The organism is Streptomyces sp. SudanB5_2050 (assembly GCF_964272335.1).
Lineage (GTDB): Bacteria > Actinomycetota > Actinomycetes > Streptomycetales > Streptomycetaceae > Streptomyces > Streptomyces rochei.
This window is the reverse complement of sequence record NZ_OZ186760.1, coordinates 737691-792444: the sequence shown is the minus strand read 5'-3', so window position 1 is coordinate 792444 and position 54754 is coordinate 737691. Positions and strand designations below refer to the sequence as shown.

Below are 54754 nucleotides of genomic sequence, written 5' to 3'. Positions count from 1 at the left end.
CCGCTCGGACCGGCGGCGATGCCCCGCGCCGAACCGTGCGGCAGCCACGTCAGGGCCCCCGCGCGCAGCGGTCGCTCACCGTCGGCGCGGACCAGGGCCGCCTCGCCCTCCAGCACGAGCAGCAGGACGTCGAGGTCCGGCTCGGTGTGGGTGCCGACCCGTCCGCCCGGGGGGACGCGGACCACGTTGGCGTCGAGCTGCCGCCCCGCCTCCGCGAGCCGCCACAGGGCGCCGCCCGGCGCGTCCCCGCCGAGCGCCAGGAGTTCCCCCGTGTCGCACAGGACACGGGGGAGTGGTGTGTCCGCCGCGTCCCGGGTGGGGAAGCCGTCGTCGTCCGCCGCCATCCGCTGTCACCGTCCGTTGCGCGTCCCGTGACGCACTCCACAAGATCATGGCCTCATTCAAATAAGAATCTAACATGCGCATTTGGTAGCGTCCGGACCGTGCGGCTGACGAAGTTCACCGACCTGGCGCTGCGTTCGGTCATGCGCCTGGCGGTCCAGAAGGACGGCGACGAACCTCTGACCACCCGTGAGGTGGCCGAGGTCATGGGTGTCCCGTACACGCACGTGGCCAAGGCCGTCACCCGTCTCCAGCACCTCGGTGTGGTGGAGGCGCGGCGCGGCCGGGGCGGCGGGCTGACGCTGACCGGTGCGGGGCGGCAGGCGTCGGTGGGCCGGCTGGTGCGTGAACTCGAAGGGGACGGCGAGGTCGTCGCCTGCGAGGACGATCCGCCCTGTCCGCTGCGCGCGGCCTGCCGGCTGCGCCGGGCCCTGCGGGACGCGCAGGAGGCCTTCTACGCCGCGCTCGACCCGTTGACCGTGGCCGATCTGGTGGCCTCGCCCACCGGTCCGGTCCTGATCGGCCTGACGGACCGCCCCTCGGGGTGAGAGCGGACCGACCGACCCGGTCGACCCGCACCCCGAAATACGAAGATCATCTACCAATTAAGGAGTCGCCGTGCTCTCCGAACAGTCAGTCCCCGTGGTCCGTGCCACCCTCCCGGCGGTGGGAGCGGCCATCGGGGACATCACCACGCTGTTCTACCGGAAGCTGTTCGACGCCCACCCCGAGCTGCTGCGCGACCTGTTCAACCGCGGCAACCAGGCCAACGGGGAGCAGCAGCGGGCGCTGGCCGGCTCCATCGCCGCCTTCGCCGGCATGCTGCTGGAGCGCCCCGACGCCCGTCCGGACGCGCTGCTGTCCCGCATCGCGCACAAGCACGCCTCCCTCGGCGTCACCTCGGACCAGTACAAGATCGTCCACCGTCATCTCTTCGCCGCGATAGCCGAGGTGCTCGGCGACGCCGTCACCCCCGAGGTCGCCGCCGCCTGGGACGAGGTCTACTGGCTGATGGCCAACGCGCTCGTGGCCGCCGAGGCCCGCCTCTACCAGGAGGCCGGGGTCGCCGAGGGCGACGTCTGGCGCCGCATGGAGATCGCCGAACGGCACGAGGAGACCCCCGACGCGGTCTCTCTCGTCCTCAGGCCCGCCGACGGCCGCCCGGCCCCGTCGTTCCGCCCGGGGCAGTACGTCGGTGTGCGGTCCTCGCTGCCCGACGGCTCCCACCAGATCCGCCAGTACAGCCTGTCCGCGGCGCCGGGCCGCGCCGACTGGCGCATCACCGTCAAACGCGTCCGGGGCGGCGCGCGTCCCGAGGGGGAGGTCTCCTCCTGGCTGCACGCGCACGCCCGGCCGGGCGACGTCCTCACCGTGTCCGCGCCCTTCGGCGACCTGGCGCTCGACGAGGGGGACGGCCCCCTGCTGCTGGCCTCCGCCGGCATCGGCGTGACGCCCGTGCTGGCCATGCTGGACCACCTGGCGGCCACCGGCTCCACCCGCCCGGTGACCGTCGTCCACGCCGACCGCGGTCCGGCCGACCACGCGCACCGGCAGGAGCAGCTCGACCTCGTGCGCGCCCTGCCCGGTGCCCGGCTCCACCTGTGGTACGAGGAGCCCGGCGACACCGCGCCCGAGGCGTCCGCGGGCCGCGCCGACGTCTCCGGCCTCGACCTGCCCGCCGGTCTCACGGCCTACCTGTGCGGTCCTGTGCCCTTCATGCGCGCCGTCCGGGGCGACCTCCTGCGCCGGGGCGTCCCGGCGCACGCCGTCCACTACGAGGTCTTCGGTCCCGACCTCTGGCTCGGACAGGAGTAACGGGCACCCGCCCTTCCCACCGCGGCCCCGCCCCCGGCACCCGCCTAGGGCGGTCAGGCCGCGGCGGTGAACGCGGTGGCGATGGCGGTGTCGGTGCGGGCGTGCACGACCAGCCGCGGACCGGAGGTGTCGGCGTTGTTCTCCAGCAGCCGCCGGACGGGCGCGCTGTGGGTGACGACGCTCATCAGCACACCGAGGCGGCCGCACCACTGATGGGCCCGGAGCACGGCACTGACCGCGGCATGGCTCCCGCCGAGGTCGGTGAGAACGATGACGACGGGCGCCGGCTTGTGCGCGTCGACCAGATTGGTGATGTACGTGGTCAGCGCGGCCCGCCCGTCGATACCCGGGTCCTGGTCCACCGTGATGACCAGGACCCCATGCTCCAGGGTGTGGGACAGCATCGTGGCCTCCGATCCGACGCCTCTTGGCGAAGATGTGTCCAGTGAACGTGCCCGGGACGGGGTCCGCAATGCGCCCGCCCGGGCACCGGCCGGCCGGACACCCGAGCCGAGTACGATCGTCCGGTTCACCCCGACCGCCACGAGGAGTGCCGACCGGTGCCCGCCCTGCTGCCCCAGCCCCGTACCGGGCCCCTGCCGACGGATCCGCAGTGCCTGACGCGGGTGGAGGACGGCGAACGGCTGCACGCCCTGCTGTGGCGTCTGGGGCCGGGCTGGCGCACCGTCAGCAGCGCGGTCCTCGGCGGCGGGATCGCCGACCGCGCGTGGATCCTCAACGCCCAGGTGGCCCACGGGTATCGGCGCACCGACCCCGCGCGGCACCTGGCCGACCTCGCCCGTGCCGCCGGTGCCGAGGGGCCGGGCGTCGGACTGATGACCGCGGCCGACGTGTCGGCCCGCGCCGGCGCGCGGGACGGTGGAGTGCGGGCGGTGGTCACCGCGGGCATCTCGGTGCGCGGGTGGGCGGCCTCCCCCGAGGCGGGCGCCGTCGGCGTCGCGGCGCCCGGGACGATCAACATCGTCGCCGCGCTCCCGGTCGCGCTGACCGACGCCGCCCTGGTCAATGCCGTGATGACGGCGACCGAGGCCAAGGTGCAGGCGCTGCTGGAGGCGGGCCTGGACTGCTCCGGCACCCCCACAGACGCGGTGTGCGTCGCCGCCCGTGCCCCGCGCGAGGGCGCCGAGGTCCACGCGTTCGCGGGACCCCGCTCCGAGTGGGGCGCCAGACTGGCCCGCGCCGTGCACCGGGCCGTACGCGCCGCACTGCCCGCGGCGGCCTGAACCCGGCCCGCTACAGCGACGTACGGCGCCGTACCGCGAGCGTGCGCAGGGTCAGCGCCGTGGCGAGCAGCAGCCAGGCCACCACGGAGTAGGCCCACGCCGTCGAGCCCCGGGCGACCCCGACGGCGCTCCACACGGCCCACAGCGCGAGCACCACGCACAGGGCCGTCCACGCGATGTCGGCGACACGGCTGCGCAACTGGGCGCGTTGGCGGGTGCCCGGCTCCAGTTCGCCGAGACCGTCGTCCACGGATGCCTTCCGCTCGTCCACTTCGGACTCCTTCGGGGTCGTCGCGAGTGAACTCCGGTTACCCCGGGGGACGTTGCGCAAGCGGTCCGCACCCGCACACGCACGGGGGCGGCCCGGGCCGGGCCGCCCCCGTGGAACCGTCCGCGCGGACGATCAGCGCTGCGAGGTCTTCTGCAGCGCCTTGTCGAGCGCGGCCTTGAAGCCGTAGGCCCACAGCTGGTTGACCCGGCTGCGCTCGGCCGAGTTCGGGTAGGCGTTGGTGCAGGACGGGCCGGGGCCGCCGCCCGACATCAGCTCGCTGCACGGCCCGGAGTAGTGGTCGGGCAGGCCGAGCACGTGCCCCGTCTCGTGCGCGGTCACCCGGGTCGAGTCGTACTGCTGGTTCTGCCGGTAGTCGAGGAAGATGTAGCCGTTGCCGTGTCCGTCGGTGGAGGCGTACGAACCGCGCGAGTCGTTGCCCTCGTAGTACGCGAAGTCCGCTCCCGAGCTGCTCTCGGCGAGTCTGACGTTGGAGACCGAGCTGTTCCAGATCTGGGTGGAACGGGCTATCTGCGTGCGGAAGCTGGGCGCGTTGGCGGCGCTGTAGTAGACGGTGACGGCCGCCGTCGAGGACGGGTCGGCGGCGCGCTTCTCGGCGACGGACTCGATGACCGCCTCGAAGAACGCCCGGTTCGCGGCGGCGTCCTCGCCCGATCCGGCGGCGGGCTGGTAGCCGAGCTGGGCGGCCGGGGCCGGCGCCTGGGGAGCGGCGACGGTCGCGGTCGGCGCGCCGAGGACGGCCGCGGTCAGGCCGAGTCCGACCGCGGTGGAGAGCAGGGGCAGGCTGATGCGCATCGATGACTCCTTGTGTGGGGGTGTGGGGAGAAGTCGTCACCGGTGAGTGTGGAGCGCCCATGAGCCCGCTGTGATGATGGCAACAGGTGATAGGCCGGGGCTATCACCGGCCGGCCCGCACGGCCTCGGCCACCCCGGCGACCGGCCGGGAACGGCTTCGACCGGAGTGCAGAACTCGCCCTGTTCCGCCGCCTTTTGTTCACCTGGCGCAACCAACTGTTCCGCCTTACGCTCCCTGCATGGAGCTCGAGGTGAGGCACCTACGCGCGCTGTGCGCCATCGCCGACGCCGGCAGCCTGCACCGGGCGGCCCGCCAACTGGGCGTCGCCCAGCCCACCTTGAGCACCCAGCTGACCAGGATCGAACAGACCCTGGGCGGGCCGCTGTTCATCAGGGAACGCACCGGGTGCCGCCCCACCCCGCTCGGCCGGACGGTCCTGGGCCGGGCCCGCCCGCTCCTCGCCGACATGCGCACCCTGGTCCGCGAGGCCCGGGCCGCCGCGGCGGGCGGCGACAGCAGACTGCGCGTCGGCTCCACCGCGAGCCGCGCCCTGGCCGGCTGGCTGCGCAGGCTCAGACGCCCCGGACTGGAACCGACCCTCCAGATGGACGTCTCCGCCAACGCCCTGCTGCGCCGGGTCACCGACGGCCAGCTCGACGTCGCCTTCGTGCACGAGGTCGAGGGCTGCCCGCTGCGCGTCCCCGAGGGCCTGCGCCTGCGGGTCCTCGTCGAGCGCGAACCGCAGTTCGTCATGCTGCCCGCCGACCACCCGGCGGCCGCCCGGCCCGTCGTCCGCCTCACCGACCTGGCCGACGACCGCTGGATGGTGGACCCCACCGTCGACGGCGAGTGGGACGGCGTGCACCGGATGCTGCGCGCGGTCGGACTCAACCCCCGCGTCCTGCACGGCGACTACCACACGGCCGCCTCCCTCGTCGCCACCGGCGAGGTCGTCACCGTCTGCCAGCCCAGCTCCCAGTCGCGTCCCGACACCGCGGTACGGCGTCTGCACGGCGATCCGCTCGGAGTGCGTCTGCTGCTGGCCGCGCGCACTCGAGACGAGCTGGACGCCGTCTTCCCGGCGCTGGAGGAGGCGTACTGGGAGGTCGCCCGCCAGTCCACCGCGTACCGGGAGTGCCTGGAAGGCCCCGTACCCGTCCCGGGTGCCTCCTTCCCGCCCGGCGCGCGTACCGCGACGGACCGGGCGGAGTTCGTACCGGCACGCTGAGCCGTTCGGCCATTGCGGTGGTTCGCGCCCCGAACCGGTATGACAAGTCGGCCATACGGTTACGGAGAGGGGCATGAGCTCTGTGCGACGTCTCCCGCCTCTTCGTTCGATGGCCGTCATCTGCGCGCTGGGCAGTTCCGTGCTGCTGATGACCGGCTGCACGAACGCCGACACGGCACGCTCCAGTGTCGCCGAGGCGGCTCAGACCACCCCTGCCACCAATACCGCATCCCCCACCGACACCGGCACCGCCACCGCCACGAGCACCGGCAGTGCCTCTCCCTCCGCGTCCGCCTCCATGACCGACGACCAGGCCGAGCGCAAGGCGCTGGTCCCGCAGGCGAAGGTCACCTGGGACAAGGCGGCCGACACCGCGGTCAAGGAGGTCCCCGACAGCAAGCTCGTCGACCTCGAACTCAAGCGCACGTCCGCCGAGGCCACTGCGTCGACCGGATCGCCCAGCCCGAGCACGCCCAACCCGGCTCCCAGCCAGGGCGCGCCGGAGTGGGAGGCCAAGGTCGCCACCTCCGACGGCACCGTGCACCGCATCGACATCGACGCGGTCTCCGGGAAGGTCTTCCGCACCCAGGCCGAGGACCAGGACACGGACGACAAGCAGCAGCTCGCCGATCTGCTGAAGAAGGCCACCCAGACCCCGGAGCAGGCCGTCAAGGCCGCCACCGACAAGGTCAAGGGCACCGTGACCCACGTCGAGCTGGACGAGAACGACAACCAGAAGGCCATCTGGTCCGTCGACGTGGTCTCGACCGACAGCTGGGACAAGACGACCCTGGAGGTCGACGCGGCGAGCGGTGACATCCTGAACCAGCACGTGGACCGCGACTGAGCGGCGCCGCCCAGGACACTGCCGCAAGCACCGGACGAACACGACGGGAGCAGCCGGGTGAGTCACCCGACCGCTCCCGTCGTGCGTGCCCGCGGGCCTCAGGCGGCCGGCTCCCCGGTCCTCGCCCCGGAGTCCGCCGCCGTGCGCGGCAGGGTGAGCACGGCCAGGAACCCGAGGAGCGCCACCGCGGCGAAGAAGTAGAAGCCCCACGGGTGGCCCACGCCCGACGACACCAGCGCGCCGGTGATCGACGGGCCGACGATCGAGCCGATCCGGCCGATGCCCGACGCCGAACCGAGCGCGGTGCTCCGCACGGAGGCCGGGTAGTAGCTCGTCACGTAGGCGTACACGAGCACCATGGCCGAGAAGACGAACACACCGGTGAGGAAGACGACCACATTGAGCATCAGGTCGCTCTCCATCTTGATACTCAGGCACGCCAGCATCACCACCGAGACCGCGAACCAGCCCATCGTGGTGCCCTTGATGCCCCGCCGGTCGGCGACGTACCCGCCGGCCACCAGCCCGACGACACCGCCGATGTTGAGCACCAGGAGCTGGGTGACGGCCGTGGGCACCGGGTAGCCCGCGTCGTTCATCAGCTTCGGGAGCCAGGTGTTGAGGCCGTAGACCAGCAGCAGGCCCATGAAGGACGCGACCCAGATGCCGATGCCGGCCCGCAGGTACGCGGGCTTGAGCAGTTCGGTGAACGGCACCCGCTGCTCCCCGTCCCGCTGGGCCCGGACGAACGCCTCCGACTCGGGCAGCCGGAACCACTGGACGGCGGCGACCACCAGGCCGACGACGCCCAGCAGATAGAAGAGGATCTCCCAGTCGTCGGTCACCTGGAGCGCGAGCAGCGAGGTGATCACCGCACCGGTGTGGTAGCCGGTCATCGTCAGCGTGCTGGCCCGCGCCCGGCGGCTGGCGGGCATGTGCTCGGCCATCATCGTGAGCGACACGGGCATGCAGGCGCCGAGCCCGAGGCCGGCGACGAGGCGCAGCGCGGCGAACATCCACACGGACGTCGCGAGCGGCACCACGAGGGTGAAGACCGAGAACAGCACCACCGAGCCGATGAGCAGCCGGCGGCGGCCCAGCCGGTCGGCGAGCGGGCCGACGCAGACGGCGCCGATGGCGACGCCCACCAGGGAGAGCGTGGCGATGGTGGTCGCGTCGGCCGCGGTCATGCCGAGGTGATGGGTCTTGAGCAGGGTGGGGATGATGGCGCCGAGGACGACGAGGTCGTAGCCCTCCAGCAGGACGGTGATCCAGCAGAGGACCACCGTCCATCTGCCGTCGCCGGCGCGGTCTGTCCGCGCGGGCGCGCCGGGCGCGCCGGACGTGGTGGCGGAAGTCATGAGGTGTCTCCCCCCGGAGGCGGGTGTGGGTGAGCGGAGCCGGGAAGGGTGGCCGGGGTGGCCGGGTGGACCGGAACGCGTGGGCGGGCCGGTCGGAAGCCGGTCAGAACGGGTAGTCGGCGATGTCCGGACGGACCGTGACCCACTGGGTCTCGGTGAACGCCTCGACATTGGCCGCGGCGCCGCCGAAGCGGGAGCCGGTGCCGGAGGCCTTGACCCCGCCGAACGGGGCGTTCGGCTCGTCGCTCACCGTCTGCTCGTTGATGTGCACCTTGCCCGAGTCGATGCGGTCGGCGAGCTTCATCGCCGTCCCGACGTCGCCGAGGATGCCGACCGAGAGTCCGTACTCGCAGTCGTTGACGATCCGCGCGGCCTCCTCCAGCGTGGAGAAGGAGATGACCGGTGCCACGGGGCCGAAGATCTCCTCGCGCCAGGCCGGCATCTCGGTCGTCAGACCCGTCAGCACCGTCGCCCGGTAACCCGCGCCGGCGATCTCGCCGCCGGCGGCGATCTTCGCGCCCGCCGCGACGCTGTCGGTGACGATGCCGTGCACGCGCTCCAGCTGGCGGCGGTCGATGATCGGGCCGAGCGCCACGTCCTCGCGGGCCGGGTCGCCGACCGGCAGGGCATCGGCCTTGGCGGCGAGCGCGGCGGTGTACTCCTCCACCAGGGACTCGTGCACGATGTGCCGTCCGGTGGTCATGCAGATCTGCCCCTGGTGCAGGTACGAGCCGAACGCCCCGGCGGAGGCCGCCTTCGGCACGTCCGCGCCCGGCAGCACGACCAGCGCGTTGTTCCCGCCCAGCTCCAGGTGGGCCCGCTTGAGCAGCCGTCCGGCCTGTTCACCGATGATCCGCCCGACCGGCGTGGACCCGGTGAAGGAGATCACCCGGACCTCCGGGGCCTCCACGACCGCCCGGCCCACCGCGCCGTCGCCCGGCAGCAGGTGCAGGACACCGGCGGGCAGCCCGGCCTCCTCGAAGATCCGGGCGATGACCACACCACCGCTGACCGCGGTGCGCGGGTCCGGTTTGAGCAGCACCGCGTTGCCGAGGGCGAGCGCCGGCGCCACCGAGCGCAGACCGAGGATCAGCGGGAAGTTGAAGGGCGCGATGACGCTCACCACTCCGGCCGGGCGGCGCCGGGCGAGCGACCAGCGGGCCTCCTCGGAGGTGAGCACCTCGCCCTGCGGGTGCGTCGGCAGGCCCGCGCACTCGAAGCACTCGCCGATCGCGAGCCCCGCCTCGAAGCCGGCCTTGGACCGCACCGAGCCCGCCTCGCGCACCAGCCAGTCCTCGATCTCGGCGGCGTGCTCGGTGAACAGCTCGCCCGCGCGGCGCAGCACCGCGGCCCGCTGCTGGGGCGGGGTCGCCGCCCACTCCCGCTGGGCCTCGGCGGCCCGCGCGGCGGCGCGGCCCACGTCCTCGGCCGTGGCCAGGCCCACCGTGGCGAGCTGTGCGCCGGTGGCGGGCTCGGTCACCGGGTGCCCGGTGGGGGAGTCCTGCCAGCCGTCGCTGTAGAACTTTCCGCCCCAGACGTCGCTGTCCAGGAATGTCATCGTCTTCCCCTTCTTCGGGATCTTCGTGGTGCCGGGCGCGTCAGCGGCTCCGAGCGCCCGGCAGGGCGTCGAACGGTGGGTCAGGAGGGTGTGGTGAGAGCGGTGTCCACCTGGATCAGGCGGGGGTGGTCGGGCCGCTCGGCGAGTACCGCGCGCAGTTCCTCGGCCCCGCCCACGTGCCGGGCGCGCACGCCGTAGCCCTCCGCGATCCGGGTGAAGTCCAGCCCCGGGATGTCCAGACCGGGCGCGTCCGGCACCCCGAGCAGACCGCCGAACCAGCGCAGGGCCCCGTAGGTGCCGTTGCGCAGCAGCACGATCGTCAGCGGCACCCGGTGCTGCGCGGCCGTCCACAGGGCGGTGATGCCGTAGTTGGCCGAGCCGTCCCCGATGACGCCGACGACCGGCCGGTCGGGCTGGGCCATCGCGACCCCGACGGCGCCGGGCAGGCCGAAGCCGAGCCCGCCGGCCGCCGGGAAGTAGTAGGAGCCCTGGCGCCGCAGATCCATCTGGCGCCACCACGCCGAGTTGGTCGACGTGGACTCCACGACGTACGCGGTGTCCTCGGGCAGCTCGTCACGGAGCGCGGCGAAGACCTGCTCGGGGTGGAGCGCGGACCCGTCGGCGGTGAGCGGCTCGGGCGTCGGCCGGTAGGGGCCCGAGGGCTTCCCGGGCGCGTCGAGCGACGTGAGCAGCAGGTCCACGACGGCGCCGGGGTCGGCGACCAGGGCCTCGCCCATCGGCGCTCGCGCGGCGGCCGACGCGTCCTCGGTCACCTGGATCAGGCGGGTGCCCTCGGGCAGGTAACGGCCGGGCAGGTACTCGTGGTAGCGGAACACCGGCGCGCCCAGCACCAGCACCAGGTCGTGCCCCTCGAACGCCTCGGAGACCGGCGCGATCCCGGCGGGCAGCACACCCCGGAACAGCGGATGCCGGTTCGGGAACGGCAGCCGGAAGAGCGAGGGCGCCGCCCACACCGGGCCGCCCAGGCGCTCGGCCAGCCGGACCACGTCGTCGAAGAGGCCCGCCGAGTCGATGTCCCCGCCGAGCACGAGCGCCGGACGCTCGGCCGACGCGACCCGCTCGGCCAGCCGGCGGCCCTGCTCGCCACCGGGCACCGAGGCCCGCTCGACCCGGCGGTCGAGCACCGCCAGGGCGTTCTCGTCGACCTCGGCCGACCAGTCGTCGTACGGCACGGAGAGATAGGTGGGGCGTCGCTGGAGCCGCGCCTCGAAGACGGCCTGCGCGAGCGCGCGCGGCACGTCCTCGGCGCAGGCCGGCTCCGCCGCCCAGCCGACCAGCGGCTTCATCAGGGTCTGCGCGTCGACGCTGGCCAGGTTGGCCTCGGGCCCGATGGCGGGACGCACCTGCTGCCCGGCGAGCACCACCAGCGGTGTGCGGGAGGCCACCGCGTTCGTCAGTGCCCCCATGGCGTTGCCCGAACCGGAGGCGGCGTGCAGGTTCACCAGGACCGGGCGCCCGGACGCCTGGGCGTAGCCGTCCGCCATGCCGACGACCGCGCCCTCGTGCAGACCGAGGACGTAGCGGAACCCGTCGGGCAGGTCGGCGAGGAAGGGCAGCTCGTTGGAGCCCGGATTGCCGAAGACGGTGGTGAGGCCCTGACGCTCCAGGAGATCGTGGGAGACACGACGCACGGATGGCACGGACGTTCCTTTCGCAGTGATGCCCGACACGCTAGGGACCCTGTGACATGGGCACCAATAGATGTTTCGGCGACGCGATATAGAGTCCCTCTATATGGGCACCTTCGATCTCAACCTGGCCCGCGTCTTCGTCCTGCTGTACGAGACGGGCAGCGTCACGGCGACCGCCGAGACCCTCCACGTCACCCAGCCCACGGTCAGCTACAGCCTGGGCAAGCTGCGACGGCACTTCGACGACGAGCTGTTCCGCCGCAACGGGCGCGGACTGACGCCCACGGCCGGCGCCCGGCGGCTGTACGAGCCGCTCCAGCGCGCCCTGGCGGAGATCGACGGGACGGTCCGGCAGGGCGACGCCTTCGACCCCGGCACCATGGCGGGCCGCTTCACGATCGCCCTCTCCGACCTCGGTGAGGCGACCCTGCTGCCGAGGCTCCTCGCCGCGGCGCGCGAGCGTGCCCCCGGCGTGTCGTTCACGGTCCGCCCGTTCGACGTGGAGGACGCCGAGAGCCAGCTGCGCCGGGGCGACCTCGACGCGTTCGTGGCGACCCCGGTGATCACCTCGCACCTGACGGTGCGCATCCCGCTCTTCAGGGAGCGCTACGTCCTGATGGTCGCCGCCGACCATCCGCGGGTGCGGGGCGACGAGGTCACCCTGCCCGACCTGGCCGCCGAGCACCACGCGACGGTCTTCGGGCCGAGCGGGCACGTCGCGCCGAGGGCGGTGCTGGCGGCGCACGGGCTGCTGGAGCGGGTGGCCGTGGACGCCACCCGTTTCTCGATGCTGCCCTACCTGCTGGAGCAGACCGACCTGATCGCCATCGTCCCCGAGTTCGTCGGGGAGGTCTTCACCGCCTCGCACCGGGTGCGCCTGGTGCGGCTCCCCTTCGAGACCGAGCCGATCGAGATCGCGCTGTACGCGCGGCACGAGTCCTCGCGGAGCCCGGCGCAGCGGTGGCTGGTGCAGTTCATGGCGGAGGTGCTGGGCGAGCAGGTGAGCCCCGCCCAGCTGCCGCCGACCGCGTCGGTGACGTAGCCGTCGCCGGGGGAGGTCACGCCTTGCGGCCCACCCCGCCGAACATGGCGACCTCGGCCGGGAGTTCGCCGTCACCGGCCTCCGGGCGCCAGCGGTTGCAGGAGACCACGCCGGGCTCCAGCAGCTCGAGCCCGTCGAAGAACCGGGCCACGGCGTCCGGGGTGCGCTGGGTCAGCTTCGGCGTGCCGTGCTCGTTCCAGAAGGCCACGGCCGCGTCGACGTCGGGCATGTCCGGCCGGGTGACGGTGTGCGACAGCACCAGATGGCTGCCCGCGGGCAGCGCGTCGACCAGCCGCCGCACGATCCCGTACGCCTCCTCGTCGTCCTCGACGAAGATGACGACGCCCAGCAGCACCAGCGCCACGGGCTCGCTCATGTCCAGCGTGCGGGAGGCGTGTTCCAGGATGGTGTCGACGTTGCGCAGGTCCTCGTCGAGGTAGGCGGTGCGCCCCTGCGGGGTGCTGGTGAGCAGGGCCTCGGCGTGCGCCAGGACGATCGGGTCGTTGTCCACGTAGACGATGCGCGACTCGGGCGCGACGCGCTGGGCGACCTCGTGGGTGTTGTCCGCGGTGGGCAGCCCGGTGCCGATGTCGAGGAACTGGCGGATGCCGCACGCGCCGGCGAGATGGCGCACCGCACGGCCCAGGAACTCGCGGTCGGCCAGGGCGTACGCGCCGATACCGGGGTGCAGCCGGTGTATCCGGTCGCCCGCCTGCTGGTCCACCGGGTAGTTGTCCTTGCCCCCCAGCCAGTAGTTCCAGATGCGGGCCGTGTGGGGCTGGTCCGTCCTGATCCTCTCGTGGGCGTCGTCGACGGCGGGCGACTCGGTCATGGGAAGTCCTCCGGACGGGCTGGGTACTCACTCAAGGGCCAACGTAGTCCGTCGAGTTGCGCGGGGCGACGCCTCGTGGGCGGGGTCGATACGCTCACGTCCATGACGGCACGCGAACCCACGATCCTCGCCACCTCCGGAGGCCACCGCGCGGGCGGGCGGACGAGGGTGGCGTTCGACGCGCTGGTGCACCACGCGGTGGACCTCTCGGGCGCGCACGGCCGGCGCCCCCGCGTCCTGTACGTGGGGACGGCGATCGGGGACGCCGAGCACTTCACCGCCCGGATGACGGAGGCGGCCCGCGTCGCCGGCTTCGACCTGACACCCCTTCACCTCTTCCCGATGCCCAACGTGGAGGACGTGGAGGAGACCGTGCTCGCCCAGGACGTCGTCTGGGTCATGGGCGGCTCGGTCGTCAATCTGCTGGCCGTGTGGCGTGCCCACGGCCTGGACCGGGTCATGCGCCGGGCCTGGGAGGCGGGCGTCGTGCTCAGCGGGGTGAGCGCGGGTTCCCTGTGCTGGTACCTGGGCGGTGCGACCGACTCGTTCGGCCCCCGACTGCGCCCGGTCACCGACGCGTTGGGCTTCCTGCCCTACGGCAACGGTGTCCACTACGACGTGGACGAGGGCCGCCGCCCGCTCGTCCACCGGCTCGTCGCCGACGGCACGCTGCCCGCCGCCCACTGCACGGACGACGGCGTCGGCCTCGTCTACCGCGGCACCGAACTGGTGGAGGCGGTGGCGGAGATGCCGGGCAAGGGCGCCTACGTGGTGCATCGCGACGGCGACCGCGCGGTGGAGGAGCGTCTGGAGCCGCGGCTGCTGCCCGGCGTGGGGTGACCCGGCCGGGCCGGAACGGGCCGGCGACGGACACGATCCCACTCCCTCGCGTGCCGACACAGGGACGTGTACGTGTTTGGTCCCGCGGCGAGGGGCAAGGCGGTGTCCATGAGCGATCCGAACAAGGACACCAATCAGAAGCGCACGACCACCCGGACCGCCGAGGTCAAGGCCCGCGGCGCCGCGGACAAGGCGACCGCGCCCGCCTCCAAGGCCACGAAGGCCGCGTCGGACAAGGCCGGTGACGCCGCGTCAGCGGCCAGGTCCGGCGCCCGGCGTTCGGCCGAGGCCGCGAGCGGAGCCGTGCAGACGGCGGCCAAGGGCGTCGAAGCCGGACGCCAGGCGGTCGTCACCACCTCGGAGCACGTGGCGGCCACCGCCAAGACGGCGTGGACGGTCATCGCCCACCGCAAGCTGGTCGCCGCGGGCGTGGGCGCCGGCATCACCGCGCTGAGCGCCGCCTCGTACGCGGTGGGCCGCCGCGCGGGACGCAGCACCCACGGCCCCCTCACCCGGCTCACCGGCGGCCGGATCTGACGCCGACCGGGTACGCCCGTCGGCCCGGGCGGCCCCGCCCGGCGCGTCGACCACCTCGAACGTCGCGGGGCCGACGGTGAGCACACCGTCGCTCAACGGCGTGCACCGTACGCCGCCCCCGCCGCGCAGCGCCCGCTGTGCGCCCGGGCCGACGGTGACGTCCATCCACGCGCAGGGCCGCGCGGGACGGTTGACGGCGAACAGGACCGGGCCGCCGCCGCAGTCGAGGGCGATCCGGGCGCCGACCAGGGCGTCGATGTCCACGCCCCGGAGCAGGACGTTGCGCCGGGTGTGCCGCAGGTCGGCGCCCGGCGCGATGTCCCGGGGCAGCCTCTCCACGGCCATGAGGGTGACGGACGCGTCCCGGTGCGCCGGCCGGCCGTAGTACCGGTCGCCGACCAGTCCGAGGCCCGCGCGCACCTCGACGCGGTCCACGCGTTCGTCGGCGGGACCGGGCGAGGGGCCGTCCGCGGGGCGCCCGGCCAGCCGGTGTGAGGGCGAGACCAGCAGTTGCAGTACCTCCACCTCGGTCATGCGTTCACCGTAACCGGGACCCTCACCTCGGGCACCGCCGGCCGGACAGGGGAAGATGGGACAGCGAGCAAGTCCCGACCGACGCGGAGGAGTGGGCGCATGCAGCACGACCGAGCCGGGAAGCCGGCCGGCCCCGAGGATCTGATCGACGTCGCCCGACTGGTGACGGCGTACTACGCCCTGCGCCCGGACCCGTCCGAGCCCGGCCAGCGCGTCGCCTTCGGCACCTCGGGCCACCGGGGCTCGTCACTGGCGGCCGCCTTCAACGACGATCACATCGCCGCCACCAGCCAGGCCATCTGCGAGTACCGTGCCGCGCAGGGCACCGACGGCCCGCTCTTCCTGGGCGCCGACACCCACGCGCTGTCCGAGCCGGCCCGGATCACCGCGCTGGAGGTGTTCGCGGCCAACGACGTCACCGTCCTGATCGACGCCGCGGACGGCTACACCCCCACCCCGGCGGTCTCCCACGCGATCCTCACCCACAACCGGGGCCGCACCTCGGGCCTCGCCGACGGCGTGGTCGTCACCCCCTCGCACAACCCGCCCTCCGACGGCGGCTTCAAGTACAACCCGCCCAGCGGCGGCCCGGCCGGCTCCGACGCCACCTCCTGGATCCAGGACCGCGCCAACGAGATCATCGCCGCCGGGCTGAAGGACGTGCGACGCATCCCCTACGCCCGGGCCCTCGCCGCTCCCGGCACCGGGCGCCACGACTTCCTCGACGCCTACGTCAGCGACCTGCCGGGCGTCCTGGACCTCGACGCGATCCGGTCGGCGGGCGTGCGCATCGGCGCCGACCCGCTCGGCGGCGCCTCCGTCGCCTACTGGGGACGCATCGCCGAACAGCACCGCCTCGACCTGACGGTCGTCAACCCGCTCACCGACCCCACCTGGCGCTTCATGACGCTGGACTGGGACGGCAAGATCCGCATGGACTGCTCGTCGCCGCACGCCATGGCCTCGCTCATCGAGCGGCGCGACCGCTTCACCATCGCCACCGGCAACGACGCCGACGCCGACCGGCACGGCATCGTCACCCCCGACGCCGGGCTGATGAACCCCAACCACTACCTCGCCACCGCCATCGCCTACCTCTACGCCCACCGCACCGACTGGCCCGCCGACGCCGGCGTCGGCAAGACGCTGGTCTCCTCCGGGATGATCGACCGGGTCGCCGCCGACCTCGGCCGGCCGCTCGTGGAGGTGCCCGTCGGCTTCAAGTGGTTCGTGGACGGACTGGTCGACGGCACGCTCGGCTTCGGCGGCGAGGAGTCGGCCGGCGCCTCCTTCCTGCGCCGGGACGGCTCGGTGTGGACGACGGACAAGGACGGCATCATCCTGGCCCTCCTCGCCTCCGAGATCACCGCCGTCACCGGGAAGACGCCGTCCGAGCACTACGCCGGCCTCACCGCCCGCTTCGGCGACCCGGCCTACGCCCGCATCGACGCCCCGGCCACCCGCGAGGAGAAGGCACGCCTGGCCAAGCTGTCCCCGGCACAGGTCACCGCCGACACGCTCGCCGGAGAACCGGTCACGGCGGTGCTCACCGAAGCCCCGGGCAACGGCGCGGCCATCGGCGGCATCAAGGTGACCACCGAGAACGCCTGGTTCGCCGCCCGTCCCTCCGGCACCGAGGACGTCTACAAGATCTACGGGGAGTCGTTCCTCGGCGCGGACCACCTGCGCCGGGTGCAGGAGGAGGCCAAGGGCGTCGTCCTCGGCGCCCTCGGCGGCTGACCCCCTGCCGTACGCCGCCCCGGGCCGGTCACAGCCCCCGACCGGCCCGGGGGAGCGCCACGGTCAGCCCGCGGATCTCGTAACCGCCGATCGCCTCCCGGAAGGCGACGCGCGGCTCCCCGCTCATGCGGACGCCCTCCAGGGCGAAGAGACGGCTGAGGAAGACGTCGGTCTCCAGCAGGGCGATGTGTGCCCCCGGACACCGGTGCGGGCCGTCACCGAAGGAGAGCCCCGCCCCCACCTCGCCGGCGCGGTCGGGCCGGACGCACAGCGGCTCCTCGCCCACCGCGCTCGGGTCGGCGTTGGCGTCGTCCAGCAGCAGCGCCACGTGCTCGCCGGGGCGCACGGTCACCGGTCCGTCCGGGCAGGCGAGCTCCACCGTCTCGGTCGCCCGCCGCCGCAACTCGCCGATCACCGGCTCCAGCCGCAGCAGTTCCCGCAGGACGGCCAGGCGTCCCGCCTCGTCCGACGCGCGGTACCGGGCCAGCAGTCCGGCGTCGGAGAACAGGTGCCAGGCGGCCAGGCAGACGAACTCGCGCGTGGTGACCATGCCGGCCGCGGCGAACGTCAGGCACTCGCCGAGGATCTCCGCGTCCGAACACCCCTCCGCGATCAGGTGGGAGATCAGGTCGTCGTGCTCGCGGCGACGGTGCGCGCGGATGGCGGGGCGGACGTCGGCCAGGTGGATGCGGAGCCAGTTGGCGTTCTGCCGCACCAGCCAGTACAGGCCCCGCGCGCTGGTCAGTCCCGGCTCCCCGAACTCCTCGGGGAAGAACCGCTCCAGCCTGCGGCGGATGCCGGGCCGGCCGTACCGCAGTCCGACGACCTCGCTCACCACGCCGATGGCCAGCTCGAAGGCCAGGTCGGAGAGCGGGGCCCGGCCCGCCGCCCGCAGCACGTCCAGCTGTTCCTCGGCGATGCGGACCATCAGGTCGCGGTAGTGCTCGTCCACGCGGCGCGGAGTGAAGAAGCGCGCGGTCTGCCGCCGGTGCTCCCGGTGCTCGGGGCCGTCCCGGTAGAGCACCGGCCGGCGCACGCGCGGCGGCAGCTTCTCCACCGTCTCGACGCCGAGACCGGCCTGTACGGTGCCGGGGGCGCGCAGCAGCGCACGCGCGACCTCGTAATCGTGCACCTGCCACGTCCCGTCCGCCGCGCGGCTGACCGGGCACGTCGGCCGCGCCCGTCCCCGGTCGGCCTTGCGCGCGGAGCCCGCCGCCCCCTGTCCGCCGTGCACCACGACACACCCCTCCCCGGAGTCCGGCCCCGCGCGGCCCCGGTGACCGCGCGGCCCGGCCGGCGCCCTCACAGGATCAGTCCGGCACCGGCCCGTGACCACCCCTCGAATCCGCCGAGTCGGGTGCTGTCCCGGTTCGGCGGGGCCGGGTGCGCCCCTGTGCCCGGTGGGCCCGCAGCGCCCACGGGGGCGCCCACGCCTTCCCCTCCGGGCGGCCCGGCGGCAGCGACGCGAGATGGGCGCGTAGCTCCGCGAGCGCGGGGTGCGGATTGTCGGCGTGCCAGAGCAGGGAGTGCGGGTAGACGGGCGTGGGATCCCGCAGCGGGATGCGCCGCAGCCCGTGGACGGCGGGCCGGACGAGCGGTGTCCGGTCGCTGAGGAAGGTCGCGGCCGTCGAGGACCCGGCGATGGTGGCGAGCATGTCCTCGACGCCGAAGTTCGGCCCCCTGGTGTCGAGGGTGAGCCCGAACTCGGCGGCGAGGGCGTCGTAGTAGGCGGTCCACTCGGTGCCCGGCACGTTCCCCGGCATCCAGACCCGCCGGCCGGCGAGGAGGGCCGGGGTGATCTCCGCTGCCGTCGCGAACGGGTGGGCGGGACCGGTGACCAGGTGCAGCGGCTCCTCGAACAGGGGCGTGGCCCGGATGCCGTGCGGCAGTTCGAACCCCGGCATCGCGACGCAGCGGAAGGACGCGTCGACCGCCCCCGACAGCAGGGCGCCGACGGCCGCCCGTACGTCGGTCAGGGTGACGACGTCGAGACCCACGCCGGGACGGGCGCGGTGGAAGTCGCGCAGCACGCCCGCGGTGGCGGCCCGTCTGCCGATCACGTCCACCCGCAGCGGACGCCGTCCGGGCCGCACCGAGGCGACCGCCCGCTCCTCGGCGTCGAGCAGCGCCCGCGCGTGCGGGAGGAACGCCTGTCCTTCGGCGGTGAGCCGCACCCCTCGCGCGGTGCGGGTGAACAAGGACACGCCCAGGCTCTTCTCCAGTGCGGCGACGCGCTTGGAGACCGCCTGCTGGGTGACCGCCAGCAGGTCGGCGGCGATCTGGAGCTGCCCCGCCTCCGCAGCGGTGACGAAGGTGCGAACGGCGAGGAGATCCACGTCCGCCATCCTAGGAGGACGCGCCCCGGCCTCCCTCCGGGGCGGGCCGCCCGGGAGGGAGGGCCGGGAAATGGCGTGCACCGGGCCGGACGACCGTGCGAGGCTCCGCCGATGGACCGACAGCAGATCTCCCGACTCGCCCACGCCGACCACCCGATCGCGGCTCCGCTGGGCGACGCGTCGGTACGCGGGCTCCTGGCCCGCGCCGTCCCGCGCGGCGACGCACGCGTCCTCGACCTGGGCTGCGGCGGCGGAGAGTGGCTCCTGCGCGCCCTCACCGAGCATCCGCGGCTGACGGCGGAGGGCGTGGACGTCTCCGAGGTCCCGCTCGCCCACGCCCGCGCGGCCGCGGACCGGCTCGGTGTGACGGACCGCCTCGTCCTGCACCACGAGGACGCCGCGCGGTTCACCGCGCCCCACCGCTTCGACCTGGTCCTGTGCGTCGGCTCCACCCACGCCTTCGGCGGGCTGCCCGCCGCCCTCGCGGCCGCGCGCGAGCACCTGGCGCCGGGCGGCCGGGTCCTGGTCGGCGACGGCTTCTGGGACGGCGAACCGTCCGCCGAGGCCGTCGAGATGCTGGGGGACCTCACCGATCTCGCCACCACGCTGGACCGGGTCGTCGCCGACGGCTGGACCCCGGTCGGCGGGCACATCAGCACCCGCCGGGAACTCGACGACTACGAGTGGTCCTGGACCGGGTCGCTGGCCTCCTGGGCCCTGGACCACCCCGCCCACCCCGACAGCGCGCAGGCACTCGAGGCGGCCACCGCCCACCGCGACTCGTGGCTGCGCGGGTACCGGGACGTCCTGGGCTTCGTCTGCCTCGTCCTGCGGCCGACCGCTCCGTAGCGACGCCGCGACGGAAGGTGACACGGACGCGGACCGATGTCCGGTCCGATGTTTCCCGGATTCGTGGGTAGACGGCTGGGGTGACGGTCGAGGCTCAGGAAGAGGGCGGATCGAATGAACGGGGCTGCCCACGACGGGGACCGGCGGCCGGGACTGACGCCGCTCAGGGTCTCGGCGCAGTACGAGGGACGTCCCGGCGACATCGCCCGGGGCCGGGAGCTGGCGCGCGGCTTCCTGGCACGGGTGCGGTCCGTGCGGCAGCGGCCGGTGCCCGACCGCGCGGCGGACCTGGTGCAACTGGTGGTCAGCGAACTGCTGACCAACGCCTGCAAGTACGCGCCCGGCCCGTCGCTCGTCGACCTCGAGCTGGCCGAGGACCGGGTGGAGGTCACGGTGTGGGACAGCGACCCGGTGCTGCCGGTGGCGGAGCGGGCGGACCCGGGCCGGATCGGGAGCCACGGGCTGGAGATCGTGCTGGCCGTCTGCCAGGACTTCGAGGTGCGCCGGGAGCCCGTCGGCAAGCGGATGCGGGCCGCGGTACGGCTCGCCGACGACCGAGGCGGTCCGGCCCTCGGCCGCGCCTCCTGACCGGCCCGCCGCCCGTGGGGCGGGGACGGCCGGGGCCTCACGGCCTCACTGCGGGGCCTCCTGCGAGTCGAGCACCTCGGCCGGGTCCGGCGCCGCTATGTCCAGCGGCTCGTCGAAGGCGGTGAAGGTCGTGGTGGTGTCGAAGTCGGCGCCCTTGTAGGCCACCCGCAGCAGATGGGGATCGCCCTCCGTGGCGACGTGGAAGGTGTACGTCCCGCCCTGGCCCCCGCCGTCCCCCGCGTCGGTCACGGTCAGCTCCACGGCCGCCCGGCCGGCGACCCGGGAGGTCTTCCCCTTCTTCGCCTTGCCGAACGAGGCGAAGGGCCGGGTGCAGGAGGAGAGCCCGTCGCCGGGCCGCGCCGAGTCGGCGGGCGTCTTGATCCACAACCGCTGCTCGCCGGTGACCCCGCTGGGCTTCCGCTGCTCGAGGTAGGCGCGGTCGGGACGGACGTAGTCGGTCTCGCCCAGCCTGATCTGCTCCAGGCTGCCTCCCTCGGAGAAGGTGGTCCTGCCGCTGCAACGGCTCCGGAGATCGGTCACGAGCCGGCTGGTCACCGTACCGCCCCGGGCGGCGGTGCTGGTGGAGTCGATCCGCACCGACTTCAGCGCCCGCATCGTGGCGTTGGCGTCCTCCAGCAGCTCGTCGGCGGACCTCGTCCCCCCGGTGTCGCCGACGCCGCACCCGGTCGTCAGGGCACCGGCCAGCAGACAGCCCAGCACCGCCCGCGCCGCGGACGTGGTCCTGGTCAGCACACATTCCTCCGAAGTACACGATCGGCACGCGGAGCCTATCCGATCTCCCTCCTTCGGCCCTCCGGGGCGGTTCGCCGGCGGCCGGTGGGGGAACCTGGCCGGATGGACGGCATCGGAAGGCTGTGAGGGTCGTGGCGTCACGCTGGGCGGGCCACCGGGAGGGCGAGGGGCGACGGCCGGACGAGGCGGACGGCGCTCCCGAGCCCGGGTTCGCCCGCGCCGTGCTGGAGGCCCTGGGCGCCGGTGTCCTCACCCTCGACCCCCCCGGCCGCATCACCTCCGTGAACCCGTGGGCCGAGGAGCTGCTGGGCCGGCGGGCCCGGGACATGGTCGGGCAGGACGCGCACGACCTGCTGCACCGGTACGCCGACGGCAGCCCCGTGCCGCGCGAGCGGTGCTCCCTGCGCAACCCCCTCTACGGGACGGCGGCGGCCGAGGAGGGCAGCGAGGAGTACTTCCTGCGGGCGGACGGCACCGCCGTACCGATCATCTGGGCGACCACACCGCTGGTCAGGGACGGCCGGCGGGACGGGCTGGTGCTCGTCTTCCACGACTTCAGCCTGCACCGCAGCGCCGCCCAGGAGGCCGAGGAACGCACCGCCGCCCTGGAGGCGTTCTCCACCCAGCTGCATCTGGTGGCCGAGATCTCCACGGTCCTCGTCCCCACCGAACGCACCTCCGTCATCCTGCGCCGTCTCCTGCGGCTGCTGGTGCCGGAACTGGGCCAGTGGGCCGCGGCCGACGTCCACCGGGGCGGGGCGGAACAGGTGGAACGGGTCGCCGTGCGCAGCAGCACGCACCCGCACCGGGCCGGACGGCTGAGGGGGCCGGTCACCCCGCTGCCGGACCCGGCCCGCGCGGCGCTGAACCGGCTCCTCACCGGCGACCGCCCCGTCCCGCTGAGCGCCGAGGAGGTGCTGAGCGACCCGCACCACCCGCTCGCCGCCACGCACCGCGTCCTGTTCGAACGCCTCGGCGGCCACTCCGCCGTCGTCGTCCCGCTCCGCACCCGGCAGCGGTCGTACGGGACGCTGACCGTCGCCCGCGCGGGGACGCACCCCGCCCACACCGAGGCGGAGATCGCCCTGCTGGCCGACATCGGCCGCCGCGTCGCACTGGTCCTCGACAACGCCCGGCTCTACCACGAGCAGCAGAACGTCGCCGTGACCATGCAGCGCCAGCTCCTGACACCCCTCCCGCAGGTCGACCACGTGCGCATGGCGGCCCGCTACCGGCCGGCCGAGAGCGCGATGGAGGTCGGCGGCGACTGGTACGACGCCTTCCTGCTCGCCGACGGCGTCATGGCCCTGGTCATCGGGGACGTGGTCGGCCACGACCTCCAGGCCGCCGCCCACATGGCCGAGGTGCGCAACATGCTGCGCGCGCTGGCCTGGGACCACATGGAGCCGCCCAGCGTCATCATGCGGCGCCTGGACGAGGCGGTGACCAACACCAGTGACGCCCCCATGGCCACGCTCGTCTTCGCACGCATCGAGGGCCCCGAGGGGGGACCCTGGAACTTCCACTGGGTCAACGCCGGCCACCCCCCGCCCTTGGTGGTCGGCCCGGACGGCGCGACGCGTTTCCTGGAGGCGGGGCACGGCCCGCTGATCGGCATGAGCGCCACCCTGCGCCTCGGCCTGGACTGGCCCGACGCGACCGAGGAACTGCCGCCGGAGAGCATCCTCCTGCTCTACACCGACGGCCTCGTGGAGAGCCGCGACCGCCCCATCGACGCCGGCATGGCCAAGCTCCGCCACCACGCCGGCGTCCTGGCCCGCCGTCCGGAGGCGGAGAACGTCGACGTGTTCTGCGACGAACTGCTCGCCCGGATCGAACCGCGCGGTGACGACGTCGCCCTGCTCGCCCTGCGTCTGCCCGCCGCGGGCGTCGGCGCACCCGGCGACACCTCGCCGCCGCCACCGCCCCAGTCCACGCACAGCGAGGCGGCCCCGGACCGGGCCGCGCCCGGCTCCCTCCGCCAGGACCCCGAGGTGCTCGACCCGACGCACACCGACCCGGGCGCGTAGCCGCCGTCACCCGCCGTCCCCCGACGGACCGTCGGCGGTTCCACCGCCGGATGCCCCGTCACGTCACCCGCCTGAGCGCCTTGAGTGGTGCCGCCCGCGGTCCGGCCTGACGGTAATTCACGTCGGGACCGGGTCACCTCAGCTGACGAAGCACCAGCTGCCCGGTCGTGACGGAAGGAACCTCAGATGCGTTCTGCTCGTACGCTCCTGACCACCGCGGCGGTCTCCGCCGTCCTCGTCCTCGGCGCACCGGGCGCCTACGCGGCGACCGCCGGCGACTGGGAGCACGAAGACTCTTCCTACAGCAAGGAGCACGACAACGGAGGCAAGCACGACGAGCCGCGTGGCGGAATGCACACCGGCGGCGGTGCGCTCACGGCGGTGAACGAGGGCGACTGGGACGGCGGCGGCTCCAAGGAGGGCTCGGGGACCTACAAGCAGGACGAGGGCGAGAAGTCCTGGGGCGGCGAGCACGAGAAGCCGCGCGGCGGGATGCACACCGGCGGTGGCGGGCTGGACACGCCGACCACGACCGCGGGCGGGCTGGCCGTCCTGGCCGTCGCCGGAACGGGTCTGTACGCCCTCCGGCGCAGGAAGTCGGCCGGCGCGGTGGCGTGAGCCGTGCCGGGCGAGATAGCAGTCGGGCCGCCACCAGGAGACCGCGTGGCGGCCCGGCTCGCTTCCCACCCGCTCCTCCTCCGTCCGCTGCCGCCGTACTCGAACGAGGTGGTCCTCGATGGCACTTCCCCCCTCTCCACCCGCCGGCGACGATCACGCGCCGTCCGCACAGGGGTCCCGCTCCGGCATGACGCTGCTGTGCGCCGTGGCCCTCCTCGTCCTGGCGGTGAGCCTGGTCGGCGGCAACGACACGTCGTCCGACTCCGCACGTCCGCCCCTGGCCCCGCAGCCCGGCGCGTCGGCCCCGTCGGCGCCGGCCGCCGCGGACGCCGCCGGGACGGACCTGCCCCGGTCGAAGCCGGTGCGCCTGCTGATCCCGGAGATCTCCGTCGACGCCCCCTTCACCGACCTCGCCATCGGCGAGAACGGACAGCTCCAAGCGCCGCCGCCCGACGACACCAACCTCGTCGGCTGGTACGCCAAGGGCGCCTCCCCGGGCGAGACGGGTACCTCGATCATCGCGGGGCACGTGGACACCAAGACGTCCGCGGCCGTCTTCGCCCGCCTCGCCCAGCTCGACGAGGGCGACGTCTTCCACGTGCGGCGGGCGGACGGACGCACGGCGTCCTTCGAGGTCGACGACGTGGAGACCTTCGACAAGGACGACTTCCCCAGCAAGCGCGTCTACGGCGACACCGACCGGGCCGAGGTGCGGCTCATCACCTGTGCGGGCGACTACGACCGCAAGGCCAAGGACTACACCGACAACCTCGTGGTCTTCGCCCACCTCACCTGAGCCGGGCGCCGGGCACCGGTGTCCGGCCGGTCACCCGCGCAGTGCACACGAGTCGCGCGCCACCGGGGGCGGGCACAGGATCGAGGCACGCCGGCGCGGCGCCACCGCGGCCGACCCTCCCGTTCCCCCCCCCCGCGAAGGACCCGCAAGGACCCGCGAAGGAGATGTGCGCAGGATGACCACCACGCCCACCCCTGCTTCCGAACCACTGACGCGACAGCTGTCGCACCACGTCTCCCAGACCGTCTTCGACGGCTCCCGCCTGCGGGTCGTCCTGCTGGTCGAGGTCTACGACGGGGCCCAGCAGCAGTTCCTCGAGACCTACGAGCAACTGCGCAGCCACGTCGAGTCCGTGCCCGGGCACCTCGGCGAGCAACTGTGCCAGTCCATCGAGAACCCCTCGCAGTGGCTGATCACCAGTGAATGGGAGAGCGCCCCGCCGTTCCTGAACTGGGTGAGCAGCGAGGAGCACGTGCGGATGGTGAAGCCGCTGCACAGCTGCGTCCGGGACACCCGGTCGCTGCGCTTCCACGTGGTCCGCGAGACGGCGCACCCGGCGGCGGGCACCGGCTCCGCCCCCCGGGGCGGGCTCCAGACGTCACCGCGGATCGGGGACGGGGTCATCCGGCACGCGCTCACCTTCACCGTGAAACCGGGCACCGAGGACAAGGTCGCCGAGATCCTCGCCGACTACGCCTCGCCCGAGCCGCGGGTGGACGACACCACACGGCTGTGCCGCACCTCGCTCTTCCTGCACGGCAACCGGGTGGTGCGGGCCATCGAGGTCCGCGGCGACCTGCTCGCGGCGCTGCGGCACGTGGCCGAACAGCCCGAGGTGCGGGCCGTCGAGGAGGCGATCAACCCGTACCTGGAGCAGGACCGCGATCTCGGCGACCCGGAGTCGGCCCGGGTGTTCTACACCCGGGCGGCGCTGCCCGCCGTGCACCACGTCACGGCGGGGGAGCAGGACCCGGCGGCGCGGCGGCACGCGCTGTCGTACCCCGCCCGGCCGGGCTGCGGCATGCGGCTGGCCCAGCTGCTGGCCGAGGGCGACGCGGCGGCGGCGGACGACCCGCGCAGCCCGGTCCTGTGCAGCACCGTCTTCCAGCGGGACGACGTCGTGGTGCGGCTGGTCGACGTACGGGGCGATCTCGACGACGGTGATCCGGCGGTGGCCCTCGGTCTCGCCGACGCCGGACGGGTGGCCGAGCTGACCACGCTGCTGGACGGAGCGGCCGGGGCGGACGACCCGGCACTCGCCGGCGGCGAACTCCTCCGGGCGCTGGAAGGGGCCCGCATGGACCTCGTCACCGACCGTCGCGCGCCCGGCGCCTGACCCGCGCTCCCACGGAAGCGGCCGCCGGTACGCGTCGCACGCGTACCGGCGGCCGCTTCGCCGCGTCCTCCCTCAGGTCACTCGGGCACCCTGCAGTCGAACGCGTGCAGATAGGGGTTGACCGGGCGGATGTCCTCGATGGTGAGGCCCGCCTCGGTCAGCCGGCCCACCATGCTGTCGGTGGTGTGCTTGGCGCCGCCGACGTTGAGGAGGAGCAGCAGGTCCATGGCGGTGCTGAACCGCATCGAGGGCGTGTCGTCGACGAGGTTCTCGATGACGACGACCCGTGCGCCCGGTCCGCCGGCCGCCTTGACGTTGCGCAGGGCGCGGGCGGTGCTGTCGTCGTCCCACTCCAGGATGTTCTTGATGATGTACACATCGGCCCGGACGGGGATCTCCTCGCGGCAGTCGCCCGGCACGATCCGTACCCGGTCCGCGAGCGAACCGCCTTCGCGCAGCCGGGGATCGGCGTTCTCCACGACGCGGGGCAGGTCGAGGAGGGTGCCCCGCATCGCCGGGTACTTCTCCAGCAGACTCGCCACCACGTGGCCCTGTCCGCCGCCGATGTCGGCGACCGACGTGCTTCCCGACAGGTCGAGGAGGGCGGCCACGTCCTGCGCCGACTGCCGGCTGGACGTGGTCATGGCCCGGTTGAAGACCTCGGCCGACTCGGGGGCGTCCTCGTTGAGGTAGGTGAAGAACTCCTTGCCGTACAGGCCCTCGACGACGTTGGAGCCGGTGCGGACCGCCTCGTCGAGCAGGGGCCAGGCGTCCCAGGTCCACGGTTCGGTGCACCACAGGGCGATGTAGCGCAGGCTGTGCGGGTCGTCCTCGCGCAGCAGCAGTGACATGTCGGTGTGGGCGAACGTGCCGTCCTTGTGCTCGGCGAAGACGCCGTAGCAGGTCAGGGCGCGCAGCAGCCGGCGCAGCGGGCGCGGTTCGGTCTTCACCGCCGCCGCGAGGTCCTCCACGGCCATCGGTGAGTCGCCGAGGGCGTCGGCCACGCCGAGCCGGGCGGCGGCGCGGAGGGCGGCGGCACATGCCGCCCCGAACACGAGCTCCCGCAGCCGCATGGGCGGGGGCGGGGCGGTCTGTGCGGTCGTCATGTGCCGCGTCCTTCCTTCTTCTTCCACTACTTCGGGGGTGACGGGGGCCGACCGGTCAGCACAGTCCCGCGGGCTTGGAGGCGCCGCAGGTGTTGCCGGTGAAGGTGTTGCTCTTGGCGGTGTCGCCGGTCCCGGCGTTGACCAGGTCGGCGGGGGAGTTGTCGCGCAGCCGGTTGCCGTTGACCTCGTTGCTCGCGTTGGGGGTGCCCACCATGCTCGCGGCCAGGACGATGCCGCCCGACATCGACGACTTCCCGGCGTTGCCCTCGACCGTGTTGTCGGCGACCAGGACCTTCTCGACGCCGGTCAGGACGATGCCGGAACCCTGGAGGGCCTCCAGCCGGTCGGTCTTCGGGCAGGACTTGTTGTTGCGCACGACGCGGTTGTCGCGCACGACCAGGTCGCCGGCCTTGGGCTTGTTCTCGTCGCCGACGACGAACACGCCCGCGCAGTTGCCGGTGATGTGGTTGTCCGCGACGGCGAGGTTGCGCAGCCGCCGGACGGTGACGCCGATCCGGTTGCCCTCGAGCCGGTTGTGGGCGACCTCCGTGCCCTCGGTGTCCGCGGCCCCCTCCTCGGCCTTGATGCTGTTGGCGAGGAAGATGCCGGCGTCACCGTTGTCGCGGGCGGTGTTGTCGCGGAAGGTGCCGTGGATCGACCGCTCCTGGGCGATGCCCCAGACCCCGTTCTTCACGGCCGTCACGTTCCGCACGGTCAGGCCGTCGGTGGCCATGGAGAACACGCCGGTGCGCGTGAAGCCGGTCACCGTCAGGTCGGCGACGGTGACGCCCTTGACGTTCTCGTCCTTCGTGCCGATCACGCAGATGCCGTTGCCGCCCTCGGCGCAGGTGTTGTCCGCGGTGGCCTTCTCCGTGCCCGGCTTGATGACCGTGTTGCGGCCCATGCCGCGCAGGGTGAGCCCGGGCGTGCTCACCTTGACGCTCTCGTGGTAGGTGCCCGGGGTGACGAGGACGGTGTCGCCGGACTCGGCGGCGTCGACCGCCTTCTGGATCGATTCGCCGGGGTGGACGACGTGGATCATGTGGCCGGCGGAGGCCGGAGCCGCGCCGAGCCCCGTTCCGATCATCGCTGCGGTGCACACCAGGTACACGACATGGCATTTCTTCATATTCCGCACGTTATGCCCCGAAGAATCCCGCACCGTTCGGATAAGCCATCCGACGGCGTGTCATGAACCGACGGTGAACGCGCGGTTCTTGGGCAGACGGGCGTCAGTGATCTTCATGTCCCCGGCAAGGAAGGGAACACCGACGTGACCGTGCCCGTGCGACATCCCCGCCGGCAGCGCTCCGGGCGCCGCTTCGACCTCCGGGCGACGGCCCTGTTCTTCGGGTTCGCCGCCGTCGGTCTGTGCGTCGCGGGGTGGATCGTCAGGACGGCCCTCGACGTCGCCGAGCGGCGTCCCGCCTGGGCCTTCGTCCTGGTGCTGGTGGCCGTCGCGGCCGTCGTCCTGGGACGGCGGGGGCGCTCGCGGCTCTCCGTCCTGGGCCTGGCGCGCCGCACCACCGGCGCGCTGGAGGAGGGCGCGGCGACGGCCCTCGACGCCCTGGAGGCCACCCGGACGGTGGCGCCCGCGGCCCCGGCGCCACTCGTCCCCGAACCCACCGCCGCGACGGTCGACCTCCACGCGGTCCTGGATCCCGACGAGTTCGAGCAGGCGATAGCCGGCCTCTGCCTGCGGGACGGCTGTGCCGAGGCAGAGGTGGTCGGCGGCGCGGGGGACCTCGGCGCGGACGTGATAGCGGTGGCCCCCGACGGCCGCCGCCTGGTCATCCAGTGCAAGCGCTACGCCGAGGACAACAAGGTCGGCTCCGAGGACCTGCAGCGCTTCGGCGGCACCTGTTTCACCGTCCACGAGGCCGACGTCGCGGTGGTCGTCACCACCAGCGGCTTCACCCGGCCGGCCGCCGAGTACGCCGAGCAGTGCGGCATAGTCTGCGTGGACGCGGACCGGCTGCGGGAGTGGAACGGGGGCCGGGGACCCGCGCCCTGGGCGCTCGTGCCCGGCCAGGCCGGGGAGACCGGCCCCGTCGACGAGGCCCTGGGGTGAACCGCGCCGCCCACCGGACGGCGGTCGGCCGGGGTGAGGCGGTTTCACGCCCGCCCAGTGGCAACCTGTGCGGCATGGGCAAAACCGCGCGCTGATCGTCATCGACATGATCAACACCTATGACCACAAGGACGCCGACTCGCTGATCCCCGCCGTGGAGTCGGTGCTCCCCGCAGTGACCGGCCTGCTGGAGCGGGCGCGGCGCCACGACGTCCCCGTGATCTACGTCAACGACAACTTCGGCGAGTGGCGCTCGCACCACGGCGAGATCCTCGACCAGGCCCTCGCCGGACCCCAGTCACACCTCGTCGAGCCCGTGAAGCCCGACGACTCCTCCCTCTTCGTGGTCAAGGCACGCCACTCGATCTTCTTCGAGACCCCGTTGACGTACCTGCTGCACGAGCAGGGCATCGACCGGCTGGTGCTGTGCGGGCAGGTGACCGAGCAGTGCGTGCTCTACTCGGCGCTCGACGCCCACATCCGCCACCTCCAGGTCATCGTGCCGCGCGACGCGGTCGCCCACATCCACGCCGACCTCGCCGACGCGGCACTGCGCATGATGGAGCGCAACATGGGCGCCCGGCTGTGCGACAGCGGCGAGCTGTGGACCTGACGGACGGGCCGCGAGCCGTCGCGGCGCTCCCCGCTGGACCGGCACGGGTGCCGGCCGGCGGAGCGGGGCGCCGCGTCAGCCCCGGAGGGTGCGTACGGGCAGGACGACCTGGGCCGCCGACGCCAGTGTCGCGGCGTCGTTCGCGAAGGCGGCGACCGCCTCGCCCTCGCCCGGCTCCCCGCCGGACCAGGGACGCGTGGCGAAGATCAGGCAGGCGTACCCACGCTCGTCGACCGCCCTGCGCCACTCGGGCGTGGGCACGAACTGCGCGTTGATCCCGGGCATGGTGAGGGAGGCGGCGCCCGGCACGACGAGCAGGTTGACCGGCAGGTTCGGCAGCCGCGCGGCGTCGACGACGCCTTCGCCGACGGGCAGCCCCGCGTGGCCCAGCAGCCGCTCCACGGCCGCCCCGGTCGCCTCCGCTCCGCCCTCGCCGTCGCCGAGGGAACAGGCGAGCAGGAAGGGGACGTCGCCGTCGGGGGTCTCGCGGCTCCAGGACATGATGACGAGCGTGCCGAGGTCGGCGGTCCGCAGGGGCTGGGTGTCAGGTGAGATGGTCACCGCGAAACCGTAAGGGCGGGCCCGGGCGCGCCGGCCCGCCGCTCACCCGACTGGCCGACACCCTCGCGGTTCTTCACACGAACGAGGGGCCCCCAGGGCGGCTCCTCCTCCGGCCCGGTGCGCCCTTGACACCCCCGCGCCGGCGTGTGTCACTCCAACAGGACGCAGAACACACCACGTCGGTAGGTTCCGGACGCGTGGCACCGCCCACCGCCCCCGGGACCGGGACAGCACGACCTGGAGTACCGCATGCCCTTCCCCGCTCCGCTGCGCGGCGTCGTTCCGCCGGTCCTCACGCCCCTCACCCCGACCGGCCGGGTCGACACCGCCTCGGTCCGCCGGCTCACCGAGCACCTGATCGGGGCCGGCGTGCACGGCCTGTTCCTGCTCGGCTCCAGCGGCGAGGCCGCCTACCTCACCGACACCCAGCGGCTGACCGCGCTGGAAACGGCCGTGGACAGCGCGGCCGGCCGGGTCCCCGTGCTGGCCGGCGTCATCGAGACCACCACCGCCCGGGTGCTGGACCGCGCGGCCGACGCCGCCCGGGCCGGTGCCGACGCGCTGGTGGCCACCGCCCCGTTCTACGCCCGCACCCACCCGGTCGAGATCGCCGACCACTTCCGGCGCGTCCGCGAGGGCGCCGGTCTGCCGCTGTTCGCCTACGACATCCCGGTCGCCGTGCACACCCGGCTGCCCCGCGACGTGGTGCTCGGCCTCGCCGCCGACGGCACCCTCGCCGGACTCAAGGACTCCAGCGGCGACGAGGGTGGGCTGCGCCGCCTGCTGATCGAACTGCGTCGGCACGCTCCGGACTTCTCCGTGCTCACCGGGTCCGAACTCACCGTCGACTGCGCCCTGCTCGCCGGCGTGGACGGCGTCGTGCCCGGACTCGGCAACGTCGACGCCCGCGGCTACGTACGGCTCTACACGGCCGCGCGGTCGGGGGACTGGGCCGCGGCCAAGGCCGAGCAGGACCGTCTCGCCGCGCTCTTCGCCCTCACCGAGGCCGGCGACCCGGCGCTGATGGGCCCCGGCTCCGCCGCGCTCGGCGGCTTCAAGGCCGCGGCACATCTGCTCGGCCTCATCGACTGCGCGGCGACCGCGGCACCCCAGGTACCGCTCGAGGCCACGGCCGTGGCACGCGTCCGCGACCTGCTCACCGAGGCCGGCCTCCTGTGACGGACCGGCCCGCGCTCCCGCCCTGACGCGCGTCCCCCCACCCGCATTGGATCGTCATGTCTCCTGCGCGCACCGCCGACGTGCCCCCGCCCTGGTACCGCCAGGTGTCCCGGCAGAAGTGGAAGTCGTTCTTCGCCGCCTGGATCGGCTATCTCCTCGACGGCTTCGACTTCGTGCTGATCACCCTGGTGCTGACCGAGATCGCCGACGACTTCGGGCTGACGGCCGTCGAGTCCGCGAGCCTCGTCTCCGGTGCCTTCATCACCCGCTGGCTCGGCGGCGCCGTGCTGGGCGCGCTCGGTGACCGGTTCGGCCGCAAGAGCGCCATGGTGGCCAGCATCCTGCTGTACTCGGTCGGCACCTTCGCCTGCGGCTTCGCCTGGGACTACACCAGTCTGTTCACCGCCCGGCTGCTGATCGGCATGGGGATGGCCGGCGAGTACAGCGCCAGCGCCACGTACGTCATGGAGAGCTGGCCCGCACGGCTGCGCAACCGCGCCTCCGGCTTCCTCATCTCCGGTTTCTCCCTGGGCGGCGTCCTGGCGGCCGAGGTGTACGAGCAGGTGGTGCCGGCCCACGGCTGGCGCTGGCTGTTCTACATCGGCCTGTTCCCGGTGGTCGTCGCGCTGTGGGTCCGGCGGGCGCTGCCCGAGGCCGACGACTGGGAGGCGGAGGTGGGGGCCGCCGGTGAACGCCCCAACCCCTTCCGGCCGCTGTTCGCGGGCCGGCGCCGGGCGACCGTCAACACGGTGCTCGCGGCCGTCGCCACCGGGTCGCTCTTCGCGGTCTTCACCCCGCTCGGCACGGGAGCGGTACCCGTCCTCTCCGTCGTGGCGGCGGCCTGTCTGACCGCGTTCGCCGTCCAACTGGGCGGCCGCAGCCGGTGGCCGCTGTTCGTCGCGCTGTGCGCCACCGTCTTCTGCGCCTTCCTCTACAGCTGGCCCGTCCAGGCCCTGCTGCCCACCTACCTCAAGACCGAACTCGGCTTCACCCCCGCCCAGGTCAGCGACGCGCTCTACTACGCCGGCTTCGGCACGATGGCCGGCTGCGTCGTCACCGGCTTCGTGGGGGACCGGTTCGGCACCCGCAGGGCCTACGCCGCCACCCTGCTGATCGGCATCTGCTTCGTCTTCCCGGTCTTCGCGGTCCGCGACAGCCGGCTCCAGCTGGGAATCCTGCTGTTCCTGATGCTCGCCTGCATGCAGGGCGTCTCGGGACTGCTCCCCAAGTACATCGCCGGACACTTCCCGACCGGGAGCCGGGCGGCGTCCCTGGGCTTCGTCTACAACGTCGGAGCGCTGGGCGGGGCCGTCGCCCCGGTGCTCGGGGCCGAACTGGCGTCGACGATGCCGCTGGGACGGGCGCTCGCGGTGCTGACCTTCTCCCTGACCCTGGTGGTGGTCCTCCTGATCGGCTTCGACGTCCCGAGCCGCCTCAACCGTCTGGTCGACCCGCGGGCCGTGCCGGACCACCTGGCCACCGAGGCGGCGGCGGGCGGCACCGGCCGCGTACGGACGGCGAAGTGACGCCCGTGCCGGAGGCCGTCGGGGTGGTCCGTGTGCCCCGGCCGGAGCAACCGGACGGTGGCCGGCGAGACATCGCGCGGTCACCCGGTGCAACAGTCTTCGTATGATCTGTGGACGAGATGTTCATCGCGGCGGTCGCCGCGCGGCACGCGGACGCACCGCCCGGGGAGCGGCGGTGGCCCTGCTCGCCGCCGCGGCCCTGGCCGCCACCACCGAGGCGGCCGCCGCGGGGCGAGTCCCCCCGCGCACCGACTGGGACGCCATCGCCGCCTGCGAGTCCGGCGGCAACTGGAAGGCGAACACGGGCAACGGCTACTACGGCGGTCTGCAGTTCGCCCCGTCGAGCTGGGCCGCGGCCGGCGGCCTCGCGTACGCGCCCCGCGCGGACCTCGCCACCCGCGGGGAGCAGATCGCCGTGGCCGAGCGCCTCGCCCGTATCCAGGGCATGTCGGCCTGGGGCTGCGCCTGACATGTCATCGGGCGCCCACGCCCGGAGTTGACCGGGGTAACCCGTGCGGGTGCACGTGACCCGTCCGGTGCCGCCCGGCGTTTCCCCGGGGCGACGGGTGGGCAGTCGCCTGGCGGGGGAGCCGAGAGGCGGTCCCGGAGGTCCGTACGCCGATACCTCCGGGGCCGCCCTCGCCCGTCCCGTTGCGGCTTGCGGCGCCCGTGGCCCGTCAGAGGCGGCGTCCGGAGTAGGCCGACCAGCGCCCGTCGCGCCTGGCGACCGTGATGTCCCGGCCGAAGCACCGGGTCAGCAGCGGGTCGGTGAGGACGCCCTCCACTTCCCCGTGGGACAGGACCCGGCCCTCGCGCAGCAGCAGCGCGTGGCTGACGGCGGGGAACAGCTCCTCCAGATGGTGGGTGACCGTCACGGTCGCCAGCCGCGGGCGCCCTGCGGCCAGCTGGTGCATGGCCTCGACGAGGTCCTCGCGGGAGGGCAGGTCCAGGGCGTTGAAGGGCTCGTCCAGGAGGAGCAGCGCCGGGTCGGCCATCAGGGCCCTGGCGATGAGGACCCGCGCCCGCTGTCCGCCCGAGCACACGCCGTAGGGCCGGTCGGCCAGCTCCTTGACGCCGAGTTCGGTGAGCAGTTCGTGGGCGCGGGCGCGGACCTCGTCGTCGTAGGTGCGCCACAGGGGCTGGACGGTGCCGCTGTGTCCGGTGAGGACGACCGCGTGCGCGGTGAGGTCCTGCGGCACCCGCTGCGCGGAGGTGACATGGCCGATGCGGGCCCGCAGCTCACGCACGTCCACCCGGCCGAGCCGGCTGCCGAGGACCTCCACCGTCCCGGTGGTCGGGTGCATCAGGGCACCGAGCAGCCGCAGCAGAGTGGTCTTGCCCGCGCCGTTGGCGCCGAGCAGGGCCCAGTGCTCTCCCGGCCGGACCGTCCAGTCGATCCCGTCGAGGATGAGCTGGTCGGTGGTGTGGCGGCGGATGCCGACGTCCCGAAGTCGAAGGACGGCCTCGTCGTGCTCGTTCATCCGAGGGTCTGCTGTCTGCCCTGCCATGCGGAGCTCCTTCGCGCGGGAGGCCGGTCGTTCGCGCCGAAGGATAGATGCACTCACCATGTGTCTGCCGGGCCGTCCGGTTGCTGGACGGCCCGGCCCGGGTCCCGGGGGAGGTGTCAGACGCCGGCCACCGACTGGATCCACGAGCGGTACGCCGTCACGTTGGTGTACGCCGTGGTGGTCTGGCGGTCGCTCGTCGAGGCGACGCCGACCTGGACGCCGTCGGCCATCATCGGGCCGCCGGAGTCGCCGCCCGCGGTGATGCCGTCACCGGGGCGGGCGCAGATGGCCTGGCCGTTGTAGGCGTCGTAGCAGCCTCGGGTGACGGTCAGGTTGGCGACCTTCAGGTACCGGGACTGACAGTTGATCTCCGAGCCGCACCGGGAGGTGGCGCCCCAGCCGTAGACCTGTACGTTCTGGCCCACCCGCACGGTGCCCGGCTGGCCGAGTCGGGCGTAGGAGGCGGAGACGGAGCGGTCCAGGCGCACCAGGGCGAGGTCGGAGGAGGCGTGGGGGACGGTCTGGACGCCGTTCGCCACGGTGCCGCCGGAGCTCTGGTCGAGGCTGCCGATGCGGAAGGACAGCCCGCCGCCGCTCACACAGTGCTTGGCGGTGAGTATCCAGGTGGGGGAGATGATGGTGGAGCTGCAGGTCTGGGTGCCGTTGGAGAACAGCCGGGCGGCCCAGGGGGCGTTCTGCGCGTAGCCGCCGCCGATGATGGGCTGGGGGCCGCCGTCACCGGGCTTGGGCTCGGCCGCTGCGGCCTGCGGGGCGAGCGCGAGGGCGGACAGCAGTGCGGCCATGAGCGCGGCCAGTAGGGTGGGGACGAGTCTGGATGTGCGCAAGGCTCCTCGATTCCGACGACACGCGTGGGGCCGCGTGTGGTGGGTGGGGGCGCTCAGCATCTCGGGCACGCGCGCGGGGCCGCCAATCCCTGCTTCCCATAACGCGGCGTTATGGAAGGGGCCCGGAGCATGTCTGCTCCGGGCCCGCGAAGGGAGGCTCAACCGGCCGCGGAGACCGCGGGGTCGGGTCGGCGCCGGCATCATCAGCAGCGTCCGGTTCGCCCGTCGTCCGTCGTCCGTCGTCCGTCGCCGGAGGGTGCGGACAAGCGGCCGGCTGGACAGCGGCTCAGCGCAGCAGCAGCTGCACGAGGGCGACGGTGCCGACCGTCACGACGAGTATCCGCAGGGCCAGGGGGCTGAAGCGGCGGCCCACCTTCGCCCCGGCGTATCCGCCGAGCGCCGAGCCGGTCGCGAGGAGCCCGACCGCCGTCCAGTCGAAGTCCGCGGCGAAGAGGAAGAAGAGCGCGGCGACGGTGTTGACGACCGCGGAGAGGACGTTCTTGACCGCGTTCAGACGCTGCAGGGACTCGTCCAGCAGCATCCCCATCAGGGACAGGTAGATGATCCCCTGCGCGGCCGTGAAGTAGCCGCCGTAGACGCTCGCCAGCGTCAGGCCGGTGAACAGCAGCGGGCCGCCGTCCCGGCGCGGCGGGACGCCGGTGCGCTCCCGGCGCCGCTGCACCCACCGGCCGATCTGCGGCTGGAGCGCCACCAGTACCAGGGCCAGGCCCACCAGCACCGGCACGATCGTCTCGAACGCGTCCTCCGGCAGGGCGAGCAGCAGCGTGGCGCCCGCAAGGCCGCCCAGCAGCGCGCCGGCGCCCAGCCGCAGCACCCGCCGGCGCTGGCCGCTCAGCTCCTTGCGGTAGCCGATGGCCCCGCTGACGGAGCCGGGGATCAGGCCGAGCGCGTTGGACACCGTGGCCGTGACCGGCGACAGTCCGGTGGCCAGCAGCACGGGGAAGGTGATCAGGGTCCCGGAGCCGACCACGCTGTTGATGGCGCCCGCCCCCACGCCCGCCGCGAACACCGCGGCCATGGCCTCGGGCGTCACGGCGTGCCGTCCGCGGGCGGCTTCGCGTACGGCCGGAAGGTGTCCTGTGCAGCTTTCACGCGGCCGACTGTACCTATCGCCGAAGTGACGGGAACCGCCGGTTCCAACCGGTCCTGGATGAACAGTTCTTGACGTAAATTCACCTGATCATGCGGTGATACGATCACCGCGTTTGCGGAGCGGGCGGATGGGTGGAAGACGGCATCCCCGACTTCAGGGACAGTCCGGGCAGCACCCACCGTGCCGGTCGGTCCGCCGGACCGCCCGCGTGGACGGGAACTCAGCGAACCGGCCTTCAGTCGCCTGAAGAGAGTCTTATGACCGAATACACAGGGAACCCATTGCTCTGGGTCCTTCTCGTCGCCCTCGTCGCCGCCGCCGTGCTCATCGGCCGCCAGCGCCGGGCGGCCCGAGCTCTGCGGCAGGAGGTCCAGGGGCTCAAGCAGCACTACACGGAGCTGGAGAACGACTACGGCAAGTCCGTGCGGGCGGCGCAGGAGCGGGCCGAGGACGAGACCAAGACCGTGCTGAAGTCGGCCATGCGGACCCTGCAGGGCCTCGCCGCCGAACAGCAGCTGGTGCTCTCCCGGTTGCAGACCAAGTACGGGGACTCCGCCCTGCTCCAGGACCTGTTGGAGATCGACCACACCAACTCGCAGTTCGGCCGGCGCGCGCAGTCCATCGCGGTGCTGTGCGACGGCTGGCTCGGCGGCCGGCGGGACACGGCCTCGGTGTACGACGTGGTGCGCAGCGCCCAGGGGCGCATCCGGCACTTCCGGCGGGTGGAGATCCTCTCCCAGGTCGACTTCGGCATCACCAGCCGCGCCGTCGAGCCCGTGGCCCTGGCCCTCGCCGAGCTGCTGGACAACGCCACCAGCTACTCCAGCCCGGACACCGTCGTCGAGATCAACATCCGGACCGTGCCCAAGGGGATCTGCGTCGTCGTCGACGACGCCGGCGTCGGCATGAGCGACGAGGAGCGCGCCCGCGCCGACAAGCTCCTCGCCACCGAGCGCGCCTCCGGCGTGGCGGGGCTCGGCAACCCGCCCCAGTTCGGCTTCGCGGTCATCGGCCTGCTGTGCGAGCGCTTCGGCTTCGAGGTGTCGGTGGACTCCTCCTCACCCTACGGAGGTGTGCGCGCCGTGGTCCTGCTGCCGCACGACCTGCTCACCGCCATGCCGGAGAAGAAGGCGCCCGCGCCTGCCGTCCGCACCGCCGCCCGGCCGGAGCCGGACGGCGGGCCGCAGGCCGCGCCGGCCCCCTCCCAGACCAGCGACGGCCTGCCCCGACGGCGTCGCAAGCGCCCGATGGCCATCGTGCCCGGCAGCGCCTCCGCCCCGCCCTCCGCCGGTCGTTCCGACGCCGAGCAGGCGCGGGTGATGGCCGCCTTCCAACGGGGCACGCAGACCGGCCGCGTCACCCGGCCCGGGGACGCCGACCGGAACGGCAGAACACCTGGTGCAAGCAGAGAAGGACATGAGGACTCGTGAACGACGATCTGTCATGGATGCTCGACAGCGCCCTGGAGATTCCCGGGGCCCTGCACGCGGTCCTGATCTCGGCCGACGGGCTGCTGATGGCCCGGACGCAGGACTTCGACAAGGACGACGCCGACCGGGTCGCCGCCGCGATGAGCGGGGTCCAGTCGCTCAGCCGGACGCTCGCCTTCTTCTGTGAGGACCCGACCCAGTCCTGGCGGCAGACCCTCGTCGAGTTCGACGGCGGCTGGGTGTTCCTGATCTCCGCCGGCGAGGGCGCCTACCTCGGCGTCTCCGCCTCCCCGGACGTCGACATGGCCGACATCACCTTCCGGATGCAGCAGCTCGTCGCCCAGCTCGGCAAGCGGCTGACGACCCCGCCGCGCGAGAACCTCGGTTCGCGCTCATGACCGGCCACGACGGCTGGGAGCCCGAGGCGCCGGAATTAGTGCGGCCGTACGTCATCACCAAGGGCCGCGGCCTGCCCGACGAGGAGCACCTCTCCCTCATCACCCTCGTCACCGCGTCCGCCGAGGACACCCGGCGGCCCGCCCGGCTCTCCCCGGAGGAGCAGAGCCTGCTGGACCTCTGCTCGGCCGGATACCTGTCGGTCGCCGAGATCGCCGGGCACACCCACTTCCCGCTGGGCGTGGTGCGCATCCTGCTGGCCTCCCTCAAGGAGGGCGGCCACATCATGACCCGCCCGCCGGTGGCCCGCGCCCGGCCGGCCGACAAGGAGATCCTGGAGGAGGTGCTCAATGGGCTCCGCGCCAAGTTTGGATGAGCGGGACTACGTGCGCGGCGGGGCGACCCAGACCGCGGTCAAGATCCTCGTCGTCGGTCACTTCGCGGTGGGCAAGACCACCCTCATCGGCTCCATCTCCGAGATCGAGCCGTTGTCCACCGAGGAGACCATGACCCAGGCCGCCGAGTCGGTCGACGACCTCAAGGGGGTCCAGGGCAAGACCACCACCACGGTCGCCATGGACTTCGGTCGTCTGACGATCAGCGACCGCGTGGTCCTCTACCTGTTCGGCACCCCGGGGCAGCAGCGCTTCGTGCAGATGTGGGAGGACATGGCGCGCGGCGCGCTGGGCGCCCTCGTCCTCGTCGACCCCGAGCGGCTGGCCGACTCGTTCCCGGTCATCGACCTCATCGAGCAGTACGGCCTCGACTACGCCATCGCCGTCAACCACTTCGACGGCGCGCCGCTGCGCGACGAACGGGCGCTGCGCGAGGCACTGGACCTGCTCGACGACACCCCCGTCGTCACCTGCGACGCCCGTGACGAGAAGTCCTCGGCCGCCGCACTGACCACCCTCGTCCGCTACTTGCTGGACCGCACCCGCTAGGAGCTGGGAGCAGACATGAACGCCCACGACACCGCTCCGGTGCCGCCGCCGGGGTGCCCGGCGCACGGCTCCGGCGCCCGAGTCCCGCTGTACGGCCCGGAGTTCGCCGCCGACCCGCAGGCCTATTACGAGTACCTGCGCCACTACGGTGCCGCCGCTCCCGTCGAACTGGCCCCGGGTGTCGAGGCCACGCTGGTCACCGACTACGCGGCGGCGCTCCAGCTGCTGCAGGACTCCGGCTCCTTCCGCAAGGACGCGCGTCGCTGGCGGGCCTTCAACGAGGGCAAGGTCGGCCCGGACAGCCCGGTCGCCCCGCTGCTCGCCTACCGGCCCAACTGCATGTTCGCCGACGGCGCCGACCACATCAGGCTCCGGCAGGCGGTCACCGACAGCATGGCGCGGGTGGACACCCGGCGGCTGAGCCGCAGCACCGAGCAGATCTCCGGCTACCTCATCTCCCAGTTCGGCGGCCGGGGCTCGGCCGACCTGCTGGGCGACTACGCCAAGCAGCTCCCGCTGTTCGTGTTCAACGAACTCTTCGGCTGCCCCGCCGACATCGGTGACCGGGTGCTGTTCGGCATCTCCGGGATGTTCGACGGCGTCAACGCCGAGAAGGCCACCTCGGTGCTGTTCCAGGCGGTGGGCGAGCTGGTGGCCCTCAAGCGCGCCAAGCCCGGCGAGGACGTCACCTCCTGGCTGATGCGGCACGAGGCGCGGCTCAGCGACGAGGAGATGGTCCACCAGCTCGCGCTGCTGCTCGGCGCGGGCGCCGAACCGCTGCGCAACCTGATCGGCAACACCCTGCACCGGCTCCTGACCCACGAGCGGTACGCGCGCGAGGGCGGCCTGATCGACGAGGCCCTCGACGACACGCTGTGGGAGAACCCGCCGATGTCGAACTACGCGCCGCACTACCCGGCCGCCGACACGGAACTCGCCGGGCAGCAGTTGCAGGCGGGCGACCTGGTGCTGGTCAGCTTCGCGGCGGCCAACACCGGCCCCGCCCTCAAGGCCTCACGTCAGGCCGGCAGCAACAGGGCCCACCTGGCGTGGAGCGCGGGACCGCACGCCTGCCCGTCCAAGGAACCGGCCCGGCACATCACCGTGACCGCCATCGAGCACCTGTTCAACGAGCTGCCCGACGTCGAACTCGCCGTCCCGGAGGACAGCCTGACGTGGCGTCCGGGCCCCTTCAACCGGGCCCTCGCCACGCTCCCGGCCCGCTTCACGCCGGTGCGTTCCGGACAGCGGACGGTCCCGCAGCAGGGCACCGGGGGCGCCGGGCAGGACAGCCGGCCGGCCCCCGAGCGGCCTGCCGAACGCGGAGGCATGTGGAGCCAGTTCCTCAACTGGCTCACACGGTGACATGCGCAACACCTCCCCAACCAGCCCCTTCCGCATGAAGGTTCGACGGCACGGGTAGTGAGCAACGCGGCATTCAAGTCGCTCACGAGTAAAAGGAGGTGTCGTGGAGCACAAACCCACGAACGCCGCTTTCCCGCCGTCGGACCCCCTGATACCCGCCTCGCCAGGCGGGTATCTCTCTGTGCGGCTCCGGTGGGGGAGGGACCGGTGAGCGCCGCGACGACGGGCGCGGGCGAGGCGCCGACGCTCGGTTCGCTCACCGGTGGCCAGCTGCGAAGACTCGGGGCGGTCGCGGGTCTGACCGCAGCCGACGCGGAGACCTACGCCGGTGTCCTGGCCGACTCCCTGGGCCCGGTGGCCGAGCGCCCGCTGAGCCTTCCGCCGCCCAACCGCACCTTCCTGTCCGACGACCACACCCCCGTCGAGTTCTCCCTCTCCTTCCAGCCGGACGCCGCTCCCGCCCTGCGGGTGCTCCTGGAGCCGGGCTGCGGCGCAGACAGCCTGGCTCGGGAAGGGCGGGCCGGGCTGGAGGCGGTCCGCGCGATGGCCCGGCGCTGGAACTTCTCCACCGCCGCGCTCGACGGCCTGCGGGACCTGTTCCTGCCGTCGTCCCCGCACGGACCCCTGGCCCTGTGGATCGCCCTGGAACTGGAGCCCGGGGGCGTCCCCAAGGTCAAGGTCTACCTGAACCCGGCGGCGCGAGGGGCGAAACGTTCCGCCCAGACGGTGCGCGAGGCGCTGGACCGGCTGGGCCACCGGCGGGCCTTCGCGAGCCTGCCCGCGGGCAGCGGCTACCCGTTCCTCGCCCTGGACCTGGGCGACTGGGAGGAGCCCCGGGCGAAGGTCTACGTCCGCCACGAGAACCTCACGGCCGGTCAGGCCGGGCGGCTGTCCCGGATGACCCCGGGCCCGGCGCCCGCGGCCGTCGAGGGCTTCTTCCGCACCGTCGCGGGCATCGGCCCGGACACCACGGGGCTCGGCCGGCGACCCGGCCTGTCCTGCCACGCCTTCACCGACACCGCCTCCGCGCGGCCGAGCGGCTTCACCCTGCACATCCCGGTCAGGGACTACGCCCGGCACGACGGGGAGGCCCTGGCGCGGGCGTCCAGGGTGCTGCGCGACCACGGCATGGACGACTCCGCGCTGGTCCGAGCCCTGGGGGCCCTCACGGACCGTCGGCCCGAGGACGGTGTGGGGCTCATCGCCTACCTGGCGCTCGCCCACCAGCGGGGCCGCCCGCCCCGGGTGACGGCGTACCTCTCCTCGGAGGCGTACGCGGTGCGGCCGCCGGTCCCGGAGGCCGTGCGCGAGCCGGTGACGGTGGGCTGAGCGAGCCGGCAACGGTGGGCTGAGCGGACCGCCCGGTACACCGCGGGGCTCCCGGTGGCACGCGCCGGGAGCCACGGGCGCGGGAGCGCCGGCGGGCGGGTGCCCGGCGGTCACACGGGCAGCGACTCCCGGAACTCCGCCAGGTACGGACCCACGTCGACCTGGATCGAGGCACCCCGCGTCCGGCCGTACCGCTGCGCGATCGACGTCAGGTAGGCGTCGATCTCCTCGCGCATCTCCTCCGCCGGGGGCAGCGAGATCTCCCCGTCGACGATCCCGGCCACCCACCGCGCCTGGGCCTCGACGAGGCGGGTGATGGCGCCCACGGGCCGGACCAGGCCGACGAAGTACAGACCGGACCGGTCGGCCGGCACCACCCTTCTGTACAGCTCCACCGAGCCGTCCGCCGCCACCGGGCAGCCGGCGGGCAGGAAGGGCCAGGTCATGTGGAAGCCGGTGCAGTAGACGACCGCGTCCGCCGGTGTGGAGGTGCCGTCGGTGAAGACGACCCGGTCGCCGTCGAAGGAGTCGATCGCGGGCCTGGGCGTGACCGCGCCGTGCCGGATGCGGCTGAGGATCTCGTCCGAGAGGGTCGTGGCCGAGGAGAAGACCGGGTGGTCGGGCTCGGGCAGGCCGTAGTCCGACAGCTTGCCGCGCGCGACCAGCAGGGCCTGCTCCGCCCACTGGATCCGCTCGGCGAAGGACATCTCGTTGAACCAGGGCGCCTCGGCGATCACGTCGACCGACATGCCGTAGAGCTGCTTGGGCACGATGTGCAGCCCCCGCCGCACCGAGAGGAAGGTCTCGGCGGCGTGCCGGGACAGGTCCGCCGCGATGTCGACCGCGGACGCCCCCAGCCCGACCACGACGACGCGCCGGCCGGCGAAGTCGGCGCCGGTGCGGTAGTCGAGGGAGTGAAGAATCGTTCCGGCGAAGGAGTCGGCCCCCGCCGGGAGGGGGTCGGGCAGCGCGGGCTCCGTGTGATGGCCCGAGGCGACGATCACCCGCTCGAAGCGGCGCGACGTCTCGGCGCCCCGGGTGTCCCGGCTCACCACGGTCCACATGCCGTCCGGCTCCTGGCGCACGGACGTCACCTCGGTGCGCAGCTCGACGTGCTCGCGCACCCCGGACCATTCGGCGAAGGAGCGCAGATACGCGGCGAACTGGCTGTGCCGGGGGTAGAGCGGGTACGACTCCGGCATCGGGAAGTCCGCGTAACCGGTCAGCTGCTTGGCGGTGTTCAGGTGCAGGGACTCATAACCCGGGCCCCGCTCGCCGGCCTCCGGCTGGCGCCAGATGCCGCCGACGTCGTCCGCCTTCTCCAGGCAGACGAAGCCGATGCCGCGCTCCCTCAGGGCATGGCCCACCGCCAGCCCCGACAGACCTGCACCGATCACACACACACGCACGGGATTTCCCCTCAGGACGGACTCGATCTCCCCCGATCATGCACTCACTGCCCATCCGCACCTGGCCGCACACCAGTACGGGAGCCGAGGGGGCGTGTCCGTCCTCACGTTTCGGCCCGACCGGTGCTCAGGTGCCGCGCAGATCACTCACCCGGCGGATCTTGCCGAGCGAGCGCTCCAGGGACTCCGGCTCGACGACCTCGACCTCCACGCTCACGCCCACACCGTCCTTGACGCCCTGTCCGATCGCCCGGGCGGCGGTCTCGCGCTGCTCGGGACCGGCGCCGGGACGGGCCTCGACCCGCACCGTCATGTGGTCCATCCGGCCGCGCCGGGTGAGCCGGATCTGGAAGTGCGGTGCGACGCCGGGCGTGCGCAGCACGATCTCCTCGATCTGGGTGGGGAAGACGTTCACCCCGCGCAGGATGATCATGTCGTCGCAGCGGCCGGTGACCTTCTGCATCCGGCGGAAGGCGGGCCGCGCGGTGCCCGGCAGCAGCCGGGACAGGTCGCGGGTGCGGTAGCGGACGACCGGGAGCGCCTGCTTGGTGAGGGTGGTGAAGACGATCTCGCCCTCCTCGCCCTCGGCCAGCACGGCGTCCGTGAGCGGGTCCACCACCTCCGGGTAGAAGTGGTCCTCCCACACGTGCAGCCCGTCCTTGGTCTCGACGCACTCCTGGGCCACACCGGGGCCGATCACCTCGGACAGCCCGTATATGTCGACCGCGTGGATGTCCATCCGCTCCTCGATCTCGCGGCGCATCTCCTCGGTCCACGGCTCGGCGCCGAAGATGCCCACCCGCAGTGAGGTGGTGCGGGGGTCGACGCCCTGGCGTTCGAACTCGTCGAGCAGGGTGAGCATGTAGGACGGGGTGACCATGATGATCTCGGGCCGGAAGTCCTGGATGATCTGGACCTGGCGGGCCGTCATGCCGCCGGAGGCCGGGATCACCGTGCACCCCGCGCGTTCGGCGCCGTAGTGCGCGCCGAGCCCTCCGGTGAACAGGCCGTAGCCGTAGGAGATGTGCACCTTGTGGCCGGGCCGGCCGCCCGCGGCGCGGATCGAACGGGCGACGACGTCCGCCCACATGGACAGGTCGTCCTCCGTGTAACCGACCACGGTGGCGCGGCCGGTGGTGCCGCTGGAGGCGTGCACGCGCCGCACCTCGGACATCGGGACGGCGAACATGCCGAAGGGGTAGGTGTCCCGCAGATCGGCCTTGGTGGTGAAGGGGAACCGGGACAGGTCCGCGAGGCTGCGGCAGTCGTCGGGCGTCACCCCGGCGGCGTCGAACTTCTTCCGGTACAGCTCCACGTTGTCGTAGGCGTGCCGCAGGGTGGCGCGCAGCCGGTCGAGCTGGAGCTCCGCGAGCTGCTCCCGGGACAGCCGCTCGGTGTCGTCCAGGAGGTCGTGGGGGAGGGGCTCGCCCCGGCGCGGTGCCGGGGCCGCCCCGGTCGTCGGCTCGCTGCTCATCGCGACTCCTTCGTCGTCGTACCCTGCGTCCCGCGCTCCGCGGCACCCCGCAGGCTGCGGCTGCGGCCGCGGAACTCGGCGATCACCTCTTCACCGCGCCGCACCGTCACGTCGTAGACACCGCTGCGGCCGAAGCGGGCGCGTTCCTCGGCCCTCGCCACCAGCACGTCGCCCTCGCGGGCGGGGGTCACGAACACGATGTCGGCGCCCGCCGCGACGGTCACGGGGCCGTGGCTGTTGCAGGCGCAGGCGAAGGCCGTGTCGGCGAGGAGGAAGAGATAGCCGCCGTGGGCGATGCGGTGCCCGTTCACCATCGCCGGGGTCACGGTCATCCGGAGGACCGCGGTGCCCTCGCCGTGCTCGACCAGCTCGATGCCCAGCCGCCGGGACGCCTCGTCCGCGCCGAACATCGCTTCCGTGGGCGTCGGCTCGGTCGCCTGCGTCATCTCTCCCACCACCTCTTTCCCCGACCGACCATTCGGTCAGCTCGCGGCAGGGACCAGTAATCCAGCCGTTCGGTGGCCTGTCAAGAGTGTGACCGACGAGGCCCCCGGGTCTTGCCCGGCACGGAGAAAGGGGTCACACTGATACCGAACGAATGGTCGGTTGGGAAGCTGGTGACGATGACCACGACAGACACCGCCGAGGCACCGCCCCCGGAGCCGTTGCAGGAGCACTTCGACGCGACGATCGCGCACGACCGGCGCATCGAGCCGCGCGACTGGATGCCGGACGGGTACCGCAAGACCCTGATCCGGCAGATCGCCCAGCACGCGCACTCGGAGATCATCGGCATGCAGCCGGAGGGCGAGTGGATCACCCGCGCGCCGTCCCTGCGCCGCAAGGCGATCCTGTTCGCGAAGGTCCAGGACGAGGCCGGCCACGGGCTGTACCTCTACTCGGCGGCCGAGACGCTGGGCGCGGACCGCGCCGACCTCACCGAGCGGCTGATCGAGGGACGCCAGAAGTACTCGTCGATCTTCAACTACCCGACGCTGAGCTTCGCCGACGTCGGCGTGATCGGCTGGTTCGTGGACGGCGCCGCGATCTGCAACCAGGTGCCGCTGTGCCGCAGCTCCTACGGCCCGTACGCGCGCGCGATGGTGCGCATCTGCAAGGAGGAGTCCTTCCACCAGCGGCAGGGGTACGAGCTGCTGATGACGATGATGCGCGGCACCGAGGACCAGCGCGCGATGGTCCAGGACGCGGTGGACCGCTGGTGGTGGCCCTCCCTGATGATGTTCGGCCCGCCGGACGACGCCTCGCCCAACTCCGCGCGCTCGATGGCCTGGAAGATCAAGCGGCACAGCAACGACGAACTGCGGCAGCGCTTCGTCGACATGACCGTCCCGCAGGCCGAGAAGCTCGGCGTCACCCTGCCCGACCCGGAGCTGCGCTGGAACGAGGAGCGCGGGCACCACGACTTCGGCACCCCCGACTGGGAGGAGCTGACGCGCGTCATCAAGGGCGACGGACCGTGCAACGCACAGCGGATCCAGCGGCGGCGAAGCGCACACGAGGAGGGCGCCTGGGTGCGCGAGGCGGCCACCGCCCACGCCGCCAAGCAGGCCGCCCGCGCGGCGAAGGGAGCGGCGGCATGACCGAGAAGACCGGGAAGCAGGGCTGGCCCCTGTACGAGGTGTTCGTGCGCGGCAAGCGCGGCCTCAACCACGTCCACGTCGGATCGCTGCACGCCGCCGACGACGCGATGGCCCTCACCCACGCCCGCGACCTCTACACCCGGCGCAACGAGGGCGTGAGCATCTGGGTCGTGCGCTCCGAGCACATCGCCGCCTCCACCCGCGACGAGAAGGACCCCTTCTTCGCCCCCAGCGCCGACAAGGTGTACCGGCACCCGACCTTCTACGACATCCCCGACGACGTCCCGCACATCTAGGAGCAGGGCATGAGTGACGACCACGTCTACCTGACCCTGGCCGAGGGACACGAGGACGACACCCGCTGGGCCTACGGCACCGGCTTCGAGGACCCGCTGCACGGCGTGGACACCGCCGTGCCCGAAGGCGTCGACGCCGCTGAACTGGCCGCCGACTGCGTGGCCCTCGCCGACGACGCCCTGGTCTCGGCCCAGCGGCTCGCCGAGTGGGTCACCCGGGCGCCGGAGCTGGAGGAGGAGGTGGCGCTGGCCAACATCGGCCTCGACCTGCTGGGCCAGGCCCGTCTGCTCTACTCCCGCGCCGGCCAGGTCGACGGCACCGGCCGGGACGAGGACGCCTACGCCTACTTCCGGGACGCCGCCGACTTCCGCAACGTGCGCCTGGCCGAACTGCCCGGCGGCGACTTCGCCTTCGCCATCGCGCGGCTGCTGGTGCTCTCCACCTGGCGCCTGGCCCACTTCCAGCGGTTGGCGGCCCACCCGGACCCGGTCCTGGCGGCGGTCGCGGCCAAGGGCGTCAAGGAGCTGGCCTACCACCGGCAGTACGCCGCCGAATGGGCCGTGCGCCTGGGCGACGGCACCGACGAGTCGCACCGTCGGATGCGCGCCGCGCTGGAGCAGGTGGCTCCCTACCTCGGCGAGCTGCACAGCGCGCACGACGCGCGCGACGAGGTCGCCGACGTGCTGCGCCGGGTCACCGAGGCGGCGGGACTGCCGCTTCCGGTGTACCGCCCGCTGCCCGGCTCCGGCCGCGCCGGCGAGCACACCGAACACCTGGTGCCGCTCCTGACCGAACTGCAGGGCGTCGCCCGAGCCCACCCGGGGGCGACATGGTGACCGCGCTCCCGGACGCCCGCCGTGCCCGGCACATCGCCGAGCAGGTCCCCGACCCCGAGCTGCCCATGCTGACCCTGGCGGACCTCGGAGTGCTGCGGGACGTCGAGGTGACCGGGGACGGCACCGTCGTCGCACGGCTCACGCCCACCTACTCCGGATGCCCGGCGATGGCCGAGATGCGCGCGGGCGTCGCCGCCCGGCTGCGCGAGGCCGGATACGCGCACGTGGAGATCCGCACGGTGCTCGATCCGCCCTGGAGCAGCGACTGGATCACCGAGTCCGGGCGCCGCAAGCTCGCCGAGCACGGCATCGCGCCGCCCGGCGCCGCGCCACGCGGCCCGGTCCCCCTGGTCCTGTCGCCCACCCGGCCGGCCGTGCCCTGCCCCCGCTGCGGCTCGCGGGAGACCGAGGAGACCTCCCGCTTCGCCGCCACGTCCTGCAAGGCCCTGTGGCGCTGCCGGTCCTGTCGCGAACCGTTCGAGTACGTCAAGGAGATCTGATGGCCCCGACCGCCCCCGCCTCGGCGTCCGCCGCCGCACCGGCGGTACCGGCCCGCACCCGTCGCCGTCCCGCCTTCCACCGTCTGCGGGTGGCCGCCGTCGAGCGGCTGTGCGCGGACGCGGCGGCCGTGAGCTTCGAGATCCCCGACGAGCTGGCCGAGGAGTTCGCCTTCGCGCCCGGACAGTCCCTCACCCTGCGGCGCGAGATCGACGGCCGCGACGAGCGCCGCTCGTACTCGATCTGCTCCCCGGCGGGTGCGGTCCCGCGCATCGGTGTCCGGGTGGTGCCGGGCGGCCTGTTCTCGTCGTGGCTGGTGAACGAGGTGCGGCCGGGCGACACCGTGGAGGTGATGGGCCCGACCGGCATCTTCACGCCCGACCTCGGCACCCCCGGACACCATGTGCTCATCGCCGCCGGTTCCGGCGTCACACCCATGATCTCCATCGCCGAGTCGGTGCTGGCCGCCGACGGCCGCTCGACCGTCACCCTCTTCTACGGCAACCGCCGCACCGACACGGTGATGTTCGCCGACGAACTGGCCGACCTGAAGGACCTGTACCCGACCCGCTTCCAACTCGCCCACGTGCTCTCCCGGGAGCCCCGGGAGGCCGAAGTGCTCTCCGGCCGCCTGGACGCCGAGCGGCTGGCGGCACTCGTCGGTGCCCTGGTGGACCCGGCGGGGGCCGATCACTGGTGGCTGTGCGGACCGCAGGGCATGGTCGCCGACGCGCAGCGGGTGCTGGCCGGCCTCGGCGTCCCGCCCGGCCGCGTCCACCGTGAGCTGTTCTTCGCCGAGGACGAGCCCGTGCGTGAGGTCCGGCACGAGGACCTGGGCCCGCAGGGGCCCGTCAGCGAGGTCGTCATCACCCTGGACGGCCGGTCCACGACCGCCGCTCTGTCCCGCGGGCAGAGCATCCTCGACGGCGCCCAGCGAAGCCGGCCCGACCTCCCCTTCGCCTGCAAGGGCGGCGTCTGCGGCACCTGCCGTGCCCTGGTCACCGACGGCCGGGCGGACATGCGCCGCAACTTCGCCCTGGAGGACGCCGAGGTCGAGGCCGGATACGTGCTGACCTGCCAGTCGTACCCGGTCTCCGAGCGGCTGACCGTGGACTACGACAGCTGACCCGACGTCAGCGGAGCACGCCGGGGCGGCGCGCGGGCGGTCTTCGCCGGGTCAGGCGGTCTCCGCCAGGACCGCGCGGATGACGTGGCGGGCGTTGCCGGCCATGGCGGGATTGGTCCGGCGGTAGTACGGCAGCGCGATCAGCGCCTGGGAGAGTGTCCGCGCCCGGCCGCGCCGCCAAGTCGCGTCGTCCACGTCCAGCGCTTCGCGGAAGACCTTCCGGGCGGAGGGCGGCAGCAGGTTCCACGCCGGGAAGAGGTCGCAGGCCGGGTCGCCCGTGCCCAGACACCCGAAGTCGATGACCGCGCTCAGCCTGCCCCCGTCGACCAGCAGGTTCCCCGGCATCAGGTCGGCGTGCAGCCACACCGGCGGCCCGTCGGGGTCCGGGGCCCGCAGCGCGTCCTCCCACACGGCCGTCAGGGCGTCGCAGTCGACGCCCTCCTCGGGCAGGGCCCGCAACGCGTCGAGGGCGGCCCGGGTCTCCGCGTCGAGCGTGGCGAGCGGGCCGCCGCGGTGGGCGCGCGGGGCGTGCGGCAGGTCGACTTCGCGCAGGGCGGCGACGAAGCCGGCCAGGTCCCGGGCCAGTGGCTCGGGGGCGGTCAGCGCCCCGGCCACCGGCAGCTCGCCGGGCAGCCACCGGTACACCGACCACGGCCAAGGGTAGCCCTCGGCCGGTTCACCGGCGCCGAGCACCTCGGGGACGGCGGTGGGCAGCAGCGGCGCCAGGCGGGGCAGCCACTCCCGCTCCCTCGCCACGTCACCGGCCCCGCCCTCGACCAGCGGCAGCCTCACGACCAGGTCGTCGCCCAGCCGGTACATCGCGTTGACCGTGCCGCCCGAGGGGAAGCGCTCCAGGGGCAGCTCCCCCCATCGAGGGAACTGCCCGGCGACCAGCCGTCGTACGAGACGGACGTCGAGGGATCGCGGGACCGCAGATGTCCGCCCGGAAGTCATGGGCGCCATCCGACCCCTCGACGCGGCCGTCCGTCAAACGCTTTGCCCGGCGGGCGGACCCGCGCCCGGCGGGTCAGACGCCGAACTCCGACGGCGGCACGCCGAGGGCGGTGCAGGCCTCGCGGATCGCGTACTGCTCGGCCGGCTCGAAGACCCCGTCCGCGCCGGCGATGACCATGCCGGTCTGGATGACGGCCCGGGCCTCCGCGGGCTTCTTGGCGGCCTTGGCGATCACCTGCAGCGCCTCGCTGCGGCCCAGCTCGAAGTTGGCGAGGAGCTTGTCGACGTGCTGGTTGAAACGCTGGCGGAGCTGGTCGGCCGGGAAGTTCTGCAGCACCTCGTTGGTGACGATCAGCTCCTCCACGCGCTGGCGCTCCGCCGGCTCCACCTGGCCGTCGGCCGCGGCGACCAGGGCGCACATGGCCATGCTCGCGTCCCGGTACGCGCCGCTCTTCAGCTCGGTCTTGACCGATGCCAGCTGGGACTTGAACAGTCCGATCAGCTGGGCCTTCGAGCCGCCCGAGGACGACCCCGAACCACCGGCGAAGCCCTGCTGCCCGTGCTGCCCGTGGCCCTGCTGTCCGTGTCCGCTTGCTCCCCGAGTGCCCTGGGACTGCTGGAAGGTCTTGGCCTGGTCCTTGATCTTGTCCCACATCGCCACTCGTGCCACCTCGGCTTCTGTTGCTGTGTATACGACTGCTGGGCATTCGCCTTGAACGCTCGAAGCATGAACGCGCCGGGGAACCGCGGAGTTCCCCGAAGGCAAAGACGAAGCAAAGCCTCTCATGCCGGGGGCGTAGTAGGCTGCGGGATCTGGAGTTCGACGGCCGGTCCGGCCGGCTGGGGGCGTGCGGTGTGGGTCGGCTGAGGGAGGTCGGCTGGTTCGGCGCGATCGGCGTCGTGTCCACCGTCGGACAGGCCCTGCTCTACTGGGTGTTGCGCCTGTGGTGGCCCCCGGCCGCCGCCAACCTCGTCTCCCTGCTGGTGCTGACGGTCCTGAACACCGAGGCCAACCGGCGCCTGACCTTCCGGCACACCGCCGCCGACCCGGTCCGCGCCCATCTCGGGGCCGGCGGCCTCTTCCTGCTCGGCTACCTGGCCACGTCCGGCGCGGTGCTGTGGTTCAAGCACGCCCAGCCCGCCGCCTCCCCGGCCGCCGAGACCGCGGTCCTCGCCGCGACGTCGGTCGCCGTCACCGTGGTGCGCTTCGTCGTCCTGCGCCTGGCGGTCTTCCGCGGCCCCCGTGTCCGGCCCGGCGCGCCCGCTCGGTCACCAGAAGGTTCCTGAGTCACTTAAAAGTGCGTTCTTCCACGTCAGGCGCCACTCTCCTACGGTTTCCGAGTAACCACCGAAGACCACGAGGACTCGCGGACGAGGAGACGGAACACATGGCCATCACCCTGATGAACCCCGAAGGACTGCCCGAGATCGACGTCTACCGGCAGGTGTCGGTCGCCACCGGATCGAAGCTGGTCTTCGTCGCCGGCCAGGTCGCCTGGGACGCGGAGGGAAGGACGGTCGGCGAGGGCGACCTCGCCGCGCAGACCGAGCGGTGCTACCTCAACGTCGCCACCGCCCTCGCCGCGGCCGGAGCGACCTTCGACGACGTGGCGAAGCTGAACGTGCAGGTCGTCGACTGGACGCCGGACAAGATGCCCCTGCTCCTCGAGGGCATCGCCCGGGCGTCCGCCGCACTGGGGACCACCCCGGTGCCGCCCGCCACGCTCACCGGCGTCGCGGCGCTGGACGTGCCCGAGCACCTGATCGAGGTGGAGGCCACCGCGGTGATCGACTGACGCCGGCGCGGTGACCGGCCGGTTTGAAGGACGGGACGCCGGACACGCGAGGGACGGGCGCCGCGGACCGCGGCGCCGACCGCGTACCCGAGCATGTGGAGGCCGACGATGGTGGAGAGGAACGGCACGGACGGCGGACCGCTCGATCGTCCGGCGATGCCCCAGGAGGAGGCGGAGATCAGCCCGCCCTACCGCTTCCAGCGCCAGCAGCGGCCCGGCCTGGAGTCGCTGATGGAGGTGCGCCCGCGCTACCACGCCCCGAACTACCGGGGCTCCGGCAAGCTCGCCGGGAAGGTCGCGCTGATCACCGGCGGGGACTCCGGCATCGGCCGCGCGGTCGCCGTGCTCTACGCCCGCGAGGGAGCCGACGTCGCCGTCGTCCACCTGCCCGAGGAACACGACGACGCCGAGGAGACCCGCGCGGCCGTCGAGAAGGAGGGCCGCACCTGCCTGCTCCTGCCGGGCGACCTGTGCGAACCCTCGTTCTGCGCGGAGGTCGTCGAGCGCACCGTGGCGGAACTGGGCGGCCTCAACGTCCTGGTGAGCAACGCCGCCTACCTCAACAGCCAGAACAGCCTCTCGGACCTGACGGCCGAGGACTTCGACCGGGTCTTCAAGACGAACGTCTACGCCTACTTCCACCTGGTCATGGCGGCCCTGCCGCACCTGTCCCACGGCGACGCGGTGATCGCCACCGCCTCCGAGGAGGCTCTCAAGGGCAGCGAGATGATGATGGACTACGCGGCCTCCAAGGCCGCGCTGGTCGTCTTCACCAAGTCCATCGCCCCCCACCTCGCCCAGCGCGGGGTCCGCGCCAACATCGTCTCCCCGGGCCCGACCTGGACGGTGCTCAACCTGGCGGGGCAGCGGTTCCCGGACGACTACCTGACGAACCTGGGCAGTTCGGCCCCCATGGGGCGGGTCGCCCAGCCGGAGGAGGTGGCGCCCGCGTACGTGTACCTGGCTTCCGACGCGGACTCCAGCTTCACCGTCGGCGAGGTCATCGCCGTCACGGGCGGCCTGACGGACACCCGCTGAGGCCCGTCCCGCGCCCCGGGGCCCGCACCGGCGCTCACGGGCCGGTGCGGGCCCGGTCCTGTCCGCGACTGCCGCTGAGGCGGCCACAGCCCGGGTCGTGGGCCTCGCCCAGCGAGGTCCACCACCGCTCGCAGCAGCCCTCGCGCGCCGGAAGACGGGCGGCGGCGGGCCGGGTGCACTCCGGACCGTGCGCGGCGCCCGAGTGACGCCAGAACGCGCAGCACGGGGCGGGCGGCAGGAGCGGCACCCGGGGACGCGCCAGCCGCTCCGCCCGCTGGGCCCGTGCCCGCCGCAGCCGGTGCTCCGTCCGCGCGCGGGCCGCGCACCACGTGAACACCGCGGCCGCGTACAGGCCGGGCAGAGCGAGCCAGGGATGATGGGTGGCCGCGTATCCGGCCGCGACGAGCAGCACGACGGCGGCGGCACGGCACGCGTGGGCGGTGCGCAGGCTCGGCGTCACGTGGACTCCCGTGGGTGAGGCGGACAGGGCTCGGGACATCCGTATGCCCCCGGTCCGCCGAGCTACGTGTCCCGGGCCCCGTCGGCCGAAAACCCGTTGCGGTCACCCACGGTCGACCCCAACCCTGCACTCATGCCCCCTGCTGCCGTGCGGCCGGCCACCCTCGCCGACGCCCCCGCCCTCACCGAACTGCTCAACGAGATCGACCGGATCGAGATCGGCGCGCCCGAGACCGACCAGCACGCCGTCGAGGCCGACCTGAAGCACCCGCGGACCGACCTCGCGCACGACTCCTGGCTGGCCTTCGAGGACGGGCGCCTCGTGGCGTACGGACTGCTGTGGGATGAGTCGGGCGGCGAGCGCGTCGACGTCGACCACTACGTGCTGCCGGACCACCAGGCGGCCGGGCTGCTGATCCTCGCGGCCATGGAGGCCCGTGCCCTGGCCAGGGCACGGGCCAGCGGGGCCGCCCGCGCCGTCGTCCACCTGCATCTCAACGCCCGGCCCACGACCGACACCGCTCTGCTCGCGGAACGGGGCTGGAGCGTCGTGCGGCGCCACCACGTGCTGCGCCGTCCCGTCGACGCGGCGGTCGACCTGCCCCCGAAGGGCCCGGCCGGCGTCCGGCTGCGGACCTGCGGGACGGAAGCGGACCGCCTGCGGGTGTACGAGCTGTACCAGCGGACGTTCGCCGACCACTTCGACTTCCGGCCCCGTCCGTACGCACTCTGGCTGAGCGACATCGACGCCGACCGGCTGGACTGGTCCCTGGTCTGGATCGCCGAGTCCGACGGCCTCGGGGACGCCGGGTTCCTGCTCGCCCGTGACGACCGCGAGGCGATGGGCTGGATCCGCGCTGTCGGCGTCCTGCGCGAGGCCCGCGGGCGCGGCCTGGGCGAGTTCCTGCTGCGGCACGCCTTCGCCCGTTTCGCGGCACGCGGCCGGGAGACGGTGGGCCTCGGCGTCGACACCGCCAACGCGACGGGCGCCCCGCGGCTCTACGGCCGCAACGGGATGACGGTCCACTACGCGGTCGACACCTGGGAGGCCGTCCTCGGCTGACACCCGGGTCGGCGGCGGGGCGAGGGCCGGCGCCCCGGGGCCGTGCGGGGTCAGGCCGGCCGCCGTGCCGCCTCCAGCATGCGCCGCAGATGGGCCCGCTCCGGTTCGGTGCCGGCCATGTCCAGCGCCCGGCGGTAGGCGGCGGCGGCCTCGGGTCCCCGGCCGAGCCGGCGCAGCAGGTCGCCCCGAGCCGCGTGGTAGGGGTGGTGGCCGCGCAACCGCTCCTCACCGGCGAGGCCGTCGAGCAGGGCGA

Annotated in this window: 58 protein-coding genes and 2 pseudogenes (2 of these 60 only partly in view); 35 read left to right on the top strand and 25 right to left on the bottom strand. The window is 73.3% G+C overall.

Annotation, left to right across the window (positions count from 1 at the left end; genetic code table 11):
• Positions 1-344 carry the 5' portion of a hypothetical protein gene (locus tag ACFZP7_RS03260; protein WP_385633802.1) on the bottom strand. The gene continues 88 nt to the left of window position 1, outside the view, so the window shows 344 of its 432 coding nt (coding positions 1-344); it begins with the start codon at positions 342-344; its stop codon lies off the left edge, out of view.
• Positions 345-443: 99 nt separating this feature from the next.
• Here ACFZP7_RS03260 and nsrR point away from each other — a divergent pair, with 99 nt between their 5' ends.
• Both nsrR and ACFZP7_RS03250 read left to right on the top strand, forming a co-directional pair.
• On the top strand, positions 444-890 hold the full coding sequence (nsrR, locus tag ACFZP7_RS03255; RefSeq protein ID WP_019324175.1) for a nitric oxide-sensing transcriptional repressor NsrR: 447 nt from the start codon (positions 444-446) through the stop codon (positions 888-890).
• A 70-nt stretch (positions 891-960) separates the two neighbouring features.
• Positions 961-2157: a globin domain-containing protein gene (locus ACFZP7_RS03250; RefSeq protein WP_046250605.1), complete on the top strand. Its 1197-nt coding sequence runs from the start codon at positions 961-963 to the stop codon at positions 2155-2157.
• A 53-nt stretch (positions 2158-2210) separates the two neighbouring features.
• Here the strand turns inward: ACFZP7_RS03250 and ACFZP7_RS03245 are convergent, their stop codons facing one another.
• Complete coding sequence (locus tag ACFZP7_RS03245; RefSeq protein ID WP_030973523.1) at positions 2211-2561, bottom strand: hypothetical protein; 351 nt, start codon at positions 2559-2561, stop codon at positions 2211-2213.
• A gap of 156 nt (positions 2562-2717) precedes the next feature.
• On the opposite strand from ACFZP7_RS03245, the gene ACFZP7_RS03240 reads away from it, so the two are divergent.
• Entirely contained in the window at positions 2718-3401 is a 684-nt protein-coding gene (locus ACFZP7_RS03240) for an adenosylcobinamide amidohydrolase (protein ID WP_019324178.1), read from the top strand.
• A gap of 10 nt (positions 3402-3411) precedes the next feature.
• Here ACFZP7_RS03240 and ACFZP7_RS03235 read toward each other — a convergent pair whose 3' ends face one another.
• Positions 3412-3672 carry a hypothetical protein gene (locus ACFZP7_RS03235; RefSeq protein WP_019324179.1) on the bottom strand — a complete coding sequence of 87 codons (261 nt, stop codon included), beginning with the start codon at positions 3670-3672 and terminating at the stop codon, positions 3412-3414.
• A 132-nt stretch (positions 3673-3804) separates the two neighbouring features.
• Positions 3805-4485, bottom strand: a complete 681-nt coding sequence (snpA, locus tag ACFZP7_RS03230) for a snapalysin (protein ID WP_385633801.1) — start codon at positions 4483-4485, stop codon at positions 3805-3807.
• Between the two features lie 239 nt (positions 4486-4724).
• On the opposite strand from snpA, the gene ACFZP7_RS03225 reads away from it, so the two are divergent.
• Both ACFZP7_RS03225 and ACFZP7_RS03220 read left to right on the top strand, forming a co-directional pair.
• Positions 4725-5714 carry a LysR substrate-binding domain-containing protein gene (locus ACFZP7_RS03225; RefSeq protein WP_385633800.1) on the top strand — a complete coding sequence of 330 codons (990 nt, stop codon included), beginning with the start codon at positions 4725-4727 and terminating at the stop codon, positions 5712-5714.
• 73 nt (positions 5715-5787) lie between these two features.
• The gene (locus ACFZP7_RS03220) at positions 5788-6561 is read left to right on the top strand and encodes a PepSY domain-containing protein (RefSeq protein WP_385633799.1); all 774 of its coding nucleotides are present in this window, start codon (positions 5788-5790) and stop codon (positions 6559-6561) included.
• A gap of 98 nt (positions 6562-6659) precedes the next feature.
• Here ACFZP7_RS03220 and ACFZP7_RS03215 read toward each other — a convergent pair whose 3' ends face one another.
• The 3 genes from ACFZP7_RS03215 to mdlC form a co-directional block, all read right to left on the bottom strand.
• Entirely contained in the window at positions 6660-7922 is a 1263-nt protein-coding gene (locus ACFZP7_RS03215; RefSeq protein WP_385633798.1) for an MFS transporter, read from the bottom strand.
• Positions 7923-8025: 103 nt separating this feature from the next.
• Positions 8026-9480, bottom strand: a complete 1455-nt coding sequence (locus ACFZP7_RS03210) for a benzaldehyde dehydrogenase (protein ID WP_355516962.1) — start codon at positions 9478-9480, stop codon at positions 8026-8028.
• 80 nt (positions 9481-9560) lie between these two features.
• Entirely contained in the window at positions 9561-11141 is a 1581-nt protein-coding gene (mdlC, locus tag ACFZP7_RS03205) for a benzoylformate decarboxylase (RefSeq protein WP_385633797.1), read from the bottom strand.
• A 94-nt stretch (positions 11142-11235) separates the two neighbouring features.
• On the opposite strand from mdlC, the gene ACFZP7_RS03200 reads away from it, so the two are divergent.
• Positions 11236-12174, top strand: coding sequence for a LysR family transcriptional regulator (locus tag ACFZP7_RS03200; protein ID WP_019324186.1), 939 nt, complete (start codon positions 11236-11238; stop codon positions 12172-12174).
• Positions 12175-12190: 16 nt separating this feature from the next.
• Here the strand turns inward: ACFZP7_RS03200 and ACFZP7_RS03195 are convergent, their stop codons facing one another.
• Positions 12191-13006, bottom strand: a complete 816-nt coding sequence (locus ACFZP7_RS03195; protein ID WP_385633796.1) for an SAM-dependent methyltransferase — start codon at positions 13004-13006, stop codon at positions 12191-12193.
• A 102-nt stretch (positions 13007-13108) separates the two neighbouring features.
• Here ACFZP7_RS03195 and ACFZP7_RS03190 point away from each other — a divergent pair, with 102 nt between their 5' ends.
• On the top strand, positions 13109-13846 hold the full coding sequence (locus ACFZP7_RS03190) for a peptidase E (RefSeq protein WP_109203585.1): 738 nt from the start codon (positions 13109-13111) through the stop codon (positions 13844-13846).
• 108 nt (positions 13847-13954) lie between these two features.
• Positions 13955-14383: a hypothetical protein gene (locus ACFZP7_RS03185; RefSeq protein ID WP_175437915.1), complete on the top strand. Its 429-nt coding sequence runs from the start codon at positions 13955-13957 to the stop codon at positions 14381-14383.
• 30 nt (positions 14384-14413) lie between these two features.
• On the opposite strand, the pseudogene ACFZP7_RS03180 reads toward ACFZP7_RS03185, so the two are convergent.
• Positions 14414-14917: pseudogene (locus tag ACFZP7_RS03180) on the bottom strand (molybdenum cofactor biosysynthesis protein); the annotation flags it as partial.
• A 99-nt stretch (positions 14918-15016) separates the two neighbouring features.
• Here ACFZP7_RS03180 and pgm point away from each other — a divergent pair.
• Positions 15017-16657 carry a phosphoglucomutase (alpha-D-glucose-1,6-bisphosphate-dependent) gene (gene pgm / locus ACFZP7_RS03175; protein ID WP_019324191.1) on the top strand — a complete coding sequence of 547 codons (1641 nt, stop codon included), beginning with the start codon at positions 15017-15019 and terminating at the stop codon, positions 16655-16657.
• Positions 16658-16685: 28 nt separating this feature from the next.
• Here pgm and ACFZP7_RS03170 read toward each other — a convergent pair whose 3' ends face one another.
• Together ACFZP7_RS03170 and ACFZP7_RS03165 are read right to left on the bottom strand one after the other, a co-directional pair.
• Positions 16686-17894 (bottom strand): cytochrome P450, encoded by a 1209-nt coding sequence (locus tag ACFZP7_RS03170; protein WP_385633795.1) that lies wholly within the window; start codon positions 17892-17894, stop codon positions 16686-16688.
• A gap of 73 nt (positions 17895-17967) precedes the next feature.
• Positions 17968-18993, bottom strand: a complete 1026-nt coding sequence (locus tag ACFZP7_RS03165) for a LysR family transcriptional regulator (RefSeq protein ID WP_385633794.1) — start codon at positions 18991-18993, stop codon at positions 17968-17970.
• Positions 18994-19104: 111 nt separating this feature from the next.
• Between ACFZP7_RS03165 and ACFZP7_RS03160 the strand changes: the two genes are divergently transcribed.
• Together ACFZP7_RS03160 and ACFZP7_RS03155 are read left to right on the top strand one after the other, a co-directional pair.
• Entirely contained in the window at positions 19105-19842 is a 738-nt protein-coding gene (locus ACFZP7_RS03160) for an SAM-dependent methyltransferase (protein ID WP_385633793.1), read from the top strand.
• A 114-nt stretch (positions 19843-19956) separates the two neighbouring features.
• Positions 19957-20430: an ATP-binding protein gene (locus ACFZP7_RS03155; protein ID WP_019324195.1), complete on the top strand. Its 474-nt coding sequence runs from the start codon at positions 19957-19959 to the stop codon at positions 20428-20430.
• Between the two features lie 45 nt (positions 20431-20475).
• Here ACFZP7_RS03155 and ACFZP7_RS03150 read toward each other — a convergent pair whose 3' ends face one another.
• The gene (locus tag ACFZP7_RS03150) at positions 20476-21183 is read right to left on the bottom strand and encodes a hypothetical protein (RefSeq protein WP_385633792.1); all 708 of its coding nucleotides are present in this window, start codon (positions 21181-21183) and stop codon (positions 20476-20478) included.
• 131 nt (positions 21184-21314) lie between these two features.
• Here ACFZP7_RS03150 and ACFZP7_RS03145 point away from each other — a divergent pair, with 131 nt between their 5' ends.
• The 4 genes from ACFZP7_RS03145 (at position 21315) to ACFZP7_RS03130 (ending at position 25963) form a co-directional block, all read left to right on the top strand.
• Positions 21315-23213, top strand: a complete 1899-nt coding sequence (locus tag ACFZP7_RS03145; protein WP_385633791.1) for a SpoIIE family protein phosphatase — start codon at positions 21315-21317, stop codon at positions 23211-23213.
• A 186-nt stretch (positions 23214-23399) separates the two neighbouring features.
• Positions 23400-23831: a hypothetical protein gene (locus ACFZP7_RS03140; protein WP_019324198.1), complete on the top strand. Its 432-nt coding sequence runs from the start codon at positions 23400-23402 to the stop codon at positions 23829-23831.
• Positions 23832-23949: 118 nt separating this feature from the next.
• Complete coding sequence (locus ACFZP7_RS03135) at positions 23950-24627, top strand: class F sortase (protein WP_106435606.1); 678 nt, start codon at positions 23950-23952, stop codon at positions 24625-24627.
• 175 nt (positions 24628-24802) lie between these two features.
• Positions 24803-25963 carry a SchA/CurD-like domain-containing protein gene (locus tag ACFZP7_RS03130; RefSeq protein ID WP_355516940.1) on the top strand — a complete coding sequence of 387 codons (1161 nt, stop codon included), beginning with the start codon at positions 24803-24805 and terminating at the stop codon, positions 25961-25963.
• 77 nt (positions 25964-26040) lie between these two features.
• Here the strand turns inward: ACFZP7_RS03130 and ACFZP7_RS03125 are convergent, their stop codons facing one another.
• Together ACFZP7_RS03125 and ACFZP7_RS03120 are read right to left on the bottom strand one after the other, a co-directional pair.
• Positions 26041-27069 (bottom strand): methyltransferase, encoded by a 1029-nt coding sequence (locus ACFZP7_RS03125; protein ID WP_031018355.1) that lies wholly within the window; start codon positions 27067-27069, stop codon positions 26041-26043.
• 55 nt (positions 27070-27124) lie between these two features.
• A complete protein-coding gene (locus ACFZP7_RS03120) occupies positions 27125-28198 on the bottom strand; it encodes a nitrous oxide reductase family maturation protein NosD (protein WP_030973494.1) in 1074 nt (357 codons plus the stop codon).
• A 144-nt stretch (positions 28199-28342) separates the two neighbouring features.
• Between ACFZP7_RS03120 and ACFZP7_RS03115 the strand changes: the two genes are divergently transcribed.
• Both ACFZP7_RS03115 and ACFZP7_RS03110 read left to right on the top strand, forming a co-directional pair.
• Positions 28343-29140 carry a restriction endonuclease gene (locus tag ACFZP7_RS03115; protein ID WP_385633790.1) on the top strand — a complete coding sequence of 266 codons (798 nt, stop codon included), beginning with the start codon at positions 28343-28345 and terminating at the stop codon, positions 29138-29140.
• 74 nt (positions 29141-29214) lie between these two features.
• A pseudogene (locus tag ACFZP7_RS03110) lies at positions 29215-29753 on the top strand (isochorismatase family cysteine hydrolase).
• A 75-nt stretch (positions 29754-29828) separates the two neighbouring features.
• Here ACFZP7_RS03110 and ACFZP7_RS03105 read toward each other — a convergent pair.
• Entirely contained in the window at positions 29829-30314 is a 486-nt protein-coding gene (locus tag ACFZP7_RS03105) for a DUF5949 family protein (protein WP_019324205.1), read from the bottom strand.
• A gap of 249 nt (positions 30315-30563) precedes the next feature.
• Between ACFZP7_RS03105 and ACFZP7_RS03100 the strand changes: the two genes are divergently transcribed.
• The 3 genes from ACFZP7_RS03100 (at position 30564) to ACFZP7_RS03090 (ending at position 33488) form a co-directional block, all read left to right on the top strand.
• Entirely contained in the window at positions 30564-31493 is a 930-nt protein-coding gene (locus tag ACFZP7_RS03100; RefSeq protein ID WP_385633789.1) for a dihydrodipicolinate synthase family protein, read from the top strand.
• 56 nt (positions 31494-31549) lie between these two features.
• Positions 31550-33019: a sialate:H+ symport family MFS transporter gene (locus tag ACFZP7_RS03095; protein ID WP_164288239.1), complete on the top strand. Its 1470-nt coding sequence runs from the start codon at positions 31550-31552 to the stop codon at positions 33017-33019.
• Positions 33020-33122: 103 nt separating this feature from the next.
• The gene (locus ACFZP7_RS03090) at positions 33123-33488 is read left to right on the top strand and encodes a transglycosylase family protein (protein WP_031018363.1); all 366 of its coding nucleotides are present in this window, start codon (positions 33123-33125) and stop codon (positions 33486-33488) included.
• 208 nt (positions 33489-33696) lie between these two features.
• On the opposite strand, the gene ACFZP7_RS03085 is transcribed toward ACFZP7_RS03090, so the two are convergent.
• From ACFZP7_RS03085 to ACFZP7_RS03075, 3 genes are all read right to left on the bottom strand, one after another.
• Positions 33697-34527 (bottom strand): ABC transporter ATP-binding protein, encoded by an 831-nt coding sequence (locus ACFZP7_RS03085; RefSeq protein WP_385633788.1) that lies wholly within the window; start codon positions 34525-34527, stop codon positions 33697-33699.
• 116 nt (positions 34528-34643) lie between these two features.
• Positions 34644-35372 (bottom strand): trypsin-like serine protease, encoded by a 729-nt coding sequence (locus ACFZP7_RS03080; protein ID WP_046250619.1) that lies wholly within the window; start codon positions 35370-35372, stop codon positions 34644-34646.
• 286 nt (positions 35373-35658) lie between these two features.
• Positions 35659-36411: a sulfite exporter TauE/SafE family protein gene (locus ACFZP7_RS03075; RefSeq protein ID WP_175438164.1), complete on the bottom strand. Its 753-nt coding sequence runs from the start codon at positions 36409-36411 to the stop codon at positions 35659-35661.
• 332 nt (positions 36412-36743) lie between these two features.
• Here ACFZP7_RS03075 and ACFZP7_RS03070 point away from each other — a divergent pair, with 332 nt between their 5' ends.
• The 6 genes from ACFZP7_RS03070 to ACFZP7_RS03045 all read left to right on the top strand — a co-directional run bounded on the left by ACFZP7_RS03070 (position 36744) and on the right by ACFZP7_RS03045 (position 41950).
• Positions 36744-37916 (top strand): ATP-binding protein, encoded by a 1173-nt coding sequence (locus ACFZP7_RS03070; RefSeq protein ID WP_385633787.1) that lies wholly within the window; start codon positions 36744-36746, stop codon positions 37914-37916.
• Positions 37913-38314 carry a roadblock/LC7 domain-containing protein gene (locus ACFZP7_RS03065; RefSeq protein WP_019324213.1) on the top strand — a complete coding sequence of 134 codons (402 nt, stop codon included), beginning with the start codon at positions 37913-37915 and terminating at the stop codon, positions 38312-38314. Before ACFZP7_RS03070 ends, ACFZP7_RS03065 begins: the two co-directional genes overlap by 4 nt.
• Complete coding sequence (locus ACFZP7_RS03060; protein ID WP_029392894.1) at positions 38311-38688, top strand: DUF742 domain-containing protein; 378 nt, start codon at positions 38311-38313, stop codon at positions 38686-38688. Before ACFZP7_RS03065 ends, ACFZP7_RS03060 begins: the two co-directional genes overlap by 4 nt.
• Positions 38663-39256, top strand: a complete 594-nt coding sequence (locus ACFZP7_RS03055; RefSeq protein ID WP_030973478.1) for an ATP/GTP-binding protein — start codon at positions 38663-38665, stop codon at positions 39254-39256. Before ACFZP7_RS03060 ends, ACFZP7_RS03055 begins: the two co-directional genes overlap by 26 nt.
• 15 nt (positions 39257-39271) lie before the next feature.
• Positions 39272-40621: a cytochrome P450 gene (locus ACFZP7_RS03050; protein ID WP_031018371.1), complete on the top strand. Its 1350-nt coding sequence runs from the start codon at positions 39272-39274 to the stop codon at positions 40619-40621.
• 207 nt (positions 40622-40828) lie between these two features.
• Entirely contained in the window at positions 40829-41950 is a 1122-nt protein-coding gene (locus ACFZP7_RS03045) for a tryptophan dimethylallyltransferase family protein (RefSeq protein WP_385633786.1), read from the top strand.
• A 110-nt stretch (positions 41951-42060) separates the two neighbouring features.
• On the opposite strand, the gene ACFZP7_RS03040 is transcribed toward ACFZP7_RS03045, so the two are convergent.
• From ACFZP7_RS03040 to paaI, 3 genes are all read right to left on the bottom strand, one after another.
• Positions 42061-43359 carry a flavin-containing monooxygenase gene (locus ACFZP7_RS03040; RefSeq protein WP_385633785.1) on the bottom strand — a complete coding sequence of 433 codons (1299 nt, stop codon included), beginning with the start codon at positions 43357-43359 and terminating at the stop codon, positions 42061-42063.
• 127 nt (positions 43360-43486) lie between these two features.
• Positions 43487-44833: a phenylacetate--CoA ligase PaaK gene (paaK, locus tag ACFZP7_RS03035; RefSeq protein WP_385633784.1), complete on the bottom strand. Its 1347-nt coding sequence runs from the start codon at positions 44831-44833 to the stop codon at positions 43487-43489.
• A complete protein-coding gene (gene paaI / locus ACFZP7_RS03030; RefSeq protein ID WP_037899968.1) occupies positions 44830-45279 on the bottom strand; it encodes a hydroxyphenylacetyl-CoA thioesterase PaaI in 450 nt (149 codons plus the stop codon). The genes paaK and paaI overlap by 4 nt, the downstream gene beginning before the upstream one ends.
• Positions 45280-45456: 177 nt before the next feature.
• On the opposite strand from paaI, the gene paaA reads away from it, so the two are divergent.
• From paaA to paaE, 5 genes are read left to right on the top strand one after another with little or no spacing between them, the layout of a single operon-like run.
• Positions 45457-46434, top strand: a complete 978-nt coding sequence (gene paaA, locus ACFZP7_RS03025; protein ID WP_385633783.1) for a 1,2-phenylacetyl-CoA epoxidase subunit PaaA — start codon at positions 45457-45459, stop codon at positions 46432-46434.
• The gene (paaB, locus tag ACFZP7_RS03020) at positions 46431-46730 is read left to right on the top strand and encodes a 1,2-phenylacetyl-CoA epoxidase subunit PaaB (protein WP_019324223.1); all 300 of its coding nucleotides are present in this window, start codon (positions 46431-46433) and stop codon (positions 46728-46730) included. The genes paaA and paaB overlap by 4 nt, the downstream gene beginning before the upstream one ends.
• A gap of 9 nt (positions 46731-46739) precedes the next feature.
• Entirely contained in the window at positions 46740-47567 is an 828-nt protein-coding gene (paaC, locus tag ACFZP7_RS03015; protein WP_019324224.1) for a 1,2-phenylacetyl-CoA epoxidase subunit PaaC, read from the top strand.
• A complete protein-coding gene (gene paaD, locus ACFZP7_RS03010; RefSeq protein WP_030973466.1) occupies positions 47561-48067 on the top strand; it encodes a 1,2-phenylacetyl-CoA epoxidase subunit PaaD in 507 nt (168 codons plus the stop codon). The genes paaC and paaD overlap by 7 nt, the downstream gene beginning before the upstream one ends.
• Positions 48067-49191, top strand: a complete 1125-nt coding sequence (gene paaE, locus ACFZP7_RS03005; RefSeq protein WP_385633782.1) for a 1,2-phenylacetyl-CoA epoxidase subunit PaaE — start codon at positions 48067-48069, stop codon at positions 49189-49191. The genes paaD and paaE overlap by 1 nt, the downstream gene beginning before the upstream one ends.
• A 51-nt stretch (positions 49192-49242) precedes the next feature.
• Here the strand turns inward: paaE and ACFZP7_RS03000 are convergent, their stop codons facing one another.
• Together ACFZP7_RS03000 and ACFZP7_RS02995 are read right to left on the bottom strand one after the other, a co-directional pair.
• A complete protein-coding gene (locus ACFZP7_RS03000; protein ID WP_385633781.1) occupies positions 49243-50145 on the bottom strand; it encodes an aminoglycoside phosphotransferase family protein in 903 nt (300 codons plus the stop codon).
• A 73-nt stretch (positions 50146-50218) separates the two neighbouring features.
• Positions 50219-50806 (bottom strand): tellurite resistance TerB family protein, encoded by a 588-nt coding sequence (locus ACFZP7_RS02995; protein WP_030973460.1) that lies wholly within the window; start codon positions 50804-50806, stop codon positions 50219-50221.
• A gap of 194 nt (positions 50807-51000) precedes the next feature.
• On the opposite strand from ACFZP7_RS02995, the gene ACFZP7_RS02990 reads away from it, so the two are divergent.
• From ACFZP7_RS02990 to ACFZP7_RS02980, 3 genes are all read left to right on the top strand, one after another.
• Entirely contained in the window at positions 51001-51432 is a 432-nt protein-coding gene (locus ACFZP7_RS02990) for a GtrA family protein (protein WP_193515688.1), read from the top strand.
• Between the two features lie 101 nt (positions 51433-51533).
• Entirely contained in the window at positions 51534-51941 is a 408-nt protein-coding gene (locus ACFZP7_RS02985) for a RidA family protein (protein ID WP_031018396.1), read from the top strand.
• Between the two features lie 156 nt (positions 51942-52097).
• Entirely contained in the window at positions 52098-52979 is an 882-nt protein-coding gene (locus ACFZP7_RS02980) for an SDR family oxidoreductase (protein ID WP_031018399.1), read from the top strand.
• A gap of 34 nt (positions 52980-53013) precedes the next feature.
• Here ACFZP7_RS02980 and ACFZP7_RS02975 read toward each other — a convergent pair whose 3' ends face one another.
• Positions 53014-53439: a hypothetical protein gene (locus ACFZP7_RS02975; RefSeq protein WP_127441922.1), complete on the bottom strand. Its 426-nt coding sequence runs from the start codon at positions 53437-53439 to the stop codon at positions 53014-53016.
• A gap of 132 nt (positions 53440-53571) precedes the next feature.
• On the opposite strand from ACFZP7_RS02975, the gene ACFZP7_RS02970 reads away from it, so the two are divergent.
• The gene (locus tag ACFZP7_RS02970) at positions 53572-54501 is read left to right on the top strand and encodes a GNAT family N-acetyltransferase (RefSeq protein ID WP_385633780.1); all 930 of its coding nucleotides are present in this window, start codon (positions 53572-53574) and stop codon (positions 54499-54501) included.
• Positions 54502-54551: 50 nt separating this feature from the next.
• Here ACFZP7_RS02970 and ACFZP7_RS02965 read toward each other — a convergent pair whose 3' ends face one another.
• Positions 54552-54754: the 3' portion of an RNA polymerase sigma factor gene (locus ACFZP7_RS02965; RefSeq protein WP_062137150.1), read on the bottom strand. Its footprint extends 1057 nt past the window's final position; only the last 203 of its 1260 coding nucleotides appear in the window; its start codon lies off the right edge, out of view; its stop codon occupies positions 54552-54554.

Coding starts and splice junctions, on each gene's coding strand:
- ACFZP7_RS03245 (WP_030973523.1), bottom strand. CDS start 2,561: ATGCTGTCCCACACCCTGGAGCATGGGGTCCTGGTCATCACGGTGGAC.
- ACFZP7_RS03225 (WP_385633800.1), top strand. CDS start 4,725: ATGGAGCTCGAGGTGAGGCACCTACGCGCGCTGTGCGCCATCGCCGAC.
- ACFZP7_RS02970 (WP_385633780.1), top strand. CDS start 53,572: ATGCCCCCTGCTGCCGTGCGGCCGGCCACCCTCGCCGACGCCCCCGCC.
- ACFZP7_RS03120 (WP_030973494.1), bottom strand. CDS start 28,198: ATGAAGAAATGCCATGTCGTGTACCTGGTGTGCACCGCAGCGATGATC.
- ACFZP7_RS03190 (WP_109203585.1), top strand. CDS start 13,109: ATGACGGCACGCGAACCCACGATCCTCGCCACCTCCGGAGGCCACCGC.
- ACFZP7_RS03000 (WP_385633781.1), bottom strand. CDS start 50,145: ATGACTTCCGGGCGGACATCTGCGGTCCCGCGATCCCTCGACGTCCGT.
- ACFZP7_RS03130 (WP_355516940.1), top strand. CDS start 24,803: ATGACCACCACGCCCACCCCTGCTTCCGAACCACTGACGCGACAGCTG.
- ACFZP7_RS03155 (WP_019324195.1), top strand. CDS start 19,957: ATGAACGGGGCTGCCCACGACGGGGACCGGCGGCCGGGACTGACGCCG.
- paaC (WP_019324224.1), top strand. CDS start 46,740: ATGAGTGACGACCACGTCTACCTGACCCTGGCCGAGGGACACGAGGAC.
- ACFZP7_RS03085 (WP_385633788.1), bottom strand. CDS start 34,527: ATGGCAGGGCAGACAGCAGACCCTCGGATGAACGAGCACGACGAGGCC.
- ACFZP7_RS02985 (WP_031018396.1), top strand. CDS start 51,534: ATGGCCATCACCCTGATGAACCCCGAAGGACTGCCCGAGATCGACGTC.
- snpA (WP_385633801.1), bottom strand. CDS start 4,485: ATGCGCATCAGCCTGCCCCTGCTCTCCACCGCGGTCGGACTCGGCCTG.
- ACFZP7_RS03185 (WP_175437915.1), top strand. CDS start 13,955: ATGAGCGATCCGAACAAGGACACCAATCAGAAGCGCACGACCACCCGG.
- paaA (WP_385633783.1), top strand. CDS start 45,457: ATGACCACGACAGACACCGCCGAGGCACCGCCCCCGGAGCCGTTGCAG.
- pgm (WP_019324191.1), top strand. CDS start 15,017: ATGCAGCACGACCGAGCCGGGAAGCCGGCCGGCCCCGAGGATCTGATC.
- paaD (WP_030973466.1), top strand. CDS start 47,561: ATGGTGACCGCGCTCCCGGACGCCCGCCGTGCCCGGCACATCGCCGAG.
- ACFZP7_RS03195 (WP_385633796.1), bottom strand. CDS start 13,006: ATGACCGAGTCGCCCGCCGTCGACGACGCCCACGAGAGGATCAGGACG.
- ACFZP7_RS03160 (WP_385633793.1), top strand. CDS start 19,105: ATGGACCGACAGCAGATCTCCCGACTCGCCCACGCCGACCACCCGATC.
- ACFZP7_RS03135 (WP_106435606.1), top strand. CDS start 23,950: ATGGCACTTCCCCCCTCTCCACCCGCCGGCGACGATCACGCGCCGTCC.
- paaI (WP_037899968.1), bottom strand. CDS start 45,279: ATGACGCAGGCGACCGAGCCGACGCCCACGGAAGCGATGTTCGGCGCG.
- ACFZP7_RS03200 (WP_019324186.1), top strand. CDS start 11,236: ATGGGCACCTTCGATCTCAACCTGGCCCGCGTCTTCGTCCTGCTGTAC.
- paaE (WP_385633782.1), top strand. CDS start 48,067: ATGGCCCCGACCGCCCCCGCCTCGGCGTCCGCCGCCGCACCGGCGGTA.
- ACFZP7_RS03055 (WP_030973478.1), top strand. CDS start 38,663: ATGGGCTCCGCGCCAAGTTTGGATGAGCGGGACTACGTGCGCGGCGGG.
- ACFZP7_RS03075 (WP_175438164.1), bottom strand. CDS start 36,411: ATGGCCGCGGTGTTCGCGGCGGGCGTGGGGGCGGGCGCCATCAACAGC.
- ACFZP7_RS02980 (WP_031018399.1), top strand. CDS start 52,098: ATGCCCCAGGAGGAGGCGGAGATCAGCCCGCCCTACCGCTTCCAGCGC.
- ACFZP7_RS03070 (WP_385633787.1), top strand. CDS start 36,744: ATGACCGAATACACAGGGAACCCATTGCTCTGGGTCCTTCTCGTCGCC.
- ACFZP7_RS03220 (WP_385633799.1), top strand. CDS start 5,788: ATGAGCTCTGTGCGACGTCTCCCGCCTCTTCGTTCGATGGCCGTCATC.
- ACFZP7_RS03060 (WP_029392894.1), top strand. CDS start 38,311: ATGACCGGCCACGACGGCTGGGAGCCCGAGGCGCCGGAATTAGTGCGG.
- ACFZP7_RS03210 (WP_355516962.1), bottom strand. CDS start 9,480: ATGACATTCCTGGACAGCGACGTCTGGGGCGGAAAGTTCTACAGCGAC.
- paaK (WP_385633784.1), bottom strand. CDS start 44,833: ATGAGCAGCGAGCCGACGACCGGGGCGGCCCCGGCACCGCGCCGGGGC.
- ACFZP7_RS03050 (WP_031018371.1), top strand. CDS start 39,272: ATGAACGCCCACGACACCGCTCCGGTGCCGCCGCCGGGGTGCCCGGCG.
- ACFZP7_RS03140 (WP_019324198.1), top strand. CDS start 23,400: ATGCGTTCTGCTCGTACGCTCCTGACCACCGCGGCGGTCTCCGCCGTC.
- ACFZP7_RS03090 (WP_031018363.1), top strand. CDS start 33,123: ATGATCTGTGGACGAGATGTTCATCGCGGCGGTCGCCGCGCGGCACGC.
- paaB (WP_019324223.1), top strand. CDS start 46,431: ATGACCGAGAAGACCGGGAAGCAGGGCTGGCCCCTGTACGAGGTGTTC.
- ACFZP7_RS03215 (WP_385633798.1), bottom strand. CDS start 7,922: ATGACTTCCGCCACCACGTCCGGCGCGCCCGGCGCGCCCGCGCGGACA.
- ACFZP7_RS03100 (WP_385633789.1), top strand. CDS start 30,564: ATGCCCTTCCCCGCTCCGCTGCGCGGCGTCGTTCCGCCGGTCCTCACG.
- ACFZP7_RS03095 (WP_164288239.1), top strand. CDS start 31,550: ATGTCTCCTGCGCGCACCGCCGACGTGCCCCCGCCCTGGTACCGCCAG.
- ACFZP7_RS03125 (WP_031018355.1), bottom strand. CDS start 27,069: ATGACGACCGCACAGACCGCCCCGCCCCCGCCCATGCGGCTGCGGGAG.